A 57671-nucleotide genomic window follows, 5' to 3' on the forward strand; every position below is an offset into this window, starting at 1 on the left:
AACTCTGTGTGAGCGATACAGGCATCGGTATTTCCCAAGAGGACATGGCCAAGCTGTTCCAGGCGTTCAGCCAGATCGACAGCAGCCTGGCACGAAAATTCGAGGGCACGGGACTGGGGCTGGCGATGGTCAAGCAACTCGCCCAATTACACGGCGGCAGCGTGGCCGTTGCCAGTCTGGTTGGGGCCGGCGCACGCTTTGTGGTCTGGCTGCCATTACGTGATTCAGGACAAACCCCGCGACCGCAGGTAACAAGAGCGACAACGCCATGGCCCATGTACTGATCGTTGAAGACAATGCAGCCAACATGAAGCTGGCCCGGCTGCTGCTCAGCAATGCGGGCCATACCGTGTTGTGTGCGGTGGACGCGGAAACCGGCCTGACACTCGCGCGCGAGCAACAACCGGACTTGATCCTGATGGACATTCAGTTGCCCGGGATGGACGGGCTTGCCGCTACCGCCTTGCTCAAGCAGGACTCTGCCACGGCCAATATTCCCGTCATAGCGCTGACGGCGATGGCCATGAAGGAGGATAAGGAAAAGAGTCAGATCGCCGGCTGCGACGGTTACATCGCCAAGCCTCTGCGCTACCGGGAACTGTACGCTGCGATCGACACGTTGTTGACCAACCGCGCAGGGCCGAGCGCCCCTCACATGACTCCGCCCGAGCCAAACCCATGATCAGTTCATCTGCAACCGTATTGATCGTCGATGACGACCCCCAGGTACGCAAGCTGCTGGAATTGCTATTGCAGCACGAGGGCTATCGGACCCGCACCGCAGTGAGTGGCGAACAGGCGTTGGCAACGATCAAGTACGCCCAGCCAGACCTGATTCTGCTCGACGTCATGATGCCTGGGATGGATGGCTGTCAGGTCGCCAGCCATCTCAAGGCCAACGCCGAGACCTCAAGTATTCCAATCATCATGCTAACCGCGTTGAGCGACCGCAGCTCGCGCCTGGCTGCTCTGGAAGCCGGCGTCGAAGAGTTCCTGAGCAAGCCGGTGGACCGGGCCGAACTGTGGCTGCGTGTGAGAAATTTGCTGCGACTCAAAACGTTTGGCGACTTGCTTCGCAAACACAGCGCAAAACTGGAGGATCAGGTACAGCAACGCTCTGCAGATCTGCAGCAGTTTCGCGCGGCGATGGACGTCACTGCGGACGCGATCACACTTATCCATCGCAGCACCTTGCGCTTCGTCGAATTCAATGCGAGCGCCTGTGACATGCTCGGGTATAGCCGCGAAGAACTGTTGCAGATGTGCCCCGGTGAACTGGACGGCTCTTCCACGGCGGATTTGCAGGTGCTGTTTGACGATATTATCACCGGCCAAAATGCCAATGAATTGACCGAAACCCAATTGCGGTGCAAGAACGGCTCGCACGTGCAGGTCGAGATTCGCCGTCAGGCTTATCGCTCGGGAGAGGAATGGATCATCGTCGGGGTCGTGCGCGACATCACCGAGCGCAAAGAGGCCGATAAGCGCCTGCTGCATATGGCCCATTACGATGCCCTCACCGGCCTGCCCAACCGCACCCAGTTTTATGCCACCCTGCAAATCACCCTCGCTCAAGCCGCAGACAACGGATGGCAAGTGGCGGTCCTGTTCATTGATCTGGACCACTTCAAGAACGTCAATGAAACCTTCGGGCACGCCATCGGCGACGAACTGTTACGCCAGCTCAGTAATCGTCTGGTGCAATGCGTGAACATCAGGGACACCGTCGGACGGCTGGGCGGCGATGAGTTTGCGCTCATCCTGATGACGCAGGACGGCCAGAAAGGCGCGACCTCAATGGTCAACAAAGTCCGCGAGGAACTGCGTGTACCCTTCCATCTAAAGGGCCATGAAGTCTCGGTGACCGCAAGCATCGGGATTGCCCTCTACCCCGACGATGACGCCGCTCCTGATACCTTGATCAAATTCGCCGACACCGCCATGTATCGGGCCAAGCAAGCCGGTCGCGACAGCTATCGATTCTTTACCGCCGAAATGAACACTGAGGTATTGGCCCGCCTTGATCTGGAAACAGCCCTGCGCAAAGCCGTGGAGAATGAAGAGTTCGTCCTGCACTATCAGCCCAAAGTGCGCCTGAGCGACGGGCGCGTCTGCGGCCTGGAAGCCTTGTTGCGCTGGGAACGTCCCGGTCATGGTTTGATTTCACCCAATGCCTTTATTCCGGCCCTGGAAGAGACCGGGATGATCATCCAGGTCGGCAAATGGATAATTGCCACTGCCTGTCAGCAGATCGCCCAGTGGCAACGCTCGGGCATCGGCCCGGTTCAAGTGTCAGTAAACGTTTCGGCCCGCCAATTCAATGAGGGCGAGTTGTGGACCGATATCATCCGCGCCCTCACGGACAACCATGTTGCAGCCGATTTACTGGAACTGGAACTGACCGAAAGCTCACTCATGATCAATACCGAGCGCACCATCGTCAGCCTGCAAAAATTGCGCGGCCTGGGCATCAAGGTGTCCATCGATGACTTCGGCACCGGCTATTCGAGCCTGTCCTACCTGCGCCGGTTTCAAATCGATACGCTGAAAATCGATATCTCCTTTATTCGTGAAGTTACCGTCAACTCGGAAGACGCCGCCATCGTCCTGGCCATCATCCACCTGGCGCATAGCCTGAAACTGGATGTGATTGCCGAAGGCGTGGAAACCGTCGAGCAAATGGACTTCCTGCTACGCAACCACTGCGATCAGATCCAAGGCTATCTGTTCAGTCGTCCGCTGGGACTGCATGCCATCGATCAGTTACTGCGCGAGGATAAACGTCTGACATTGCTGGCCCCATGCAAAGTGCGCCAGCCGCTGTAAATTCAGCGTTACAGCCGATCCCTATCAAACAACCGAAGCCCCAACTGTTGCCACGCAAACAGTCATAAAGCACTTTGCACCCACAGCAACAGATCGCCCTCTCCGCTTCTACAACTAATCCTATATAAATCAGTAGGTTGCTCTTCTGGTACACCTTTTGCTCTTTCTTGGCTGTCGACGTTTTTCTCACAGACTTGCCCAAGCAAGCCCCGATAACAAAGCCGTACTTGCCCTGCGTTGCACGCCCCGTCGCTCCTCACCTTGCTCGAGGCCAGTGACGCCCACCCCTGCAACGAGGATTGTGTTCATGAGTCTCGATATTTTCTGGTTTCTACCCACCTCCGGCGACACCCGGTACCTGGGCAAGTCCGACAGCGGTCGCCCGGCCACCAACGAATACATGCGGCAGATCGCTGTGGCCGCCGAGAACCTTGGTTATGACGGTCTGTTGATCCCGACTGGCAGCAGTTGCCTCGACCCGTGGATCACCGCCGCCAGCCTGGTGCCCGTGACCCAGCGCATCAAACTGTTGGTTGCGCTGCGCACTTCGCTCGGCAACCCCACCGCGTCTGCGCGCCAGGCTGCGACCCTGGACCAGGCGTGCCACGGACGCCTGCTGCTCAACGTGGTGCCCGGTGGTGACGCCACCGAATTAGCCGCCGATGGCATTTTCCTCGATCACGATCAGCGCTACGAAGCCGCCGATGAATTCCTCACCATCTGGCGCCAACTGCTCAGCGGCGAAACCGTGGATTTCGCTGGCAAGCATGTGCGGGTAGAAGGCGCGCAAAACTTCTTCCCTCCGGTCCAGCGCCCTCATCCGCCGCTGTATTTTGGAGGCTCCTCACCGGCCGCCCATGAACTGGCAGCCAAGCATGTCGACGCCTACCTGACGTGGGGCGAGCCGCCCGCCGCCGTGGCCGAGAAGATAGCCGACGTGCGTGCACGAGCCAAAAAATATGGCCGTACGGTGCATTTCGGCGTGCGCCTGCATGTGATCGTGCGCGAAACCAACGAGCAAGCCTGGGCCGCCGCCGAGGAACTGATCAGCCACCTCGACGACGACACCATCGCTGACGCGCAACAGAACTACGCGAAGATGGACTCCGAAGGCCAACGGCGCATGGCCGCCCTGCATGGCGGGCAACGCGACAAGCTGGAAGTGTCGCCTAACCTTTGGGCCGGTGTTGGCCTGGTCCGCGGTGGTGCGGGTACCGCACTGGTCGGCGATCCACAGACCGTCGCCGCACGCCTGCTGGAATACGCTTCCCTTGGCGTCGACCGCTTTGTCCTGTCTGGCTACCCCCATCTGGAAGAAGCCTTCCGCTTCGCTGAACTGGTGTTCCCGTTGCTGCCGGGCAAGCAGCCGGTCACCGTGAGCGATCAGGTATTGACCGGGGGTGCGTTCGACGTTCGCGCCGGCAAGAAACCAGCAAAAGATGAGGCCGCCGCATGAAAGTCATCGATATGCGCTGCCGGCCGGCGTACCTCCATGACTTCTTCGGTGCCACACCCGGCTCCCCGGAATACGCCACCGCACGTTGGCTCAATCGCCGAGTGGGCACTCGCGGCAACGATGAGCACTTCGCCCGCTCGCTGACGCCCGAGGGTTTCCTCGACGAAGTACGCGATGCTGGGCTGAGCAAGGCGGTGGTGGTCGGCCGTCACACCCCTAGCCAGCATCTGCCCAACGATCTGATCCACGTCATCGTTCAGGGCCATGACGAACTGCTCGGCATCGGCAGTATCGACCCCGCGCTGCAAGGCATCGACGGTGCTATTACCGAAATCGACCGTGCGATCAACCGGCTCGGACTGGTTGGCATCGACCTGGAGCCGGGCTTCGGGGCGCCTGCTCGTCATCCGGACGATGCGCTGTATTGGCCGATCTACGAACACCTGGACCAGCGCGGCATCCCCCTGTTCCTGATGAGCGGCCCGACCACCCCCGACCCGGCGTTCAACAACCCTGGGCACCTGGCAAAAGTCGCCCAGGCGTTCCCGCAACTGTCCATCGTCTGCTACCACGGCTACTGGCCGAACGTGCAGCAGGCCATCGGCGTCGCCTTCCGCTACCCGAACATTTATCTGGTGCCGGACATGTACCTGTTCCAGCCCGGCAGCGAAGCCTATGTCCAGGCGTCTAACGGTTTTCTTGCTGACCAGTTGCTGTTTGGCTCGTCCTACCCGTTCAGGCCGATTCGCCAGTCCATCGACGACGCCCAGGCCCTCGGTTTCAACGCATCAGCACTCGACAAGCTGCTTTATGGCAACGCCGCAAGGCTGTTCGGACTGTAACGCCGTCTGGATAAACGTCGGGTAAGCACCTGTCTATAAGGGGGGCTGCCCGGCGCATGAACCTCGGTGACGGCCTGTGCCCTAGCCAATCAAGGAGTCACCTGTGACCACCCCAAACGATCCCTTGCAGATCGCCCGTCGTCTGGCGGCCGGATTTGCCATGACCGCTGCCGAGCGTGACGAACGCGGCGGCACCCCCAAGGCCGAGCGCGACGCCCTGCGTGATAGCGGCTTGCTTGCCCTCAGCATTCCCCGCGAGTTCGGCGGCACGGGTGCCAGCTGGAGCGAAGCCCTGAATATCGTTCGCGAGTTCGCCAAAGTCGACAGCTCCATCGCTCATGTCTTTGGCTTCCAGCACCTGATGCTGGCCACCGTGCGTCTGTTCGCCAGGCCAGATCAATGGCAACCCTTGCTGGAACAGACCGCCCGCAAGAACTGGTTCTGGGGCAACGCCCTCAATCCTCTGGACACCCGCACGATAGCGACCCGTTTCGACGGCTGGCGCGAGTTCTCCGGCACCAAAAGTTTCTGTTCCGGCTCCAGCGACTCCGACATGCTGATCGCCTCGGCGCTGGATGAAAGCTCCAGTGGCAAGCTGCTGATTGCGACCATTCCCACCGACCGTGCCGGCATCACTCTGCATGGCGACTGGAACAACATGGGCCAACGCCAGACCGACAGCGGCAGCGCCAGCTTTGAACGCGTGCGGGTCGAGGATAACGAACTGCTCCTCGACCCGGGCCCGTTGAGTACGCACTTTTCCAGCCTGAGGCCATTGCTCGCGCAACTGACCTTCGTCAACCTGTTCCTGGGAATCTCCGAAGGCGCCTTCGAACAGGCTCGCGACTATACGGTTAATGAGGCGCGCCCCTGGTTCAAGGCCGATGTCAGTAAAGCCGTTGACGACCCGTACGTGCTGGCCCACTACGGGGAATTCTGGGCGGGGCTGGAGGCCGTTCGCGCACTGGCCGAACGGGCCAATACACGGTTCGACCACGCCTGGAATAAAGCCGAGGACCTGGAAGCCGAGGAACGCGCGCAACTGGCCCTCGCCATCGGCAGCGCCAAAGTCTACGCCACGAGAATCGGCCTGGACGTGTGCAACCGTTTGTTCGAAGTCACCGGCGCACGCGCGACCAACGCGTCGCGGCGCTTCGATCGCTACTGGCGCAACCTGCGCACGCAGACCCTGCACGACCCTGTGGACTATCGCATCCGCGAACTCGGCGAGTGGGCGTTGAAGCAGACCCCGCCTACTCCCAGTTTTTATTCCTGAGCCCTAACCTCGCAGGAAATTGATTGCCGGGCCGGGCTTGCTTCCCGGCCTCTCCGAGCACCGAACCGTACTGTTGGCTATTGCCCAATCAAACAGCAAAGTGTTGCCCGACCAACACTTGCAGGCTCTAAAAACAGCCAGAGCCCTTGTATTACCCGGCTTTCCTGACTCGGCACGGACTGTGCAATCTCGACAGAAACAATCATTCATGTGCCGCGTGCGCTTAATGAACCTATCGAGTAAGGAGTTAACCGACTATGGCATCTCGCATTATTCTCAATGCATTCGACATGACGTGCGTTAGCCACCAGGCCGCTGGCACTTGGCGTCACCCAGAAAGCCAAGCGTGGAAATACAAGGACCTCGACTACTGGGTCGACCTGGCGAAGTTGCTCGAGCGCGGTTATTTCGACTCGCTGTTCATCGCCGATGTCGTGGGTGTCTATGACGTTTATCGGGGCTCGGTGGAAACCTCGCTGATTGATGCCGATCAAGTGCCAGTGAACGACCCGTTCTTTCAGGTACCGGCCATGGCCACCGTGACCAAACACTTGGGTTTCGGTGTGACCTCCGCGCTGACCTACGAGCAGCCGTATGCCCTTGCGCGCAAGTTCTCCACCCTTGACCACCTGACCAAAGGCCGCGTGGCCTGGAACGTCGTGACCTCCTACTTGAACAGCGCGGCGGTCAATCTCGGCCTCAAGCAGCAGATCTCCCACGACGAACGCTATGACATCGCCGACGAGTTTCTGGATGTCACCTACAAACTGTGGGAGGGTTCCTGGGATGAAGACGCGGTGCTGCGCGACCGTGAGAAAGGCATCTTCACCGACCCGAGCAAGGTTCACCCCATCGGCCACAAAGGCAAGTATTTCGACGTGCCCGGCATCCACCTGTCCGAGCCGTCGCCGCAACGCACCCCGGTAATTTTCCAGGCCGGCGCTTCCACCCGTGGTCGCGCCTTTGCCGCCAAGCATGCCGAAGGCGTGTTCATCAGCCCGGCCACTCCAGAACAGGCGCGGGAGGTCTCCGATGACATCCGCAACCGCGCCGTAGAGGCAGGCCGGACACGCGATTCGCTGAAAATATTCACGCTGCTTACGGTGATCACTGCCGAAAGCGATGAGGCTGCGCAAGCCAAATACCAGGAATACCTGGGCTACAGCAATGGCGAAGGTATGTTGTCGTTCTACGGCGGCTGGACCGGCATCGACTTCTCCGAGTACGACCCGGATCAACCGCTGGAAGCCATCGACAACGACAGCATTCGCTCGGTACTGGAACTGCTCGCCACTGCCGACCCACACCGTAAATGGACACCGCGCGACATCATCAAGCACCGCAGCATTGGCGGCCTTGGCCCCGTACTGGTGGGTGGCCCGAAAACCGTGGCCGATGAACTGGAACGTTGGGTGGATGTCGGCGGTATCGACGGTTTCAACCTGGCCTATGCCATCACACCCGGATCGTTTGTGGACTTCGTCGAGTACATCGTCCCCGAATTGCAACGCCGGGGGCGTGTGCGCACCTCGTATGAGGGCAGCACCTTGCGAGAAAACCTGCTCGACAGCGACTCGGCGTACGCCGCGGCCGACCACCCTGCCGCTCAGTATCGAGGTGCGTTCAAGAACGGGGCAAACGCCACCGACCAGACCAAACCGTCCAAGTTTTCCAACCTGACCTGACGCGCAGTATCGTCCAAGAGGAGTTCAATCAATGTCTAGCCATCAACCGTTAAACCCGCTGTCGCTTGGTACCGATTACGAGCAGCTCGCTGCGCGCTTCAGGCCGATTTTCGCGCGTATTGCCGAAGGCGCGGTGGAGCGTGAACGCAACCGAGTGCTGCCCTTCGAGCAGATAAAATGGCTGAAAGAGGCCGGTTTCGGCGCTGTGCGCATCCCGGTTGAACACGGCGGAGCCGGTGCCTCGCTGCCACAACTGGTCCAGTTGCTGATCGAGCTGGCCGAGGCCGACTCCAATCTGCCGCAGGCGCTGCGTGGTCACCTGGCCTTTGTCGAGGACCGTCTTAACGCCCACGCCACAAGCGCCCAGGACGTCTGGTTCAAACGCTTCGTCGCCGGTGAACTGGTCGGCAACGCCTGGACCGAGGTGGGCGGCGTGAGGATCGGCCAGGTCATCACCCGCGTCAGCCGTCAGGGCGAGCAGTGGGTCGTGAATGGCACCAAGTACTACAGCACCGGCAGTCTCTTCGCCGACTGGATCGACCTGTATGCCCAGCGCGATGACAACGGTGCCGATGTGATCGCTGCTGTCAGGGTCCAGCAACCGGGCGTCCGTCAGAGCGACGACTGGGACGGCTTCGGTCAGCGCACCACCGGCAGCGGAACGTCGGTATTCGAGAACGCCGTGGTCGAAGAAGAGAACATCATCGACTTCTCCACCCGCTTCAAATACCAGACAGCCTTCTATCAACTGACGCTGCTGGCCGTGCTGGTGGGTTCCGGTCGCGCTGCCGTGCGCGACATCGCCGAGGAAGTGCGCACGCGTACGCGCATCTTCAGCACGGGCAACGCGTCGTCCGCCAGCGCAGATGCTCAGGTCCAACAAGTCGTGGGCAAGGCGTCGGCCCAGGTCTACGCCGCCGAAGCAGCTGCAATCCGGGCCGCGCACGCCTCGCAGCGGGCCTACGTCACCCGCTATGGCAAGGACGAGCAAGCGGAACGCGATGCCAACATCGCCGCAGAGCTGGAGTCTGCCCAGGCGCAGGTGGCGATCGCCGAGCTGGTGCTGCGCGCCACCAGCGACCTGTTCAATGCACTGGGCGCATCGGCCACCAGCACCACCAAGCAACTCGACCGGCACTGGCGCAATGCCCGCACAACGGCGTCGCACAATCCGCTGATCTACAAGGAGCGCATCATCGGCGACTGGGAGATCAACGGCACCGAGCCGCCTTATGTCTGGCAGATCGGAGGGGGCAGCAAACAGACTGCCTGATAAACCGGGTATCGCCCACTGACTACAAAGGCCAGCGCTTGCGCTGGCCTTTGTCTATTCCGCGCAGCAGAAAACGACTGTCTGGCCAGCAACAGAACTTCATCAGCACTGTCACTCGACAGACACTTTCGCGCAATCATATAGAAATAAACTCGTTTAAAAACAATAACTTAATATCTGGCATAAAGCCTGCAGAAGGTCTTGTGCTGCCCTGCATACCGGATGTACGGACGTGGTGGAGCAAACCCTATCGGCGTTTAAAACGCTGTCCGTTACACCTGGAATCAAGGAAGTGCTTTATGCAGTATCGCTGGCTAAAACGTACAACCCTCGGGGCCCTGCTATGTGTCGCGGCGCCACTGGTCTACGCAGAAAGCCCGTGGCAAGTGCGCGTAGGTATCAGCGACATCGTGCCTACCTCCGACCCCGGCAACATCACGCCCGGGACCATAGACATCAATAGTTCTATCGGTCCCACCTTCAACATCGCCTACTTCATCACCCCTAACTGGGCCATCGATGTACTGGGCGGCCTGCCGTTCAAACACGACATCAAGCTCAACGGAGAGAAGGTTGGCAGCACCCGCCACTTGCCGCCGATTGTTTCGCTGCAGTACCACTTCTTGCCCGGCGCCAAAGTACAGCCCTTCGTAGGCGTAGGCATCAATTACACCTACTTCTTCGACGAGCATCTGGACAACGGCGCCAAACTTGAACTCTCCGACTCATGGGGTGCGGCCTTTCAGGCCGGTGTGGATGTGGCCATCGACGAGCACTGGAGTCTGGGCGCTGACGTGCGCTACGCGAAGATCAACAGCGACGTAAAAATCGCTGGCACCAAGGTCGGCAGTGTCGACGTCGACCCCACCATCTACAGCCTTAACCTCGGCTACCGCTTCTAAAGGAAATCATCATGAGCTCATTACCTAAAGTCGATACTGCCAGCCCGAGCGATCCGTACCTGCAGATCCAATCCAAAACACCCGCCACTCGCCTGGAAAGCGAGGCCCAGGCCATCAATGCCGCCAAGCGCCTAGCCAGCCAGTTCGCTCAGGAAACCATCCAGCGCGACCGCGAACGCCGACTGCCATTCGCCGAGCTGGACGCTTATTCGCAAAGCGGCCTGTGGAGCATCGTCGTGCCCAAACAGTTCGGCGGTTTAGGGGCCAGTTACCGTACCGTGGCCAAAGTCTTCAAATTGATCGCGGCCGCCGACGCCTCGCTAGGCCAATTGCCACAGAACCATTTCGTCATTCTCGTCCACATCGCGCTGGACGGTACTGAGGAGCAGAAGCGCTTTTTCTTCGACCTCGCGCTGTCCGGCACTCGTTTCGGCAATGCCTTCTCCGAACGTGGCGGGCGCAACGTTGCAGAGTTCCAGACCAAAATCAGCGCAGAGGGCGACGACTTTATCGTCGAAGGGCAGAAGTTTTTCTCCACCGGCGCCTTGCTGGCGCACTGGATTCCTATCGTCGCGGTCAATGATGAAGGCTTGCCGCATCTGGCCATCGTCCCGCGCGATACCTCGGGGCTCAAGGTGGTCAACGACTGGTCCAGCTTCGGCCTGCGGACCACCGCAAGTGGCACGGTGTTGATCGACAAGGTCCGCGTGCCGGCCAGTCATGTGATCCCGATCTGGCGCGCATTTGCCAACCCTACAGCTGCCGGGCCGATCTCCCAGTTTCTCCAGGCAGCCATCGACGCCGGTCTGGCCCGTAGCGCGCTGGAAGACACCCTGAAATATGTGCGCAGTTTCACTCGCCCCTGGATCGATTCAGGTCAGGAAAAGGCCACTGAAGACCCGTATATCCTGCAACAAATCGGCGACATCCAGGTGCGCCTGCGCGCCGCGGAAGCGGTCCTTGATCTGGCTGCCGACGCCATTGACCATGCCTTGCTCGATCCGAGCGAAGACAGCGTCGCAGTGGCCTCGATCCGCACCGCAGAAGCCAAGATACTCACCACCGAGGCCGCCATCCTGGCCAGCAACAAGTTATTTGAGCTGGCGGGCACCCGCGCCACGCTGGAGGAATACGGCCTCGACCGCCACTGGCGAAACGCACGCACCCATACCCTGCACGACCCCGTGCGCTGGAAATTCCACGCCATCGGCAACTATGTCCTGAACGAGATCAAGCCGCCGCGTCATCCCTGGCTGTAAGCCTTACACCTCGTCGGCACAGTCGCACTGGCGAGGTGTATCCCCCACGAAAAGGCCTCCCCGAGCAGACAAAGCGCGTCCCTTTGGCGTAGCGTTATGGCCTCTGAGCAGCGTCCTTGATTTGCCCCGAAGCCGTTGCTCTGCTAGTGTCGCGCCGGTTTAACGTCTACCGAGATAGCCGCCATGGCCCGCAAGAAAGCTGCACCGGATTTCGAACAGTCCCTCGCTGATCTGCAAACGCTGGTTGAGCGCCTGGAGAACGGCGAGCTGTCGTTGGAGGATTCGTTGACCGCCTTCGAACAAGGTATCCGCCTGACCCGCGACTGCCAGGGCGCCTTGGCGCAGGCCGAGCAGAAGGTGCAGGTATTGCTCGAACGCGACGGCGAACTGACTGAAGAGCCCTTCGACGAGGATCAGCCAGAATGATTTCCACCTATCAGGCCCGCAGTCAGGCCCGCGTCAATGCGGCGCTGGATGGCCTGTTCCAGGCACCAAGCCCCGAACTGACCCGACTGTATGCTGCCATGCGCTACAGCGTGATGAACGGCGGCAAGCGTGTCCGGCCGCTGCTCGCTTATGCTGCCTGCGAAGCCTTGGGCGCCAACCCGGAGCTTGCCAACGGCGCGGCCTGCGCGGTGGAACTGATCCACGCTTACTCGCTGGTGCATGACGATTTACCGGCGATGGACGACGACGATCTGCGTCGCGGCCAACCCACTACCCATAAAGCCTTCGATGAAGCCTGCGCGATTCTTGCCGGTGACGGTCTGCAAAGCCTGGCATTCAGCGCATTACTCGACTCCGCGTTGTCGCCGCAAGATACCGAAACCCGCTTGAACATGGTCAGCACCCTGGCCCTGGCCGCAGGCCCGGCGGGCATGGTCGGTGGTCAGGCCATTGATTTGGGCTCCGTGGGCCTCAAGCTCGATCAGGCCGCCCTGGCCTTCATGCACCGGCATAAAACCGGTGCCTTGATCGAAGCCAGTGTAAAGCTCGGCGCTCTGGCCAGTGGCCGCGCCGAGAAAGCCGACCTCAAAGCCCTGCAAATTTATGCACAGGCCATTGGTCTGGCCTTTCAGGTGCAGGACGACATTCTCGACGTCGAAAGCGATACCGCCACCCTCGGTAAACGCCAGGGCGCCGATATTGCCCGCGACAAACCGACCTATCCGTCTCTGTTGGGCCTGGAAGCTGCCAAAGGCTACGCTCTGGAGCTACGTGATCAGGCGCTGCAGGCCCTGCGACCTTTCGACGCGTCGGCGGAGCCCTTGCGCGAACTTGCCCGCTATATCGTTGAGCGCCGTAGCTGAAATACACCGCAACAACAAGCTCACAGACAACCGTCAGATCTGAAAATCCACGAAATTAAAGCCACTGTCTGATCATCCTCTGCCGTGCTTCGTGGGCAGCTTGCGCTGCATCAGGTAAACTGCCGCCTCTTTTACTTATAACGATTCGCCTGATGCCCACGACGTTCAAAGAGATTCCCCGCGAGCGCCCCACTACGCCCCTGCTCGACCGCGCGGCAACGCCGGACGGCTTGCGTCGGTTGGGTGAGGCTGAGTTGGAAACCCTGGCTGATGAACTGCGCCAGGAGTTGCTCTACACCGTCGGCCAGACCGGCGGGCATTTTGGTGCCGGCCTGGGTGTCATCGAGCTGACTATCGCGCTGCACTACGTCTTCGATACCCCGGACGACCGCCTGGTCTGGGACGTGGGCCATCAGGCCTACCCACACAAAATTCTCACGGGCCGTCGGCACCGGATGGGCAGCCTGCGTCAGAAGGACGGCATCGCAGCCTTCCCGCGTCGCAGCGAGAGCGAGTACGACACCTTTGGTGTTGGCCACTCCAGCACGTCCATCAGCGCAGCGCTGGGCATGGCCCTGGCTTCCCGCCTGCAAGGCAGTTCGCGCAAGTCCATCGCCGTGATCGGTGACGGCGCCCTGACAGCCGGTATGGCCTTCGAGGCGCTGAACCATGCGCCGGAAGTGGCCGCCGACATGCTGGTGATCCTCAACGACAACGACATGTCGATCTCGCGCAACGTCGGCGGGCTGTCGAATTACCTGGCGAAAATCCTCTCGAGCCGCACTTACGCAAGCATGCGTGAAGGCAGCAAAAAAGTGCTGTCGCGCTTGCCTGGCGCGTGGGAAATCGCCCGTCGTACCGAAGAATATGCCAAAGGCATGCTGGTCCCCGGCACCTTGTTCGAAGAGCTAGGCTGGAACTACATCGGCCCGATCGACGGCCATGACCTGCCGACGCTGATCGCGACGCTGCGCAACATGCGTGACCTCAAAGGCCCACAGTTCCTGCACGTGGTCACCAAAAAAGGCAAAGGTTTCGCCCCGGCGGAAGCGGACCCGATTGGCTACCACGCGATTACCAAGCTCGAGCCTCTGGACGCCCCGGCCGTTGCACCGAAAAAAGCCAGCGGGCCGAAGTATTCCGGTGTGTTTGGCCAATGGCTGTGCGACATGGCCCAGGCCGACCCACGCCTGGTCGGCATAACGCCCGCCATGAAAGAAGGCTCGGACCTGGTCGAGTTCAGCGAACGCTACCCGGCGCGCTACTTCGACGTCGCCATCGCCGAGCAGCATGCGGTCACGCTGGCGGCGGGCATGGCCTGCGAAGGCGCCAAGCCGGTGGTGGCGATCTACTCCACCTTCCTGCAACGCGGCTACGACCAGTTGATCCATGACGTGGCCGTGCAGAACCTCGACGTGCTGTTCGCCATCGACCGCGCAGGTCTGGTGGGTGAAGACGGTCCGACCCACGCTGGCAGCTTCGATCTGTCTTACCTGCGCTGCATTCCCGGCATGCTGGTCATGACCCCCAGCGACGAGAATGAACTGCGCAAAATGCTCAGCACCGGTTTCCTGCATTCAGGCCCGGCGGCGGTGCGTTACCCACGCGGCACCGGCCCGAATGCGCTGATCGACAGCAGCCTTGAACCGCTGAAAATCGGCAAAGGCGTGGTGCGTCGCATCGGTCAGAACGTCGCGATACTGGTGTTTGGCGTGCAACTGGCCGAAGCCCTCAAGGTCGCCGAAACGCTGGATGCCACCGTCGTCGACATGCGTTTCGTCAAACCACTGGATGAAGCGCTGGTTCGAGAGATGGCGGCCAGTCATACCTTGCTGGTAACGATCGAAGAGAACGCGATCATGGGTGGCGCGGGCGCTGCGGTCAGCGAGTTTCTCGCCCGCGAAAACATCCTCAAGTCGGTGCTGCACCTGGGCTTGCCGGACAGCTACGTCGAGCACGCCAAGCCTGCGCAAATGCTGGCTGAATGCGGGCTGGATGCGCCGGGTATCGAAGCATCGATCCAACAGCGTCTGCACCTGATCGAACAGGCTTCACGCTAAGCCTGCCCCTCTGAAACGACGCACACTCGTTAACCCGGGTCGTGCGTCGGCTTTGCATTATGCGACCTTTATGACTCTGCGCCGCCTTGCCCTGACCCTTTCGTTATTCCCCGCCACGCATGCGCTGGCCGAGACCCTTGAACGCGATGCCGCGCTGAAACTGCCGGACATGCTGATCAGCGCCAACCGCCAGGTTGAAGAGCGCAGTACCAGCAGCGCCGCGAGCAGCGTATTCACCCGCGAAGACATCGAGCGCCTGCAACCCAGCAGCGTCAACGACCTGCTCAGCCGCGTGCCCGGCGTGCAAGTCGCACCGAGCGGCGGTCGCGGCAGCCTCCCGGGGATTTTCATTCGCGGGACCAAGTCGGCGCAGAGCCTGGTACTGGTCGACGGACAACGCATCGCCAATGCCACCTCGGCTGACAGCAATCTGCAGTTTCTCAGCGTCGATCAGATCGAGCGGGTGGAAGTGCTGCGCGGCTCACGCTCGGTGATCTACGGCGCAGACGCGATTGGCGGGGTGATTCAGATCTTTACCCGGCGTGGCGCCGAGCAGGGACTTAAGCCACGGTTAAAGGTGGGTTACGGCAGCAATAATAGCTGGCAGCACAGCATGGGACTGTCCGGGGGCGATCAGCAGACGCATTTCAACCTTGGCGTCAGCCTTGATGAAACCGCCGGGTTCAACCGGTCCCAGCGGTCTTTCGCCAGCGACGGCGATGACGATGCCTATCGCAACAAATCGCTGAACCTGAACCTCAGCCATCAGCTCGGCGACGACATCGAGATCGGCCTGAACCTGCTGGATAACCGCGGCAAGACCGAGTTCGATAACAGCTTCGGCCGCTATGATCCCGCCACGCAGAGCAGCGTCGGGCAAAAGCCCTACAGCAAGTTCGACCTGAGCAGCGTCAGTACCTATTTCGACGTGCGACTCACCGAGCGCTGGAAATCCCGCCTGGAGCTGGGCCACAGCGAAAACCGCGACACGTCCCTCGACACGCTCAGCGACGACCGCAGCGTCTTCAATACCTACAGGGACTCGGCCAACTGGCAGAACACCCTGACGCTCAATGATCGGCACAGCCTGATACTGGGCACCGATTGGTACGAAGATCGGGTCAACAGCAGCACGGTATTCGATGAAGACAGCCGCTGGAATCGTGCCGCGTTTATCCAGCATCGCTATCAGAGCGAACATTTTTCAACGGAGCTTGGGCTCCGTCATGATCAGAACCAGCAGTTCGGCGGACAGAACACCTGGAGCGGCACGCTGACGGTGCCGATTAATCCCGACAACGATGTGCTGCTTTCGTACAGCGAAGGGTTTCGTGCACCGACCTTTAACGACCTGTACTACCCCGACTTCAGCAATCCCAACCTGAAGCCCGAGCATTCAAAAAGCTACGAACTGCAATGGCGCAGCCGCCTGACCGAGGCCAGTCGCCTGGAAGCATCGCTGTACCGCACCGACTTGCAGGACGAAATTGAGCTGGACAGCAACTACCGCCCGCAAAACCTCGCCTCGGCACGAATCAACGGCTTCGAAGCCGCGCTGCATCAAGAGCTGTTCGGCTGGCAAAGCAGCTTGGGGCTGGCGATTATCGACCCGCGCAACCGTGACACCGGCCATACCCTGAGCCGCCGTGCCCGACGCACGTTCAGCCTGGATATGGATCGTCAATTCGACCGGCTGGGCCTGGGCGCCACCTGGCAAGCCATCAGCCACAGCTACAACGACGAGAACAACCTGCAGCCCATCGGCGGTTACGCCCTGTTCGGCTTGCGCAGCAGTTGGGCGGCGAGTAATGAAGTCAAACTGGAACTGAAACTCGATAACGCTCTGGACAGACGCTACAGTCGAACGCTCTACAGCTTCGAAGGCAACAACTACGGCTATCGCGAAGAAGGCCGCACCTGGATGCTGAGTTTGACCTGGACACCGGAGTTGTAGCCACCACTCAGCGCCCAGCCGACTTGCCCTGAAAGTCTGGAGGCGCAATGAAACCAAAACCAACATAAGCCTGATGTTGTTCCGTGGCTCCCTCCTCCTTCTCTATATTCGGAAGCCTCCTACAACCGACTTGCCCCCCTTGGCAATAGACTGTCCAGCCAGCGAAGAAAAGGACTTACGCGTATGGCTAATCACGGTTACATGACCCTGGCAGGCGAGACTCAAGGGCTGATTTCAGCGGGCTGCTCAACTCAGGATTCCATGGGCAACAAATATCAGTCAGACCATACCGATGAAATAATGGTGCTGTCTTGCAACCACACCTTGGCCGGGACCAGCGGTTATAGCTTTTGGGGTAAAGAGGGATGAACCCCAACCGTTATGACCTCTGGGATGTCCACCAAGCTGCGGGCCAAGTGCTGGCGCAAGCCCATAGCCTCAGTGCTCGCCACCTTAGCCACGGCATGCCGCGTGTGCACTTCAATCGGGAAGTGGCCTATTACGCAAAGCGCATTGTCGATGATGTCGAGCTCGGCCATAAAACCCCCGAACAAGGCATACAGGCACTGCTGCAAGAACGGAACGACCTGTTAAACCAGGCACAGGCCGTGGTACGCAACGGCCACGTTGCAATAAGCGATGCGGTCAAGCGCATCCCGGCATACAGACTCACCCAACCCGTATTACAACCCGACCCCGAGCGCTTATTGCGCTTTGTCCATGCTCAACACCTCAACACGCCTGATGAGAAGGCTCAGCGCACAACACAAGCGGCAGCCCCGCCACCTCCCGTCGAAACGTATAAGTTTTTCCCCCGAGAACAATGGCCAGAGCCCATCGAGCTACACGACCCAGGGTTCTACATCGTCCCCAAGAGCACAACGGCGGAACAGCTGGAAGCGCAGCTGTTCACCTCACGCAACCCGGCCGTGATTGCCAAATTCAGGGCCCTTAACCCTGGGTTGGATCAGGTAAAAGCGGGGCAGATGATCGTGCTAAGCGATCCCGAAAATCCACGATGCACCCGCGAAGAAGCGCTGCTGATGGAAACGGCACGCAGGGTGAATCAGGCGTTGGCGGACCTTAGCCCGGAAGAAGCGGATTTCATGGCCCGCCACCGTGACGAAATCGAATCCTTCCTCACGCATGGCGCCACTGCGGTCGGCGTAGGAACGGCGGTTTTCGCCAAGAATCTGGACGAAGTGAAACTTCTGCTGAAAAAGATAGAAGCCTTGCATACGCGCACCTTTGAGCAGCATGGACACCTGCGTTCACCCGAGTTTTTTGCCAAGCGCAAGGAGCTGTTTGCTCAGCTCAATACCCAACTCACCTCGCTGACCAAGAAAAGCATCGGCTTCCCCGACCACCCGAAGCTGAAAACTGCTCTGGGTATTTCCAGCCGCAGCCTGGTGCATCGCGCAGGAAGAGCGGGCGGGTTCGGCCAGAACCCCGGCTATGCCACTCGCATTACCGCCGTGGCCAAGGCCTCCAAGTACGTCCAATACGGAGGCTGGGTCGGCACCGCTGTCGGCGGTGGCGCCTCGTACATGAAGGTTCAAGACGTGTGTAGAGCGGGTGATGCCGAGGCTTGTGAAAAGGTGAAATACACCGAAGGTGGGGGCTTTGCAGGTGGGGTCGCGGGTGGTGTTGCCGCTGGTGCGGCTTTAGGCGCTGTTGGGACTGGCGCTATCTGCGCCGCTATCGGGCCGCCCACTGCCGGGGTAGGAACTCTTATGTGTGGCCTTGTGGTCGTCGTAGGAGTCGGCGGAGTTTCTTTTGCAGCAGGTGCTCTTGGAGGGAAGGGCGGTGACGCAATAGGTGAAGTAATCTACGAGGCCACCAAATGAGCGTGAGTACCGCTGACAAAATTTTCCTCTGCGTCGGTTTAATCGATTTTGGAGGGCTTTTCATTTGGATTGGTATAGCGCTGCATCTGGCCTACACCAGGATGGACCTGATGTTGGTTCACCTGAAAAACTGCCCCGCGGTTATGATTCGCGTGTTTTTAATAGATACGGGCCCTTGGGGGCGCCTGCATGTATTTGGGTTAATAATGGGGCTGATGGTCGTGCCTAGTGTTTTTCTCCGCAATGGAGCGGCAAGCGCCGAGGACCTAAAAAATTTCCCGGCTGCCTTAAAACACAAACTGGTTGTTATGCAGTGGGTCAGTTGGGCGCTCCTATTGGTAATGTGTGGACTTGGGGTATACGCCATGTTCGGTCGTGGCTAGTGCTTCAGTCCTTACATACAAGCACCTTTGAGAAGCATGGACATCTGCGTTCACCCGAGTTTTTTGCCAAGCGCAAGGAGCTGTTTGCTCCGCTCAATACCCAACTCACCTCGCTGACCAAAAAAAGCATCGGCTTCCCCGACCACCCGAAGCTAAAAACTGCCTTGGGTATTTCCAGCCGCAGCCTGGTAAATCGCGCGGGGCGAGCGGGCGGATTCGGCCAGAATCCCGGCTACGCCACCCGCATAGGCGCCGTCGCCAAGGCTTCCCAGTACGTCAAATACGGTGGCTGGGTCGGCACCGCCGTCGGCGGCGGCGCCTCGTACATGAAAGTTCAAGACGTGTGCACGGCGGGCAATACCGAGGCCTGCGAAAAAGTGAAATACACCGAAGGCGGAGGTTTTATCGGCGGGGTTACAGGGGGTGCTGCCGTTGGTGCGTATTTAGGCGCTGCTGGGACTGGCGCTATCTGTGTTGCTCTCGGGGTGCCCACTGCTTGGGTAGGAACGCTTGTATGCGGCATTGTGGTAATCGGAGGAGGCTCTTTCGCAGCGGGTGCTATCGGAGGGATGGGAGGTGAACTAATAGGAGAAGCAATTTACGAGGTCATTCAATGAGCGTAAGTACTGCTGACAAAATCTTCCTCCGTGTCGGTTTAATCGATTTTGGAGGGGCTAGCGCGGAGGATCTAAAGAACTGTCCTACCGACCTTAAACGCAAACTGATCATTTTGCATCGGACCGGCTGGGGACTGCTATTGGTGATGTGTGGGCTCGCAGCGGTAGCCAAATCTGGTCTTGTTTAACACTTCGGGTACATGGCTGTTTACCGGCGCTGGGTTCGTTCAACCGAGTCGAGATTGCGGCACTGGTTGGGAACAATGATTGCGGCACAAAAACGGGACGGGATCTCCTGCGGGGATCAGCGCTTGGTTCCGTTGGTGTAGAGCGCCATGCTTTCGCAAAGCTTTTCGATGGCATCGAGCATCTGCCCGCTGGGTCGCTCCAGGCCGTTGTCCGGAATCTGTAACAGTTGCCCATGAGCAACGGCTGCGATCTGCGGCCACACGCGCCAGGCATCGAGCTGTGCGGTGCTGCTTGCCAGGATGACATCGGGATTGCGTTGCAACACCGACTCCAGGCTGATCTGCGGTGCCGCCAGCGGCAGGTCGGCGAACACGTTTTCACCCCCGCACACCTTCAGCGCATCGCTGATGATCTGCCCGCCGCCAACGGTGTACAGCGGGCGATCCCACACTTGGTAGAACACCCGCAACGGCACCTCTCGTCGGTAACGCTGACGCAGTGCGTTCAACCGGGTGCTGAACACCTGAGCCATTCGTTGTCCGGCTTCCGCGCGCCCCAACTGCGCCGCGACGTGCTCAAACTGAGCCGCCAACTGGTCGAGACTTTGCGGTTCGACGGTATAGGTCGGGATACCCAGGTGCGTTAATTGCGTGCGCTGGGCAACCCCGACACTGCCGGGCCAGAGCAACAACAAATCAGGCTTGAGGCTGAGCAGACGCTCCATTTCCAACTGGCCGTAGCGACCGACTGATGGCAGCCCGGCCACCTCGGGCGGACGTTCGCCGCCATCGAGCACGCCGACCAGCAGGTCGCTTGCGCCCAGTTCGACAACGATTTCAGTGAGTGATGGTGCGAGGCTGACCACACGTTCGACAGCCTGTGCCGGACTGACGAACGCCAGCAGCAGGCAAGCGAAGAGCCGGTTCATCAGCCCAATTGGCGGGGGATGCGATAGAGGTACAGCAGCACCACGCTGGAAAACGCCAGCAGGAACAACGGCACCGCCTCCAGCCCGACGAATACTGCCAAGGCGGAGATCCATGCCGGCAGGCCGGCAGCAAGAAATGCGGTGCGACGACGGGCGGCGAGTTCGATCCAGGCAGCAGGTTCTTCAGGGCTATTCAGGGATTTTTCTGTGGCGATCAAGGCGCGTTTGTAGGCGCCAAAGAAGCGCAAACTGACAAACATCGATGCGATGCCGGCAATAAAAATCGGCATTGCCAACACCGGAATAATGGCTTCGTTGCGGCCGAAAAACCCGTTGACCACCACCAGCGGCGCCAGCGTCAGGAACAGTTGCCACCACCAGGCCAGTGCCAGGCGACGACGCACATTACTGCGCGTCACGCGCGATCTGCCTCGTCCAGATGCTCGTTGCCCATCATGTGGCCGAGCTTGCCGGCCTTGGTCGCCAGGTAGACTTTGTTGTGCGGGTTATGCCCGGTGTGCAGCGGCACGCGCTCGGCAACGGTAATCCCCATGTCGGTCAAGGCTTTGACCTTACGCGGGTTGTTCGTCATCAAGCGCAGGGATTTGACACCCATGTGTTCGAGCATCGGCAGGCAGATCGCGTAATCACGCTGATCGGCGGCGAAGCCCAGACGTTCGTTGGCTTCAACGGTGTCGGCGCCGCCGTCCTGCAACTCATAGGCGCGGATTTTGTTCAGCAAACCAATGCCGCGGCCTTCCTGTCGCAGATACAGCAACACGCCGCGACCTTCAGCAGCAATGGCACGCAACGCAGCTTCCAGTTGCGAGCCGCAGTCGCAGCGCTGACTGAACAGGGCATCACCGGTCAGGCACTCGGAATGCAATCGGCCCAGCACTGGCTCGCCATCAGCCACATCACCGAGGCTGAGTACGAGGTGCTCACGCCCGGTTGCCTGCTCGAGAAAACCGTGCATGGTAAATTGCGCAAAAGGGGTGGGTAGCTTGGAAGCGGCAACAAAGACGACGGGCACCGTTGTGCTCCTGATCATATTGAGGACTGGAGATTCGCAGAGACAGCATTGTAACAGCAGCGTCTGACACACGCTTAGGCTGAATTATCACCTATCAAGATCGATAGACTCGATCAGTCATTCGCAGACGCCTGAGACGTTTAAGCGAATGCCCACATGAGCGCCTGCATCCCCAGCCAGGCAAAAACGCCGGCCAGCACATCGTCGAGCATGATTCCCACGCCGCCGTGTACGTTTTGATCGATCCAGCGAATCGGCCACGGCTTGAGAATGTCGAAGAAGCGGAACATCAAAAACCCCGCCAACAACCAGTACCATCCTTCCGGTACCAGCCAAAGGGTTATCCACATTCCGACCATTTCGTCCCAGACGATGCCTTCGTGGTCGTGCACACGCAGGTCATCGGCGACCTTGCCGCACAGCCAGAAGCCGAACAGCATGGTGATGCCCAGCATCAGCCAATAGCCCCAATCGGGCAGCATTTGCCACAGAGGAATGAACGGCAGGGCGACCAGGGAGCCCCAGGTACCTGGCGCCTTGGGCAGCGTACCGGAGCCGAAACCGAACGCCAGAAAATGCCAGGGATTGGTCCACACCGAGGGTGGAACCTGATCCGCAGGGACCTGCTTTGGATGATCTGTCACGGAGTCTCCCGAAAATGTTGATAGCCCCGTGTCGACGGAGTGACGTCCTGCCCAGCGCCATCGATCAAGGCCACACCCTGCCCCGCCACAACCCGACCGACCACATGCACCGAAAATCCGGCGGCGAGCAGCCCGGCCAGTTGCGACGCTGGCAGCGTAAACGCCAGGACATAATCATCGCCCCCGCTAAGCGCCGCGTTCCGAGCTGCTTCCAGCCCAAGAAACGTTGTGAGGGGGGCTGACAGAGGCAACGCATCGCGCTCGACCACCACACGCACGCCGGAGGCCAAGGCAATATGCCCACAATCGGCCAATAGCCCATCGGAGATATCCAGCGCCGCCGTGGCCTTGCCGCGCAAGGCCAGACCCAGCGCCAACTGTGGCTGCGGCGACCAGTATTGCGCCAGCAACGCGTGAGCGATAGAGGCCTCGGCACTGCGCTGGTTCAACACCAATGGCAACGCTCCCGCCGCATCGCCCAGTGGACCACCGACACACAGTAGATCACCCGGTCGAGCGCCACTGCGGGTCAGCGCCTGACCCGCAGGAACGCGTCCAAACACGGTCATGGTCAGGCTCAATGGCCCACGGGTGGTGTCGCCACCCACCAGGCTCAGCGAGCAGCTCTGCGCCATCAGGTTCAGACCGTGCGCAAAGGCTTGCAGCCAGTCAGGATCGACGTCGGGCAGTGTCAGGGCGAGGGTGAATGCCAGTGGGGTTGCGCCCATGGCGGCCAGATCGCTGGCAGCCACCGCGAGGGCACGTTGACCTAGCAGGAAGGGATCGCAGGCCTCGGGGAAGTGCACCCCGACAACCAGGGTGTCGGTAGAAATCGCTAGCTGTTCGCCGGGCGGCACCGCCAGCAAGGCGCAGTCGTCGCCGATCCCCAATACGACTCCCTCACCCGTCTGCGCACACGGCGCAGCGGCGAAAAAATTGCGGATCAGCTCGAACTCACCCATAGGATGCAGGCGCCGGGGATCTGGAATAGAAAGGTACCAAGCAAGGCTCAGGCACTTCTCATCCAGAGCCTCTTAGCGCTTGTAAGCCTTCACTTCGGCTTCGCGCAAGCGAGGAGCCAGTTTGTCCAGAACGCCATTGACGAATTTGTGGCCGTCAGTGGAGCCGTAGACTTTCGCCAGCTCGATGCCTTCGTTGATCACAACGCGATACGGCACGTCGACACGCTTGAGCAGCTCGTAGGTGGACAGACGCAATATCGCCAGTTCAACCGGGTCAAGCTCTTCGAGGGTGATGTCCAGGCAAGGCACGAGAGCCGTATCGATCTCGGTCTTGTTGGACGGTACACCGTGCAGCAATTCACTGAAATACGTGGCATCGACATTAGTGAAATCGTTATCGACGCGAAACTGCGCCTCGATTTCATTGATCGAATGACCAGCCATGTGCCACTGATACAACGCCTGAGTCGCAAGCTGACGCGCTTCGCGACGCTTGGCGCTTTTGCTCTTGGCGACTGCAGGATCTTTTTCGTCGCGCGGGTTGAACTGGTCGCTTTCGTCGGAAATCATTTGGCCTCCAGCTGAGAAAGCAGGCTGACCATTTCGATAGCACACAGTGCAGCTTCGGCGCCTTTGTTACCGGCCTTGGTGCCGGAACGCTCGATGGCTTGCTCGATGGTGTCAACCGTCAACACGCCGAAAGATACCGGCACGCCAAACTCCATGGAAACCTGAGACAGGCCTTTGACGCATTCGCCTGCCACGTATTCGAAGTGCGGCGTACCGCCACGGATCACAGCGCCCAGGGCGATGATCGCGACGTATTCGCTGCGCTGAGCAACTTTTTGCACTACCAGCGGAATTTCGAAGGCACCCGGCGCGCGGATGATGGTGATGTCGCTTTCGCTCACGCCATGGCGAACCAGTGCATCAACGGCACCGCTCACCAGGCTTTCGACGACGAAGCTGTTGAAACGGCCAACCACCAGGGCGTAGCGGCCTTGGGGAGCGATGAAGGTACCTTCGATGGTCTTCAGGGTCATTCGGGTGAGTCTCGTCTTAAAGAGCAAGCACGCCCAATCGGCGCGCTTTGAGGGATTTTAGGCCACCAATTACAGACTGTCGGACAGAACGAGTGAAAGTCTTTCAGGCTTTCACACAGCGTCCAACCGGTCTTTATTCGGAGGGCACGTATTCTACAACTTCCAGATCGAAACCGGATATCGCATTGAACTTCATTGGCGAACTCATCAGGCGCATTTTACGCACGCCCAGGTCACGAAGAATCTGCGAACCGGCACCGACGATGCTGTACGTGGTCGGGGTTTTCACCGGCACGTTTTCGGCTGTGTCACGAATATGCGCGAGCAAGACGTCACCATTGAGCGGATGACCCAGCAACAGCACCACGCCACTGCCCGCCTCGGCGACCGCGACCATTGCAGCCCGAAGGCTCCAGCGGCCGGGCTGCTTGACCATCAGCAAGTCGCGCAACGGGTCCATGTTGTGCACGCGAACCAGGGTCGGTTCTTCGGCGCAGATGTTGCCCAGGGTCAGCGCCATGTGCACGTCACCTTCGACCGAATCGCGGTAGGTCACCAGATTGAACTGGCCCAATTCGCTGTCCAAAGGCTGCTCGGCAATCCGCTGAACGGTACGTTCGTGGATCATCCGGTAATGAATCAGGTCGGCGATGGTGCCGATCTTGATCCCATGTTCGGCCGCAAAAGTTTCGAGTTCGGCGCGACGGGACATGGTGCCGTCGTCGTTCATCACTTCGCAGATCACGCCGCTCGGTTCGAAACCGGCCATGCGCGCCAGGTCGCAGGCAGCCTCGGTGTGGCCAGCTCGCGAGAGAGTGCCACCGGCCTGAGCCATCAGCGGGAAAATATGACCAGGACTGACGATATCCTCGGCCGTGGCATCTTTCGCGGCAGCAGCCTGCACCGTGCGGGCGCGGTCGGCAGCGGAGATACCCGTGGTAACGCCGGTAGCAGCCTCGATGGAGACCGTGAACTTGGTGCCAAAACCGGAGTTATTACGCGGCGACATCAACGGCAGCTTGAGGAGTTCGCAACGCTCACGGCTCATCGGCATGCAGATCAGGCCACGGGCATGCTTGGCCATGAAGTTGATGTGCTCGGCCTTGCAGCACTCGGCGGCCATGATCAGATCGCCTTCGTTCTCACGGTCTTCGTCATCCATGAGGATGACCATCTTGCCGAGGCGGATGTCTTCAACCAGTTCTTCAATGCTGTTGAGCGCCACAAGGCACCCCCTTTCGGTTCAGGATTTGAGGTAGCCATTGGCGGCTAGAAAGCTTTCGGTGATGCCGCCTGATGAGTCGCTCGGCTCTGCGGCCTTGTCTCCCAGCAACAGACGTTCCAGATAACGCGCCAGCAAGTCCACTTCAAGGTTGACCTTACGACCCGGCCGGTATTCGGCCATGATCGTTTCAGCCAGGGTGTGCGGGACAATCGTCAGTTCAAACTCAGCGCCATTGACCGCATTCACCGTCAGGCTGGTGCCGTCGACGGTGATCGAGCCTTTGTGCGAAATGTACTTGGCCAACTCACGCGGTGCGCGGATACGGAACTGGATAGCGCGCGCATTTTCTTCGCGGGACAGAACTTCACCGACACCGTCGACATGCCCGCTGACCAGGTGACCACCCAGCCGCGTGGTCGGCGTCAGGGCTTTCTCCAGATTGACCGGACTGCCGGTCTTCAGGTCGACGAAAGCGGTGCAATCGAGAGTTTCGCGGCTGACATCGGCCCAGAAGCCGTCACCGGGCAACTCGACGGCGGTCAGGCAGACGCCGTTCACCGCAATACTGTCGCCGAGTTTTACGTCGCTGAGGTCAAGCTTGCCAGTGGCCACATAAACGCGGATATCCCCGCCTTTGGGGGTCAGAGCGCGGATACTGCCGATCGATTCGATAATGCCGGTAAACATGTGGTCCTCCACGAGAACAAGGCCAGCGCTATGCGATGGCCGGAAATTATACGCTGCCAGCGGTCACGGGGATGGCAATCACTCGCCAATCGTCACCCACCGCGCGCATTTCGACGATTTTCAGCGCTGGCGCCTCACTCATCTGCGCCAACGGCAGATCGAGCAGCGGCCGAGCCGTTGAACCGAGGAACTTGCCCGCGATAAAAATCTGATACTCATCGACCAACCCCAGCCGCGTGAACGCGCCAGCCAATCGTGGGCCTGCTTCAACCAGCACTTCATTGACGCCACGAGCGGCCAGTTCGTGCATCAGCTTGCGCAAATCAACATGCCCTTCGCTGTTGGCCAACGCCAGCATTTCATGGCCCTGGTCGTGATAACGCTCACGCGCCTCAGCCGCCGCGCAGGTTACGACGAGCGTGTTGCCAGCCTGAAAGAATGGCGCGTCGAGGGGCACGCGCAAGCGCCCGTCGATCAACACCCGCAGCGGCGGCCGGGTGACGGCCAGCGCAGTCAGTTCGGCACCCAGGCCCAACTCATCCGGACGCACCGTCAGGCGCGCACCGTCTGCCAACACCGTGTCGGCGCCAGTCAGCACCACACTTGATTGCGCACGCAAGCGCTGCACCGCTGAACGCGCGGCAGGGCCGGTGATCCATTGGCTTTCGCCGCTGGCCATCGCCGTGCGCCCGTCGAGGCTCATCGCCATTTTGACCCGCACGTAAGGCAGGCCGTGTTCCATGCGTTTCAAGAAACCTTTGTTCAGCACCCGGGCTTCGCCTTCGAGCACGCCGCTCTGCACGGAAATCCCTGCCGCCATCAACCGCAGCAGGCCTTTGCCTGCAACTTCAGGATTAGGGTCCTGCATGGCCGCAACCACGCGCGCGACCCCGGCATTGACCAATGCATCGGCACACGGCGGAGTCCGCCCCTGATGGCTGCAAGGTTCGAGGGTGACGTAAGCGGTGGCGTCGAGGGCCTTGTCGCCCGCCTGTCGCAGCGCATGCACTTCGGCGTGCGGCTCACCGGCGCGAACATGCCAGCCCTCGCCGACGATCTGTCCATCGCGCACGATCACGCAACCCACGCGAGGGTTGGGGTGCGCGGAGTAAATGCCTTTGCGCGCCAATTCCAGTGCGCGCGCCATGTAATGGTGGTCCAGAGCGCTCTGCTCAGTCGATGGCAGGCTCACTCTTTCACCGGTTCGCGGGCCAGACGGTCGATTTCTTCGCGAAACTCATTGAGGTCCTGGAAGCGCCGGTAAACCGAGGCAAAGCGGATATACGCCACTTCGTCGAGCTTCTGCAGCTCAGACATCACCAGTTCACCGACCACCAGCGATTTGACCTCGCGCTCACCGGTCGCCCGCAGTTTGTGCTTGATCCGCGCCAATGCGGCTTCCAGGCGTTCGACGCTGACCGGGCGCTTTTCCAGCGCCCGCTGCATGCCCGCGCGCAGTTTTTCTTCGTCGAAAGGCTGACGACTGCCGTCTTGTTTAATCAGGCGTGGCAGCACCAGTTCGGCGGTTTCGAAGGTGGTGAAACGCTCACCGCAGGCCAGGCATTCGCGACGGCGACGCACTTGCTCGCCCTCGGCGACGAGGCGCGAGTCGATGACCTTGGTGTCGTTGGCACCGCAAAAGGGACAGTGCATGGTGGCAGGCAACAAAAAAAGGGAGGCTCATGGTAGGGCGAGTCGTCATTTATTTCCAGCGCTGCAACTAATTGCGGCGTTCTCCTGGCGCATCCCATTGGCAAGACAATACTCAAGGTTTGCGGTATATAGTCGCGCGGCAGGCGGTGTGAAATTTATACGGCTGGGCAATACTGCACGACGCGCCTCGGTCGCCCCCTGATTTTTTTGTTCTGTTGGAGCTGTTCATGTCGCTACGACCGCTTGTTTTGCTCAGTCTTGTCGGCCTGCTGGTCGCCTGTAGCAGCGAGCCACCCAAACCTGTCGCGGCCAAATCACAACCGACGCAAGTGATTAAAACCGCTGCCAGTCTTGGCCCTTTACTGCCTTATCAACGGGAACTGAGTGGTCAACTGCTCGGCGTACCGGCTGGCGCGGAAGTCGAGCTGGCGCTGCTGTTGATTGATGAGCGCAGCCGCCCGCAACGTTTGCTGGCCAGCACCAAGCTGATCGGCAACAACCAGTCCCTGCCGTTCCAGCTGCGCTTCAACCCGGAATCCTTTCCGGCGGGTGCGCGCGTCGAGTTGCGCGGCCGTGCCAGTCAGTCCGGCCAGTTGACCCTGCACCTGCCCTCGGTGCGTATCAATGAAGCCATCACCCAGGCGATGGGCCCGTTGCAGTTCGTACCGGCGCCATGACCCCTCCGCATGACCTGCAACGGGCGTTGAGCGAACTGCTCGGCGACGCGCAGCTGGTTGCCACTGAGCTGCCGGGCACTGCCTTGAAGCTCTGGCTGATTGATGCCGACAACATGGATCGCGCCTTCAGCCCGGAAGAAACCCGGCGCATTCTTGAAGATCCGCCGTATTGGAGTTTCTGCTGGGCCAGCGGTCTGGCATTGGCCCGTTTTCTCGCCGAACAACCGCAGTGGGTGGCGGGCAAACGCGTTCTTGATTTCGGTTCAGGCTCTGGCGTAGCCGCGATTGCAGCAGTAAAAGCTGGCGCGCTGGAGGTGGTGGCCTGCGACCTGGACCCACTGGCCCTCGCCGCGTGCCAAGCCAATGCCCGGCTGAATGACGTGCAACTGAGCTACTCGGCAGATTTTTTCGCCGAGACCGACCGCTTCGACCTGATCCTGGTCGCCGACGTGCTGTATGACCGCGCCAACCTGCCATTACTGGATCAATTCCTCAGTCGTGGCCGCCAGGCATTAGTGGCCGACTCGCGGGTGCGCGACTTTCAGCACCCCGCTTATCTGCGATTAGCGATGCTTGAAGCCCACACCCTGCCCGACCTGGCCGAGCCTGCGGAGTTTCGTAACGTCAGCCTTTATCACGCGTGCCGCGACCCGGCCTGACGCGCACCGCTTTCGACAAAACGCCGCGACCTTTATAGTTGCCGCCATTGAACGACTTCCGAGACTAGCGATGAGCCAGGACACCCCGTACATCTTCGACGCAACCAGCGCCGACTTCGACCAACTGGTTATCCAGAAGTCATTCCTCACGCCGGTGCTGGTGGATTTTTGGGCTGAATGGTGCGCGCCGTGCAAAGCGATGATGCCGGTCCTCAAGCAAATCACCGAGGGTTACCGGGGTGAGTTGCTGCTGGCCAAGGTCGACTGCGACGCAGAACAGGACATCGTCGCCCGCTTCGGCATCCGCAGCCTACCAACCGTGGTGCTGTTCAAGGACGGCCAGCCGGTAGACGGCTTTTCCGGTGCGCAGCCGGAGTCGGCTATTCGGGCAATCCTGGAACCCCACGTAAACATGCCGCCACCTGCCCCGGCCGACCCGCTCAAACAAGCACAAACGCTGTTCGCTGAAGGCCGGATCGCCGACGCCGAGAGCGTGCTCGTAGCCTTGCTGGGCGAAGACAACACTAATGCGCTGGCGCTGATTCTGTACGCCCGCTGCCTGGCCGAACGCGGCGAACTGGCAGAAGCGCAGAGCGTGCTCGAGGCGGTCAAAGGTGACGCCCATAAAGCCGAGCTCGCTGGCGCACATGCACAACTGACCTTCCTGCGCGAAGCAGCCGACCTGCCCGACGTCGCCGACCTGAAGACCCGCCTGGCGCAGAATCCTCTGGATGATGAAGCCGCTTATCAACTGGCGATCCAGCAACTGTCCCGCCAGCAATACGATGCGGCACTGGATGGCCTGTTAAAGCTCTTCATCCGCAACCGCAACTACGCCGAAGGCCTGGCGCACAAAACCTTGCTTCAGGTGTTCGACCTGCTGGGCAACGATCACCCGCTGGTCACCACTTACCGTCGCAAGCTGTTTGCTGCACTGTATTAACTGACCCAACTATAGAGCGGTGCATCTGTGCCGCTCACAACGTTGACCTCGGCACTGTGACGCATGCGCACCATCAGGCGTTTTCCCGCTGCCGTGCTGCCCGTCAGGCCTTCCAACTGGTTGAGTAAGTCCGGCCCGCTCATTTGCCCGGCCTTGCGCAGTAATTCTTTGGCGATTTGCCAGACCGCGTCGTCTTGATTGACGGGCAACGCAGCCGCCTGCTCAGTCGCAGGTTTCATCGTCTGCAATTGCGCACCCAGCCGGGCCCAGTCGCCCTCATCCAATTCCAAGGTCAAGTCCACGGGCCACTCGCCGATGGTTCCACGGATACGCAGCATGGGTGTTGTTCCTCAATGTGTGGTTCGGTGCGAGCATTCGCACGAAGGTGAATTTACCATCGCATGCAATGTGTCAGCGCCTTAAAATTGTTATAAGATCACATAACATCTTTCCACATCCATGCCATGCCCGGAGATTCTTTATGCGCCGCCTGCTGCTCGCCCTGCCTTTTGCCCTGCTTCCACTGGCCATTGCTCATGCCGCCGAAGAAAAAGAGCATGCCAGTCTCGGCGCTCACGAGCACGGTGTCGCGCAGCTGGATATAGCACTCGACGGCAAGACGCTGGAATTCGAGCTGCGCAGTCCTTCGATGAACATCGTTGGCTTCGAACATCCTGCCAGCACCGATGCAGACAAAGCCAAGGTCGCCGAGGCCCGCGAACTGCTGTTGAAGTCGCAGGCGCTGTTCAATCTGCCATTGGCGGCCAAGTGCGCAGTGATGACACAAAAACTGGAAAGCCCGCTGTTCGGCGACAAACCGGATGCCGACGATCATGATGACGACCATGAAGGCCATGATGATCACGCCAAGGGCGAAGGTGAAGAGCACCACCACGAGCACAGCGAGATCCATGCGCATTACCAATTCATGTGCGACACACCGTCCGCACTGAAGAAGCTCGACCTGACGCAACTCTTCAAGACCTTCCCCGCCACCCATAAAATTCAGGTACAACTGATCGCCCCGAGTGGTCAGCAGGGTGTTGAAGCAACGCCAGAAAACGCCACGCTGAAGTTCTGATAACCCCCGGTGGACACACCTCAAATGACCCAAGCACTTATCGAGTTGTCCGATCTTGGCTTTTCCTGGCCCGGTCACGCACCGTTGTTGGATATCCCTGCATTTCGTCTGGAGCCAGGTGAAACCTTGTTCCTGAAAGGCCCCAGTGGCAGTGGCAAAACCACCTTGCTGGGGCTGTTGGGCGGCGTGCAGAAACCCAACCGAGGCAGCATTCGCCTGCTGGGTCAGGAGCTGACACAACTATCAGCCGGAGGCCGCGACCGTTTCCGGGTCGATCACACCGGGTATATTTTTCAGCAGTTCAACCTGCTGCCGTTCTTGTCAGTGCGTGAAAACGTCGAGTTGCCCTGCCGCTTCTCTAAGCTGCGCACCGCGCGCGCGACCCAGCGCCATGGCAGTGTCGATCAGGCCGCCGCAACGCTGCTCGCGCATTTGGGCTTGAAAGACCCGGCACTCCTGAGTCGCCGCGCAGACTCGTTGTCCATCGGCCAGCAACAACGGGTCGCTGCGGCCCGGGCACTGATTGGCCAACCGGAATTAGTCATCGCCGACGAACCAACGTCCGCACTGGACGCCGATGCCCGCGAGGCGTTTATTCGCCTGCTGTTCGCCGAGTGCCGCGACGCCGGAGCCAGTCTGTTGTTCGTCAGCCATGACCAAAGCCTAGCACCGCTGTTCGACCGTAACCTGTCGCTGTCCGAACTCAATCGCGCCGCCGTCGCCGCAGAGGTCTGAGATGTATTTGTTTCGCCTAGCCATGGCCAGTCTGGCTAACCGCCGATTCACGGCCTTTCTCACTGCATTCGCCATCGCCCTGTCAGTCTGTTTGTTGCTGGCCGTCGAGCGCGTGCGCACTGAAGCACGCGCCAGTTTTGCCAGCACCATCAGTGGCACCGACCTGATCGTCGGCGCCCGGTCTGGCTCGGTCAACCTGCTGCTGTATTCGGTGTTTCGCATCGGCAACGCCACCAACAATATCCGCTGGGACAGCTTCGAGCATTTCGCCAACGACCCTCACGTGAAGTGGGCGATCCCGATTTCCCTCGGTGACTCCCACCGCGGCTATCGTGTCATGGGCACCAACGAGTCCTACTTCGAGCACTACCAGTTCGGCCGCCAGCAACATCTGGAGCTGGCCGACGGTCGTCCGTTTGCCACTGACCCTTTCGAAGTGGTGTTGGGCGCCGAAGTCGCCGACGCCTTGAAGTACAAGCTGGGCGATAAGCTGATACTGGCTCACGGCGTCGCGGTCGTCAGTCTGGTCAAACACGACGACAAGCCGTTCACGGTGGTCGGGATTCTCAAACGCACCGGCACCCCGGTGGACCGCACGCTGCACATCAGCCTCGGCGGCATGGAAGCGATTCATGTCGACTGGCACAACGGCGTACCGGCCCACGGCGCCGGGCGCGTCAGCGCTGATCAGGCACGCAACATGGACCTGACGCCGACAGCGATCACTGCATTCATGCTTGGCCTCAACAGCAAAATCTCGACCTTCGCCGTGCAGCGCGATATCAATGAGTTCCGGGGTGAACCGATGCTGGCGATTCTGCCCGGCGTGGCCCTGCAGGAGCTCTGGAGCCTGATGGGCACCGCCGAAAAAGCGCTGTTCGTGATTTCGCTGTTCGTGGTGCTGACCGGGTTGATCGGGATGCTTACGGCAATCCTGACCAGCCTCAATGAAAGAAGGCGCGAAATGGCGATCCTGCGTTCGGTAGGCGCTCGCCCCTGGCATATCGCAAGCTTGTTGATTCTCGAAGCCTTCGCTCTGGCCTTGACTGGCGTGGTCAGCGGCCTGGTCCTGCTGTACGTTGGAATCGCGGGCGCTCAGGGTTACGTGCAGTCCAATTACGGCCTGTTCTTGCCGCTGTCGCTGCCCACTGAATACGAGTGGACCCTGCTCGGTGGTATCCTCTGCGCCGCGCTGTTGATGGGCACCGTGCCAGCTTGGCGCGCGTACCGCCAATCGTTGGCTGACGGCCTGTCGATTCGTTTATGAGGACATCTATCATGTCGCGCCCACTGCTTGCGCTGTTGCTGCTGATCGCGCCCTTACTGGTCACGACGCCACTCTTGGCTGCGCCGCCAAAGGACTTGACCTGGGCGCAGATGATTCCGCCAGACGCCCCGGTGATCGCCCCACAAACGGCGCCGATCCATAACTTGTCCGGCATGGCCGATGCGTTGTCTGCCGAAGCCGCGCCTGCTGCAAAGCAGCAATCGCCGTCCGCACCCGTGGTCAATTCACTGGACGGTCAACAGATCAGGTTGCCAGGTTATATCGTGCCACTGGAAGTCAGCGAAGAAGGTCGGGCCACCGAGTTTTTGCTGGTGCCCTACTTCGGGGCCTGCATCCACGTACCGCCACCGCCCTCTAATCAGATCGTCCATGTCACCAGTAAGGTCGGCGTAAAACTCGATGAGTTGTATCAGCCTTACTGGATCGAAGGCACGATGAAGGTCGAAGCCTCCACCAGCGAACTGGCCGATGCAGGCTACAAAATGGAGGCCGACAAGATTTACGTCTATGAGTTGCCTGAGTCCTGATATTTTTTTGCCTCATGGCAATTTCATTGCGCTGGGTCAAAAGGACCCATCCATGCACGCCCTATCATTAGCCATCGCCACAACTAATGTCTAATGGAGCAATCATGCACAAGTCACTGCTCAGCGCGTCCCTGTTCGCGCTAGCGCTCAGCGCACCTCTCGTCCACGCCCACGAAGCCGGTGACATCATCGTCCGTGCGGGTGCGGCAAGAGTTTCCCCAGATGACTCTAGCGGAAATCTGAAACTCGACGGTACTAAAATTTCGGGCACGAAAGCGACCGTAGACGGCGATACTCAGCTCGGTCTCGCAGTGGCTTACATGCTCACCAACCACTTCGGCCTTGAGTTGCTGGCGGCTACGCCGTTCAAACACACCGTTGCAGTTAAAGGCCTCGGCGCGCTGGATGGCAAGCTTGCAGACATCAAAGAATTGCCACCGACCTTGTCGTTGCAGTACTACCCGATGGAATCTACATCCAAGTTCCAGCCTTACGCTGGCATCGGCTTGAACTACACCATGTTCTTCGGCTCAGACTTGACCAGCGAACGCAAGGATCAAGGCTTCAGCAACCTGAAACTGAAAAATTCCGTCGGTTTGGCCGGTCAAATTGGCGCGGATTACATGCTGACAGACCACATTATGCTTAACGCCTCGGTCTGGTATATCGATATCAACACCACAGCAACCACAGACCTGGGTGCTAACCGCGTCAAGGTCAATGTTGACGTTGATCCATGGGTTTACATGGTTGGTGTCGGTTACAAGTTCTAACGCGCCCCGAAAGGCACGTATAAAAAAGGCACCTTCGCGGTGCCTTTTTTGCGTCAGCGAATTAACGCCCGAGCAAGCGCGCCAGACCGACGCTGAGTGGCGTTGGCTCAGGGAACTTGAAGCGTTCAAGCAAGCGTCGATTGTTGGCCCGTGAATGGCGGATATCACCGGAGCGCGCCGGCAGGTAGGTGATTGCAGGCAATTCACCCAGCACCTGCGACAAAGCCATCAACAACTGATTCAACGTGGTGGCCTGATTGAGGCCAACGTTGATTGCGCCTGCCTCGACATCCGGCAGTTCCAGCGCCTGCACCAGTATCGACGCCAGATCGCCGACATAGACAAAATCCCGGGTCTGTTCACCGTCGCCGAAAATCGCGATCGGCAGCCCTTTTTCAGCACGTTCGCAAAAAATGCTGATCACCCCGGAATAAGGCGAAGACGGATCCTGACGCGGACCAAAGATATTGAAAAAACGGAACACCACCGGTTCCAGACCATGCTGGCGACGGTAGAAATCCAGGTAGTACTCGCTCGACAGCTTGTCCGCCGCATAGGGCGTCAAGGGTGCCTTGGGCGTGTCTTCGAGAATTGACTCACCTTCGCCATTATTGCCATAAACAGCAGCACTGGAGGCGAACAACACACGTTTGATCCCCGCCTGCCGCATGGCCTCGCAAACGTTCAGGGTGCCGACAAAGTTACTTTGGTGCGTGCGCACCGGGTCGTCCACCGACGCTTGCACCGATGCCACCGCCGCGAGGTGCGCAACAGCCTGGCAGCCTATGGCAGCGCGCGCGACCAATGCCGCATCGGCGACATCGCCTTCGATCAATTCAACGCGCGGATTATCCAGCGGCAGATTACTGCGTTTGCCGGTGGACAGGTCGTCCAGAACACGTACCGCATAACCCTTGTCGAGCAAGGCATCAACCAGGTGCGAGCCAATGAAGCCGGCGCCGCCGGTGACTAAGACAGGTGCATCAACCATGACGATAATAACGGTCCAGTAGGCTTGGCAGACCCGCACGCCAAGCACGAGGCTTGATGCCAAAGGTATGAAGGATTTTCTTGCAGGCCAGCACCCCGTGTTGCGGCTCTTCGCTGGCATCGGGACTCGCGGCGTGAGCCCGCGCGGTTGGAGCTTCGATGGCCAGTGGGTGCAACAACCTCGCTTCGGTCAGGATCGCCTGCCCCAACGCCAGTGGCGTGGTCGCTTCGTGGCCTGCGTAGTGATAGGTGCCCCACAGCGGCGCCGCACAATCGAGTTGTTTGAGCACGGAAATAATTACCCGCGCCGCATCATCGACCGGTGTCGGATTACCGCGACGGTCATCGGCCATCGGTATTTCTTCAGTCAACTCAGCCCGTGCAAGGAAACGTCCGAGCACACCATCCCGGCTGTCATCGAGCAACCAACCGAAACGCAGCAGCACATGTTGCGGGCAGGTCGCGCGCACGCTTTGTTCGATGCGCCACAACGCCTGACCGCGCTGACCCAATGGTATCGGTTCGTCTTTTTCGCTGTAGGCGGTTGCTCGCGAGCCATCGAATACTCGATAGCTGGACGGTTGCAACAGCACGATATTGTGGTGCTGGCACAGTTCGGCAAGGCGCTCGACAGAGCGTTCCTGGACAGCCAAACGTGCCTCGCTCACTGTCTCCGCCTGAAACCAGTCGAAGTAGTAAGCAAGATTGATCAAGGCATCGGGGCGGGTGTCGTCGAGCAGTTGCGTCAGGCTCGCAGCGTCCCAACCGGCTTCCGGTGGACGTGGCGCGAGGAAACCAATGTCTTCCTCGGCACCCAGACGAATCAGCGCCTGCCCGAGGGCATTCCCGCCGCCCAACAGCATAAGGCGCATTCGCATAGAGTCAGCAGGCTCGGTGTCAGAATCAGTTCAAAAAGAGTCAAAAAACGTCTGCAAACATAACACGTTGGAACCTATCCCCCAAGAGGTGCAAGGCCTGCCGGGGTTTGCAGCCGTGCCAGCCCAGACAAGTGATCCCGCAGATCGGGCCAATCCTGCGCCCTCTTGCATCTTGATCACGCCGCCCGCATAAATCACTGATGACTCTTCTCAGCCTTCCGGACCCGGTTCTGGGCGCGTTCCACCCCGCCGTCAGTGCCTGGTTTCACAGCACATTCCCGGCGGTGACGGCCGCGCAGGCGCAGGCGTGGCCGCTGATCAAGGCGCGGCGTTCGACCTTGATCGCCGCGCCCACCGGCTCCGGCAAAACCCTGACCGCCTTCCTTGCGGTACTCGACGATCTGGTGCATCAGGGCCTGAAGCATGGCGGCGAGCTGCCAGACCAGACGTTTGTGGTCTACGTGTCGCCGCTCAAGGCGTTGTCCAATGACATCCAGATCAACCTGCAGAATCCGCTGACCGGCATCACCGAACAATTGGCGCGCATGGGCCTTCCCGAACTGCACATCAGCACTGCCGTACGCACCGGCGATACACATCAAAAAGAACGCACGGCGATGCGCAAGACCGCGCCGCATATTCTGGTGACCACCCCCGAATCCCTGTATGTGTTGCTCGGTTCGGACTCAGGTCGGCGCATGCTCGCCAGCACCCGTACAGTGATCGTCGATGAAATCCACGCAATTGCCTCAAGCAAACGCGGCAGTCATCTGGCGTTGAGCCTGGAGCGATTACAGGCGCTGTGCCCCGAGCCGTTGCTGCGCATCGGTCTGTCCGCCACGCAAAAACCCATCGAACGCGTCTCACGCTTTCTAGTGGGCAGCGATCCAGTCGAACGGCCCTGCGCAATTATCGATATCGGTCACGCCCGCCCACGCGATTTGGGGATCGAGGTGCCACCTGTGCCACTGGGCGCGGTCATGGCCAACGATGTCTAGGAGTTGGTGTACGACCGCCTGGCGCAACTGGCCCGCGAGCATCGGACCACGCTGATTTTCGTCAACACCCGGCGCATGGCCGAGCGCATGGCCCGGCACTTGAGTGAGCGTCTTAGCAAACACGCCGTCGCCGCACACCACGGGAGCATGGCGAAAGAACATCGACTGGACGCCGAACAACGCCTCAAGCGTGGCGACTTGCAGGTGCTGATTGCCACTGCATCGCTGGAGTTGGGCATCGATATCGGTGACGTCGATCTGGTCTGCCAGATTGCATCGCCACGCTCCATCTCGGGGTTCCTGCAACGGGTCGGCCGCTCCGGGCATCAGGTCGGCGGCACGCCAAAAGGCCGCTTGTTCGCCACGTCACGCGACGACTTGATCGAATGCACCGCACTGCTCGATTGCGTGCGGCGTGGCGAACTCGACACCGTGATCATCCCCCACGCGCCACTGGATGTGTTGGCGCAGCAGATCATCGCCGAAGTCAGTTGCCAGGAATGGCAGGAGCAAGCGCTGCTGGACATGATCCGCAAGGCCTCGCCCTACGCCACCCTTGATGACCAACATTATCAGGCGCTGCTGCGCATGCTCGCCGAAGGTTACAGCGGCCGTCAGGGCGTACGCAGTGCCTACCTGCACCGCGACGCGTTGACTCGCACCCTGCGCGGGCGACGTGGCAGCAAACTGACCGCTATCACCAGCGGCGGCACGATTCCGGACAACGCCGATTACAGCGTCATACTGGAACCGCAAGCCCTGAACATTGGCACGGTGAACGAAGACTTTGCCGTGGAAAGCATCGCTGGCGATATCTTCCAGCTGGGCAATACCTCATACCGCATCCTGCGCATTGAAACCGGTCGGGTGCGGGTCGAGGATGCGCAGGGCCAGCCACCGAACATCCCGTTCTGGCTCGGTGAAGCACCGGGGCGCAGTGCCGAGCTGTCGTTTGCCGTGGCGCGCCTGCAAGCGCAGATCGATGAGCTACTCAGCGCCAGCCCCGGCGATCTACAGCCGTGCATCGACTGGCTGATCGGTACCCTCGGACTCGATCTGGCCAGCGCCGGGCAAGTGGTCGATTACCTGGCGCGAGCCCGCCTGGCGTTGGGCGCCTTGCCGTCGCAAGACACCCTGATCATGGAGCGCTTCTTCGATGAGTCGGGAGGCACGCAACTGATCATCCACACGCCGTACGGCAGCCGCGTCAATCGCGCGTGGGGCCTGGCGTTGCGCAAACGCTTTTGCCGCACCTTCAATTTCGAGCTGCAAGCCGCCGCCAGCGAAGACGCTATCGTGCTGTCGCTATCGACCAGCCACAGCTTCGAGCTGGATGAGGTTTGGCGTTATCTGAACGCCAACAGCGCCGAGCATCTGCTGATTCAGGCCGTACTCGATGCGCCATTGTTTGGCGTGCGCTGGCGCTGGAACGCCAGCACCGCGCTGGCCCTGCCGCGCTACGTCGGAGGACACAAGGTCGCGCCGCAAATACAACGGATGAAAAGTGAAGACCTGATCGCGACCGTGTTTCCCGATCAGATCGCGTGCCTGGAGAATGTGGTCGGTGAACGTGAAATCCCCGATCACCCACTGATCGAACAAACCCTCGACGACTGCCTGCACGAGGCCATGGATTGCGAAGGCTGGCTGGCGCTGCTGCGGCGCATGGAACAGGGCCAGGTGCGGTTGATCAGCCTTGACCTCCCCGCGCCCTCGCCCCTCGCGGCGGAAATTCTCAGTGCGCGACCTTACGCCTTTCTTGACGATGCACCCTTGGAGGAGCGCCGCACGCAGGCGGTGCTCAACCGGCGCTGGAGCGACCCGCAATCAACCGATGACTTGGGCGCACTGGACGCTGACGCGATTGTTGCAGTGTGTGAGGAAGCATGGCCGCAGCCGCAAAACATTGATGAGATGCACGAGGCGTTGATGAGCCTGAGTTGCATCAGCGGTGCCGAAGCACGTCAACATCCACACTGGCTGGCGTGGCTGGAAACCCTGGCAACTTCCGGGCGCGCAACACGCCTGCAGGTCAGCCCCGAGCATGCGTTGTGGCTGACACTGGAACGTTTGACGTGCCTGCGCGCGGTTTATCCACAGGCAGAAATGCATCCGTCGTTGCAGGCGCTGCCCGGTTTCGATGACCGCTGGAACGAAGACGAGGCCACGCTGGAAATCGTTCGGGCGCGCCTCGGTGGCTTAGGCCCGTTACCGCTGCATGAGATCGCCGAGCCCCTGGCCTTGCCCATCGCCAACGTGGCACAGGCGCTGGCTCGACTGGAAGGCGAAGGGTACGTGCTGCGCGGACGATTCAGCCCCGGCGCGACCGAGGATCAATGGTGCGAACGCCATCTACTGGCGCGCATTCATCGCTATACCGTCAAACGCTTGCGCCGGGAAATCGAACCGGTGTCGCTACAGGATTTCATGCGCTTTTTATTCGACTGGCAGCACCTGTCCAGCACCACCCGCAGCCAGGGAAAAGCCGCATTGCCCGAGATCGTGAATCAACTCGAAGGCTATTCGGCGGCTGCCAGCACCTGGGACAGTGACATTCTTCCGGCCCGACTCAAGGACTATTCGCTGACCTGGCTCGACGAGTTGTGCCGCTCGGGCAAAGTGGTGTGGACGCGATTGGCGCCGCGCAATAAAGCTGGCGCTGCAGCATTGCGCAGTACGCCTATCGTGCTGCTGCCCCGAAACCAGGTGAATCTGTGGAGTGAGCTGACCGAGCAGCCTTCGCCTGCAGCGTTATCCCTGCGAGCGCAGAAAGTTCACGCAGCATTGGTCAGTCATGGCGCACTGTTCTTCGATGAGCTGCTGCACGAAGCCCATCTACTGCGCACCGAACTGGAAACCGCATTACAGGAGTTAGTCGGTGCCGGGCTGGTGAACGCCGACAGCTTTGCCGGCCTGCGCGCCTTGATCACTCCCGCCAGCAAACGCTCTGCACACACCAGCCGCCGCAACCGTGGCGCGTTTATTGGGGGCATGGACGATGCCGGTCGCTGGGCCTTGCTCCGCCGTTCACCTGCGCCAGCCCCCAGTAACACCCCTAGACCGCAACAGACTGCCGCGCCGACCCTGGAACATATCGCCATGACCCTGCTGCGCCGATACGGCGTGGTGTTCTGGCGCTTGCTGGAGCGCGAGGCCGATTGGTTGCCCAGCTGGCGCGAACTCTTGCGCACCTTCCATCGACTGGAAGCACGTGGCGAGATTCGAGGGGGGCGATTTGTCAGCGGCCTGGCGGGCGAGCAGTTCGCCTTGCCTGAAGCCATTCCGCTGCTACGGGAAATCCGTAAACGCCCGCTCGACGGTAGCCTGATAAGCCTGTGCGGGGCCGACCCACTGAATCTGGTCGGCACGCTGTTACCCGGCAGCAAAGTCCCGACACTGGCCGGTAACCGCCTGATCTACCGCGATGGCATCCCGGCAGCAGCGATCATTTCCGGTAAACCACAGTATTGGTTGGAGCTGGATTCGGTGACGGCGGCACAGATAAGGGATCGGTTGTTGCACTGACCCAAGCGTCTAGGTCACCGCCGGACTCTCCGAGCCATCACTGTTGGTCACTGTCGGTTTGGGCGGCACAGGCGGTTCATCCGCATTGGCTTCAGCATGCGGGCTCATCACCACCTGTGGAAACGTCTGGGCGAAGCGCACATCTGGGGTTTTATCCACAAGCTTTTTCAACCGTTCGTTGAAGGCGCGACTCACGCTGTATTGGCCGCCCGACACAGTGCGAAATTGCGCGGTCAGCACAACGCCATTGAGGTCCATCCGATCCAGGCCAAACACTTCCAGCGGCCCTTGCAGATTGCCCTTGAGTAACAGGTCGTCGCTGATCGAACCCCCTGCCTCGCGAATCAACGCGGTGGCAGAGTCGATGTCGGAATCGTAGGTGAACTGGATGGCAAAAAAGGCATACGCAAACTGACGCGATTGGTTGGTCACGGCTTTGATCTGACCGAACGGCACCGAGTGCACGAATCCTTTGCCGTCGCGCAGGCGCAGGGTGCGGATGGTCAGGCTTTCCACCGTGCCGGAGTGGCCTGAGTCGAGCACCACCCAATCGCCGATGGAAATAGTGTCCTCAATGATGATGAACAGCCCAGTGATCACGTCCTGCACCAACTGCTGCGAACCGAAACCGATGGCCAGGCCAACCACCCCGGCACCGGCCAACAGCGGCGCGACGTTGATCCCTAGATTGGCCATCGTGGTGATCGAGCAAATCACCACCAGGATAATTTTTATCGCGTTGCGCAGCATTGGCAGAATGGTTTTTATCCGGGTGCTGGGCTGGTGCGCAGAGCGTTTGTTGAGCGGTGGTTTCAGGGCTTCCTGAATCGCCGTGTCGAGGACTACCCACAACAACCAGGTCACCAACAGAATCAGGCCAATGCTGCTGAGCGAGTCACTGATCACCCGGCCGACCGTGTTGCGTTGGGCGAACTCGAACAGCGAAAAACCCCAGATCCGCCCGAGCACCTCAATGAACGCGACCGCGAGCGCAATCCGCAGCACGGCATGACACAGACTCAGCAAGCGCTCTTTGTAGACATGCCCACCACGCTCGGCGGCATCGGCCGGTTTGAACAGGTGCTGGAACACCGTGCTCAAAAATACCGTGGCAATCAGCAATACAGTGGTCAGCAGGGCACAGCGCAGGGCTTTCTGGCTGTCTTCGCCAGCACCGATCAGATGGATCGCCGAAACCAGAATCATCAGCAGGATCGGCAAGTACCAGAGGCCGGAAAAAATCTTCAGCGATTCTTGCAGCGCCGGTTGGTGCAGGCGGCCACTCAAGGATCGATTACAAATCAGATGCGCCACTGGCCGACGCAGCTTGATCACCAGCATGCAGAACACCACCGAGGCGAACAGTCCGGTAAATACCGCAATGCTGCTGGTGACGTTACTGCCTAACTGCCGGGAAATCTGCGGGCTGGTCAACGCGTCGCTCAGGGCCGCGAGAAAACCGATCAGAAACAAAGGCCGTGGGCTGTATTGGCGAATGATCTGTACCGCAGCGCGTTTGTGCCCGGAATTGAACATCACGATCACGCACAACAACACCGAGGTCGAAACAATCCCGCTGCTAGTCGCATAGGCAAAACACAGCGCCAACGCACGCCCCACCGACGCCGACATGAAGTGACTGACATACAACGTCAGCGGCAGGCTGATCACCGCCGGAAGGGTGTAGGGCACCAAGTAATTCAACAGCGCCTGGACCCGGTAGCGCTCAATAAGAACCCGATGCCGATTGAGGCGCGAGGCTATAAAGCGGCCCAGTGAAAACAGAATCGCGAACGCACCTATCCACACCGCCGACAACATCAGGAAGTCCCCGGCGATACTGACGTTCGAACGTGAGGAACGCTGATTGACCAGATTGTCTATCTCGTCGGCGGCTCGGCCCGCCCGCAAACGCCAGGAGTCGACCAGATCGTTATTCAGATCAAGTTGGCCTTGGACGTTATCAATACTGGAACTGATGGCGCCGAGCAAACCGCCTTGCACCAGAATTTCCGGAGGTATCGGGGCTGCAGGAGCCGGCGCGATGCTGGCAGGCGCCGCAGGGGCAGCCGAGGCCGGCGCTACGGCAGGCGCATCAGAGGCCTGGAGGTTGAAAGTGCCCGCGCAAAACAGGATGCACAACAGCGTCACGGTCTTGAACTTCAACAAAGCGCGGCTCCCCCTTCCATTTGATTATCCAGTGAGTATGAAGCTTCTAGACACTGATCGACATTTACCCTGCAAGTTCGTTTTACTCGCAAAGTGAATCCACCTGCCGATAGAGCCGGTCGATCATGCAGTCACCAATAGCTATTGGATAAAAAATGGCCAGCCTTCTAGGCTCTGGATACTCAGACCCTGCACGACGAAGGTCAATCCAACATCGCGCTCTTGAGCCCAGAGCAACGAGGTGCAATTGTCAGACCGGATCTTGATGGACAGCTTTTCTCGCAAGGTCGATTACCTGCGAATATCAGTGACCGACCGTTGCGATTTTCGCTGCGTCTATTGCATGGCCGAAGACATGGAGTTCCTGCCGCGCCAACGCATTCTCACCCTCGAAGAGATATACCAACTGGCCGAGCGCTTCGTTGCGCTGGGCACGCGCAAGATTCGCCTGACCGGCGGCGAGCCATTGGTGCGACGCGGGGTGGTCGACTTGTGTCGGCAAATCGCCGCACTGCCCGACTTGCGCGAGCTGTGCATGACCACCAACGGCTCGCAACTGAGCGCGCTGGCGGGCCCCCTGTTCGACGCCGGGGTCAACCGGCTGAATATCAGCCTCGACAGTTTGAACCCCGAACGCTTTCGTGAGCTGACCCGCACCGGCGATCTGACAAAGGTCATTGCCGGAATCGACGCAGCGAACGCGGCGGGCTTTCGGCGCACCAAGCTCAACTGCGTGGTCATGAAAGGCCGCAACGATCACGAGATCAACGACCTGGTCAGCTTTGCCATCGACCGTCAGCTCGATATCAGCTTCATCGAAGAAATGCCGCTGGGCACCATCCTTGAGCACAGCCGCGCAGAATCGTTCTTTTCCAGTGATCAGGTCCGCGAACTCATCGCCGAACGCTACACCTTGATCGACTCGACGGAATCGACCCAAGGCCCTTCGCGTTATTGGCGCCTGGCTGAAGCACCTGATATTCGTCTGGGCTTCATCTCGCCACACAGTCATAATTTCTGCGCGACCTGCAACCGTGTGCGCTTGACCGTGGAAGGCCGCTTGCTGCTGTGCCTGGGTAACGAACACTCGGTCGACCTCAAGGCCGTGTTGCGCGCTCATCCGGGGCAGCCGGAGAAGCTGGAAAAGGCCATTATCGACTCGATGCAGATCAAGCCCTACCGCCACAACTTCGACATCAATGACGAAGTTCAAGTTGTGCGTTTCATGAACATGACCGGAGGCTAGCGGGTCCTGTCTGTTCTCAATCGCTTCAATTGCTCCAGGACCCTCAGTCCATGATTGTCAGACCCAAACCGAACCTGCTGCAGATCCTGACGTCACTTAAAGGGTCCATCGCAAAGCACATCGTTGTTCGCAGCTTGCTGGTCACCCTGTTGGCCTCGGCCATCGTATGGGTCGAAACGCTGCACCCCGCCTATTTTTCCCGCGTCAGTGCCACGCCCTTCACGCTGCTCGGGCTCTCGCTGTCGATTTTCATGAGTTTCCGCAACACCATGTGCTACGACCGCTGGTACGAGGGGCGCAAGTTGTGGGGGGAAATGATCATGGACATGCGCTCAATGATCCGCGAAACCCAGGTCATTAAGGACCTCGCCGAACGCGGGAGTATTCTGCGTAATCTGTGCGGCTTCTCCCATGCCCTGAACGCCCACCTGCGCGGGGAAGACGAGTTGGCTGAGGCCCGCCCCTGGCTGGACTTCGCGCCAGCGCCCAGCACCCCGAATATCAGTGAACGCATCCTGCGTCACGTTGGCCAACAATGTTCTGATCTGGCCGTGGCTGGCAACATCAGTGAATGGCGCTACACCCTGATGGAAACCCGCCTGAGCAACCTGACACGCACCCTCACCGCGTGTGACCGGATCAAAACCACACCGCTGCCCTTTCCCTACACACTGCTCCTGCACCGGACGATTTATCTGTTCTGCATCCTGCTGCCCTTCGCCATGGCCGAGCCTCTGGGCTGGATGACACCTGTTTTCACCGCGATCGTCAGCTACACCTTCTTCGGGCTCGACGCCATTGGCGATGAACTGGAGGACCCATTTGGTCGCAACGAACACAACCTGCCTACCGATTTTATTGTGCGAACCATTGAGCGTGAAGTGCTGGACGCGCTGGGTGAGACCGATCTACCGCCCGTGCTCGAACCTGTGGATTACGTACTGAGCTGACTGGCGCCTTGGCACTGTCCATGGGATCGTCGCCGTATCAATTTTTTGAGTGCTGCGCATGAACGCTTCATCGAATGACCACGCAGAGCAAGGTGTGCCCTGCTCGATTCTGCTGCTGGCCGGTGGACGCGGGCAGCGCATGGGCGGGCAGGATAAAGGGCTTATCCTGTGGAACGACCGGCCCTTGATCGCTTATGTGCACGACGTTGTCAGGCCGCTGACCGATGACTTGATCATCTCCTGCAACCGCAATCAGGATCGCTATCAGGCATTTGCGGATCAGTTAGTGGGCGATGAACAGCACGACTTTCCAGGACCGCTGGCCGGGGTCCTGGCGGGGCTTTCGGTGGCGCACCATGCCTGGGTGCTGGTTCTGGCGTGTGATGCGCCGAGGATTGATCGCCCGCTGATCGAGCAGCTATTGAGCCGTGCAGGCCTGACGTCTTCACCGTTGATGGTGCGACAGGCCGGGCAATGGCAACCTATGTTCAGTGTGATCCCCACGTCCTTGCTGCCTGAGTTGCGCAAGCGCTGGGACCAAGGGGAACGTAGTTTGATGCGGGTGTTATTGGCACATGATTTACAGGCGCTTGACTGTGCGCCCGATGATCTGCGGCTGACCAACTTTAACACCCCGGACTTGCTGACCTGACCGCCTGCGGGCAGCGAACATCAATCCAGCTCGGCCAAACACTTTTCCAAGATATCCAACCCTTCATTGAGCACATCAAGCTCGGTGGTCAGCGGCGGGAGCAGGCGGATGATATGCCGGGCCTTGCCGCTGGGCATCAGCAGCAGTCCATTGTTTCTGGCGGTTTCAAGGAGCGTGGCCAACTGGGCTGTTGCGGGCTTTCCTTCCGGTGTGATCAGCTCGATCCCGCGCATGGCGCCGACCCCGGTCAGACGCCCAAGGAAGGGCGACAATTTGCTGTCAAGCCAACCCTGATAACGACTCATGATCGCGTGTTCTTGTGCTTCGCCCCACGAGGACAGATTGGCGTCAGTCATCTGGTCCAGGGTGGCCAGGCCCGCAGCACACGCCATTGGATTGCCCGAATACGTGCCGCCCAACCCGCCTTTGGGCAATGCATCCATCAAAGCCTTTTTACCAACTACCGCGCCGAGCGGCATACCGCCAGCGATGCTTTTCCCCAACAGAAGCAAGTCTGGCTCGATGCCCAGCCGGGAGAATGCAAAGCGCTGGCCGGTGCGTCCAAACCCTGACTGGATCTCATCGATGATCAGCAGAATGCCTTTTTCATCGCAGAACGCACGCAAGGCTTTGGCAAACTCGACGTCCAACGCAAGGAAGCCGCCTTCGCCCTGGACCGGCTCCAGAATGAAACAGGCTACCTCTTCAACGTCGATTTCGACGCTGAACAATCGATCCATGGCGCTCAACGCTTCTGCGGCGGTGACCCCGTTATCCTTGCTCGGGTAAGGCAAGTGATACACCGGCCCCGGCAGCACGCCGACCTTTTGTTTGTAAGGTGCTACTTTGCCGTTGAGGTTCAGGGTCGCCAGCGTTCGCCCATGAAATCCGCCATCGAAGGCGATAACCGCCGTGCGTCCTGTGTAAGCACGAACAATCTTCAGCGCATTTTCTGCAGCCTCGGCACCGCTGTTGGTCAGCATGCCGACGACCGGATAACTGACTGGAATGAACGCCGCGAGCCGTACCATGAATTGTTTGTAAGGCGCGTGGGGCACCGCGTTGAAGCAGTAATGCGTCAGCTTGGTCGCTTGCTCGCGGATGGCGTCGACGATACGCGCGTTGCAATGCCCAAGGTTCAACACGCCAATGCCACCGACAAAGTCGATGTAGCGCTTGCCGTCGTCATCCCACACCTCGGCGTTCTTGCCGTGATCCAGGGTGATGGGGTGGACCCTGGATATCGAACCGCTGATTGATGCGCTGCTCATACAGAAAATGCCCCGTAGAAAATTCCTCGGCCATATAAGCGAGGAATGCTTACGCGTCACAAGCGAAATAAAATCGCGGGGTTATTCCTGATTTTCGGGATGTGCCGTGGCGACCCAAGACCTGCGGCCTTCACGAGGATCCGCGAACGGGTCAGCCACCGAATACTTGCGAAGGACTGCGCAGGGTCGGGTCGAACGGGTTGATCTTCGGCCCGATGGCTGATGCCTCGCGCTTGAGCAACTCCACGACCGTTGGCAACCGGTCCGGCCCCAACCGCTCGCTGAGTGTCGCCACGCTGAGCGCGGCCACGGCATGCCCATCGCGGTTCAGAATGGGCACGGCCAGACCGGCCATGCCAGGCAACGCCCCGGTGTTGCGAGCCGCATAACCCAGGCGACGAACACTCTCCACCTCCGAACGCAGGAACACCTCGTCATACAGGTGGAAGTCCTTGAGCCTGGGCAGTTTGTAGCGGATCACAGTCTCGCGCTCTTCTTCAGGCAGATACGCCAGAATCGCCAGGCTGCCCTGACCCACTCCCAAGGCCACGCGCCCGCCAATGTCACCGGTAAACGTGCGAATCGGATACGGCCCTTCGCTGCGATCCAGACAGATCGCATCGAAGCCACTGCGCGCCAGCAAAAATAGCGAATCGCCCAACGAAGCACTGAGCCGGAGCATGGAGGGCCTGACCAGATCACGCAGGTTGCCGGTATTCCCCGCGCGGGCGGCCAAGGCAAAGAACTCCAGACTCAGGCGGTAGCGCTTGCTGCGCCTATCCTGCTCGACCATGCCTTCTTCCATAAGGCTGCGCAGCAGACGATGCGTGGTCGGTTGCGACAAGCCGACCTGCTGCGCCAATTGGGTCACCCGCTCACCACCGTCCGGGGCCGTGCCGAGCATACGCAGCACGGCGAAGAGCCTTGAGACGCCACCGACGCCCACTTCTTTCACCTCTTCATTCCGATCAGTGGAATTCATTTATCAAAATCCTTCATAGAAATCTGCTCACTGAATGAAAGTGAAAAAATACTCCTTTCAGTGAAATTCGCTCTTTCGTCCATCCTAGGCTTCGTCCTAATCTGAGTCCACAGGGGCGAATCGAACAATATTTGGCAGCCGACTCAGATCGAGCGCCAGCGCACCCGCAGCATCCCTTCGCATCTGCCCATTACAAAAAAGCGTGTTTCGACGCGCCCTATAAATACAGGTGGAACGCAGACATGGCTTTTCTCCAGCTCGAAGGTCTCAGCAAACGCTACGGTGCAATCGACGCCGTCGTCGCCACACATCTGGCGGTGGAAAAAGGCGAATTCGTTTCTCTGCTCGGCCCTTCCGGTTGCGGCAAGACCACCACCCTGCAAATGATCGCGGGTTTCGTCGACGCCACCGCCGGGCGCATCGTCCTGGACGGCCGCGACATCACCGACGCCAAACCGAGCAGCCGTGGCTTGGGGGTCGTGTTCCAGAGCTATGCACTGTTCCCGCACATGACCGTGCGCGACAACGTTGCATTCGGCCTGCGCATGCGCAAAGTCCCGGCGGCGGATATCGCCCGGCGGGTGGCCACGGTATTGGACTTGGTGCGCCTGGCCCCACATACCGAACGCTATCCCCGAGAACTGTCCGGTGGTCAGCGCCAGCGCGTGGCCCTGGCCCGCGCTCTGGTAATCGAGCCACCGGTGTTGTTGCTCGATGAACCGCTGTCCAACCTCGACGCCAACCTGCGTGAAGAGATGCAGTTCGAAATCCGCCGCATTCAGTGCGAAGTCGGGATCACCACCTTGATGGTGACCCATGATCAAGCCGAAGCACTGTCGATCAGTGATCGCGTGGTGGTGATGCAGGCCGGGCGAGTGACCCAGATCGACGAGCCGTACAAGCTCTATGAACACCCTCGCACGCGTTTCATTTCCGGCTTTGTCGGCAAGGCCAACATGCTCGCAGGCGACTTCGATGACGCAGGTTGCCCGCAAGTACGCCATAGCAGCGGCGACGGCGCACTGACCCTGAGCCTGCGCCCGGAAAAAATCGACATGCTGGACGCCGGCAACGGCCGTCTGCAGGGGCGCGTCCTGGTCCGCTACTTTCTGGGCAGCCAATGGCTGTATCGCATTGAAACCGCCTTGGGCGAATTGACCGTAGTGCGCCGCAACGACGGCAGCGCGCCGCTGGTCGAAGGCACCGCCGTCGGGCTCGACTGGCAGGCCGAACTGTTGCGCGTACTGGCTGCCGACGAGGTGCATGCATGAGCACCCTCGCGGCCATGCGCCGGGGCGGACGCGGCTATTTGTTGTCGACACCCGCGATGGCGCTGTTCGTGTGCCTGTTGATCCTGCCGCTGTGCCTGACACTGGTGCTGTCATTCAACGTTTTTGATTACCAGCTCGGCGTAAAAAACGACGCCTACACCCTCTCCCACTACATCGACCTGTTCAGCGATTCGTACTTCTACGAGATCTTCTTTCGCACGTTCTGGATCAGCGCGCTGGTGACCCTGCTGTGTGTGCTGATTGGCGTGCCCGAGGCCTATATTCTCAGCCGCATGGGCACCCCGTGGCGCTCGATTTTTCTGATCCTGATCCTGACCCCCCTCCTTATTTCAGTGGTGGTACGGGCTTTCGGCTGGAGCCTGTTGCTCGGTGCCGATGGCTTGGTCAATCAGGCCATTCAAGCGCTCGGCGGGCGTCCGGTGAAACTGCTCTATACGCCGTTCGCAGTGGTCATCGCCCTGGTGCATGTGATGCTGCCCTTCATGATCATTCCGATCTGGACCTCGCTGCAAAAACTCGACCCGGCCGCCGAACAGGCGGCGCTGTCCCTCGGTGCCAGTCAGGCCAAGGTCATGCGTTTGGTGGTGTTGCCCCAGGTGATGCCCGGCGTGCTTTCGGGGACCCTGATCGTGTTTGGCCTGTCGGCCAGTTCGTTCGCCATCCCCGGCCTGCTCGGCGGACGACGGCTGAAAATGGTTGCCACAGTGGTCTATGACCAATACCTCTCGGAGCTGAACTGGCCCATGGGCGCGACCATCGCCGTGGTGCTGCTGTTAGCCAACCTGCTGATCATGCTGAGCTGGAACCGCATGGTCGAAGGTCGCTATAAAAAAACGTTGGGGGAATAAGGCATGTCTAAAAATGGTCCTCTGTCTCTGGGATTTCATACGCTGGTGGTGCTGTTCATGATGGCGCCGCTGGTGGTGGTATGCCTGGTGGCCTTCACTCCAGAGAACACCCTGAGCCTGCCGACTTCCGGTTTCTCTCTGCGCTGGTTCAGGGCGGTATTCGAACGCGCAGACTTTATCCACGCGTTCTACAACAGCCTGATCCTGGCCTTCGTCGCCGCGACTCTGGCGACCTTGATTGCGGTACCAGCCGCGCTGGCGATCACCCGCTATAAATTCCCCGGCCGCGATTTTTTCAACGGACTGTTCCTCTCGCCGATCATCATTCCGCACTTGGTACTGGGCGTGGCGATGCTGCGTCTGTTCGCACTGATGGGGGTCAACGGCAGCTTCTTCTGGCTGATGCTGGCTCACGTTGTGATCATCACCCCGTACGTGTTGCGCCTGGTGATCGCCGCAGCCATCGGGATTGATCGTAGCGCCGAGCAGGCCGCCGAATCCCTTGGCGCCAGCCGCCTTACCCTGTTTCGTCAGATCACCTTGCCGATGATTCTGCCGGGGGTAGCTGGCGGCTGGCTGCTGGCGTTCATCAACAGTTTCGACGAGGTCACCCTGTCGATCTTCGTCAGCTCACCCGCGACCCAAACGCTGCCGGTGCGCATGTATGTGTACGCCACCGAATCCATCGACCCAATGATGGCAGCTGTCTCGGCGCTGGTCATCGCCCTGACCGCAGGCACCATGATTCTGCTCGACAGGGTCTATGGCCTGGACCGGGTTCTGGTCGGTAAACATTGAGGGGGGGCACTGAGATGGCGTTGTTCAAACGACTGGCCGAACTTGATCGTCCACGCCTGGCTTTTACCCTCGACGGTCAGCCGGCCAATGGCTTGCAGGGAGACACCCTGTTGACCGCCGTATTGACCTGTGCCGAGCACGTGCGCGGCAGCGACTTCAGTGCCGAACCGCGCGCGGGCTTCTGCATGATGGGTGCGTGCCAGGATTGCTGGGTACGCCTGGGCGACGGCCGCCGCGTGCGCGCCTGCTCAACCTTGCTCGAAGCAGGCCAAGACGTCAGCCGTGAACCAGGGCGCAGGCCATGAGCGAACATAAGGTGGTCATTGTCGGTGCCGGCCCGGCAGGGATTCGGGCCGCGCAAACCCTGCTGGCCCATGGGGTCAAGCCTTGCCTGGTGGACGAAGCCCCGCGCGGTGGCGGGCAGATTTATCGGCGCCAACCCGCGAATTTTCAGCGTTCGGCACAGCAAGTGTACGGCTTCGAGGCCTCGAAAGCCGACGCGGTCCATCGCACCATGGATGAGCTGGCAGCGCAGATCGACTACCGCCCTGAAACACTGGTGTGGAATGCCGAAAACGGCCGCCTGGATACCCTGCACAATGGACACGCCAGCGGATTGGAGTACTCACGAATCATCGTCGCCACTGGCGCCACCGACCGCGTTCTACCGGTGCCGGGCTGGACCTTGCCGGGGGTATACACCCTGGGCGCCGCACAGATCGCCTTGAAATATCAGGGCTGCGCCATCGGTGAGCGAGTGGCCTTTTGTGGCAGCGGCCCCCTGCTGTATCTGGTCGCGTATCAATACGCCAAGGCTGGCGCCAAGGTCGTGGCAGTGCTCGACAGCGCCCCCTTCAGCGCCCAATGCCAAGCATTGCCTGCTTTGATCGGTCAGCCCGGCACCTTGGCCAAGGGCCTGTATTACCGCAGTTGGTTGACCGCTCACGGTATCCCGGTGCATCAGGGCGCAACACTTGAACGCATTGACGGCGAACAACGGGTCAGTGCTGCGCTCTGGCACAAAGGTAAGCGCCAACAACGCCTGGAGTGTGATGCCATCGCGTTCGCCCACGCGTTGCGCAGCGAGACGCAACTGGCCGATCTACTGGCCTGCGAATTCCTCTGGAGCGCATTGAACCGTGCCTGGTTGCCACGTCGCGACAGTGCCGGGCGCAGCAGTGTTGAAGGGGTATACCTGGCGGGCGACGGTGCCGGCATCATGGGCGCTGACGCCGCAGAAATGGCCGGAGAGCGTGCCGCCCTGGCGCTGCTCGAAGACAGCGGACACAACGTCGACAGCGCGCGCGGTACACATCTGGAACACAAACTCGCGGCCATCGAACGCTTTCGGCATGGTCTGGAAACAGCGTTCCCCTTCCCCACACATTGGGCCGCTGAAGCGCCCGATGAATTGATCCTGTGTCGCTGCGAAGAGGTCTCGGTCGGCGACGTGCGGACAGTGGTCGATGAGGGTCATTGGGAACTCAACCGGGTCAAGGCCCATTGCAGGGTTGGTATGGGCCGGTGTCAGGGCCGAATGTGCGGCGCGGCAGCGGCAGAAATCGTCGCCCAACGCAGCGGCCGGGCGCTGGACAGTATCGGTCGGCTGCGCGGTCAGGCACCGATCAAGCCGTTACCGTTCGGCGTGGAGATCGAGCCATGAGCGCAGTGATCGAAACCGATGTGGTGATTCTCGGCGGCGGCATTGTCGGTGCGTCGGCAGCCTTGATGCTCGTCCGCATGGGCAAGCGCGTGGCACTGCTGGAGCGTGACTTTTGTGGCTCACATTCCAGTGGTGTGAACTACGGCGGTGTGCGCCGTCAGGGTCGACCGCTGAGCCAATTGCCATTGTCCCAACGCGCCCACCAGATCTGGGGCCTCTTGCATGAACTGATCGGCATCGACGGGGAGTACGTGCGCTCAGGGCATCTCAAGCTCGCCCGCAGCCATGAAGACATGGCCGCGCTGCAGGCCTACGCCGAGGACAGCCAAGGCTTTGGCCTCGGCCTGCAACTGCTCGACCGTGCCGAGTTGCGAGCACGCTTCCCCTGGGTCGGCGATGTGGCAGTCGGTGCCTCGCTGTGCCCCGATGACGGCCACGCCAACCCACGACTCGTCTCTCCGGCCTTTGCCCGCGCCGCGCAACGCTTGGGCGCGCAAGTGTTCGAGCAGGCCAACGTCATCGACGTCGCGCACGATGGGCAGATGTTTCAGGTGCGTAGCGCCAAGGGTTTAACGGTCCGCGCACCATGGCTGCTCAACTGTGCGGGTGCGTGGGCTGGCACCCTCGCCGCCAAGTTCGGCGAACCGGTGTCGATGCAGTCAGGGCATCCGGCGATGCTCGTCACCGAGCCATTGCCCATGGTCATGGATGTGAGTACCGGCGTGGAAGGCGGCGGGATTTATGCGCGCCAGGTCGCACGCGGGAATTGCGTACTGGGCGGCGGCCAGGGGTTCGCGTTAGGCCCGGAGTCGGCTCGCCCTGGACAGGCCGCCGTGCTGGATATCCTGCGCAACGCCGCCGAGCTGTACCCCTTTTTGACAGGCGCTCAGGCGATTCGTACCTGGAGTGGCACCGAAGGTTATCTGCCCGATCGCGAACCGGTGATCGGCGCCAGCACCACTCAACCCGGCTTGCTGCATGGCTTCGGCTTTGCCGGTGCCGGTTTCCAAATCGGCCCGGCAGTGGGTGAAGCCTTGGCCGAGTTGGTCTGTACCGGCGGCACAACACAACCCATCACAGCGTTTTCCATCAGCCGCTTTCAACCCGCCGCGTTTACGCCAAACCGGTCGCTGCACGCGGGGACCGTCATTCAATTGCCTAGAGGAAGGTCACTTCAATGAAGAACGTCAAACGTATCGCCCTGTCTTGTCTACCCTTGGCCAGCCTGCTGCTCACGGCACCGGCGCATGCCGAACCGACGCTGTATCTGGGCATGAACGGCGGCACCATGGAACGCGTCTATGCCGACAAGGTTTTGCCGGCTTTTGAGAAGGCCAATAACGTCAAGGTGGTGATCGTACCCGGCACCTCTTCTGACATTCTGGCCAAGGTCCAGGCCAGCAAGGACAACCCGCAACTACACGTCATGTTCCTCGACGACGGCATCATGTACCGCGCCATCTCCATGGGCCTGTGCGGCAAGCTGCAGCCAAGCGCGGCGCTGGCAGACATTCCGGCCAAGGCTCGGATCAAGGAAGAAGCCGCAGCAGTAACCCTGGGCGTCACCGGCCTCGCCTACAACACACGAATGTTCAAGGAGAAAGGCTGGAGCGCTCCCACCTCGTGGATGGACATGGCCGACAGTCGTTACAAGGACAAAGTAGTCTTCCAGTCCCTGGCTTCGTCGACCTATGGCCTGCACGGCTTCTTGATGTTCAACCGTATCCAGGGCGGCAGCGAAACCAACGTCGAACCGGGCTTCAAGGCCTGGCCGAAAACCGTCGGCCCCAACGTACTGGAATACATCGCCAGCTCAGCGAAGATTTCCGAAATGGTGCAAACCGACGAAGCCGCCCTCTTCCCCCTGACACCGACCCAGGTCTCCACCCTGAAACTGCTCGGCGTGCCGGTTGAATACGCACAACCCAAAGAAGGTGCGGTGGTACTCAACGTCGCCGAATGCACCATCGCCAACAACAACCAGCCCGAGCTCGCGCAAAAACTCGCCGCCTACCTCCTGAGCCCGGAAGCGCAGGCCCCGGCACTGGAAGAAGGCGACCAAATCCCCTCCAACCCAAAAACCCCAACCACCGATAAAACCCGCAGCCAGGTCGCAGCGATGAACGCATACCTGGAGACGGCCATCTCGATTGATTGGGATCAGGTTAATCAGCAACGCCCGGAATGGAATGCGCGCTGGAGCCGGACGATCGAGCGGTAGAGAGCAACACCATGTAAGAGCGCGCTTGCAACTATGCGTCCCGCCGCGATCGGCTAACAGAGTCGGAAAAGTAGTGGATTCACTATCGCACCGGGCAGAGCCGATTTATCACGAGCAAGCGCGCGCCTACACGTCACTAAGTTCTATATAACCTCACTTCCGATGACAGCGGGATCATCCTCACCTAATAACTCAACATACTCATAGAACACTCAGCCGGAGAAAAACCATTACTCATCACTGCGCCTCGTATTCAACCCGCTCCTTGTACGGCACGTATAGCCGCCTTGAGTTCCCGTTCTGAACATACGTAGAATCTGTCACCCTTCTGATAAAGTATTTTTGTCGTCAACACGGCAACTGATGTGTCAGACATCTCAAGCCGATAATGTTTGTCGAAGTATAATTTTGGTGAAAGCAGACTCTGGTTGGCCCATTCGTCCAGCAGGGCGGCACACACCATACATAGAATGCCAGCCTCAATCATGGACCCACGATTGAGGCTGATCAGATGCGAAATCATTGTGCTGAGCTTTGAATCAAAAATGATAGCGGTAGGGCTTACAAAGAAGCCTGTCAAACCAAAAGCAATAATTACAAAGCCGATAGCGTACAAAAAACGCCACGGACAACAGGCACGATCAAAATAGTCAAGGTAGTTCCGTTCAAAACCCTTTACTTCAAAATATCCTGGAAACTCAGAAACACGAACCTTAATTAGGCCACCTCTTGCCCACTCCATTTCCAACCGCCGCCTAAAAAAAGAAAATCATAGCAAATGGCTGGTTTATAGCGGCACATCTAATTATTAAAAATAATTTCCAGGAGTATTCCCACATGAACCATCCATCAATCCATGTTGACATAATTAGCAATTAACAACTTGTGCAGTAAGTGGCGCAGTACTTTAAGTAACCGTATAACTCAGTCATCCAGAAAACCAAACCGAAACCTATTCGAGTAGGGCGGCTCCCACCGGTAGATGGAGGTCAATGAATCGCAGACATGGGCTACGCACAAACCAAAAGGCCCGTAGCGTTGGACGCTACGGGCCTTTTTTACAGCTGAGGAGCTATATCCTAGAACGGAATATCGTCATCAAAGCTGTCGAAATCCGGAGCCGGTTGCGGTGCGGCCTGCTGCTGTGGCGCAGGACGCGATTCGCGTTGTGGCTGGGATTGCGGTTGGGATTGCGGTTGGGACTGCTGCGGACGCGACTGTTGAGGGCGCGGCGCGGAGTTGGACATGCCGCCTTGACCCTGTGGAGCGCCTTCGCCTTGTGGACGGCCGCCCAGCAGTTGCATGGTGCCTTGCATGTCGACGACGATTTCAGTGGTGTAGCGCTTGATACCGTCTTTTTCCCACTCGCGGGTTTGCAGCTTGCCTTCGATGTACACCTGCGAACCTTTGCGCAGGTATTCGCCGGCGATTTCAGCAACCTTGCCGAACATCGAAACACGGTGCCATTCAGTCTTTTCGACCTTCTGACCGGTTTGTTTATCGGTCCACTGTTCGCTGGTCGCCAGACTCAGGTTGGTCACGGCGTTACCGTTAGGCAAGTAGCGAACTTCGGGATCCTGGCCGCATGTACCGACCAATATGACTTTGTTAACCCCACGGGCCATAACGTTCTCCTAGGCTTCGCACGCTGTCGGCGCCGGGTCGTTGACCAAGCGCTCAAGGGACGTGCGATCCAATAGTTCGGTGTCTAATTTGATATAGATGGCAGCTTCATCAGCCACCACCACTGCATCTGTTACTCCGGTGACGGCCATCAAACGCTCAATCAGGCCGGCTTCGCGCTGTGCTTCTGGCGTCAACGGCACACGCAGGCTCGTCACGTACGGTGGTTCGCGCATAGTAACAGCAAAGGCGAGCCATATGGCACACAGGCCAGCCCCGCCGAGGAACACAATGCTCAATCCACCGTGCTGAAATAACCAGCCGCCAAGAATGCCGCCAGCCGCCGAACCGAGGAACTGGCTGGTGGAGTAAACCCCCATCGCCGTGCCTTTTCCGCCTGCCGGTGACACTTTACTGATCAACGACGGCAACGAGGCCTCAAGCAAGTTGAACGCGGTGAAGAACACCACCGTCCCGATCACCAAAGCCCGCAACGTATCGCCGAATGCCCAGAAGAATAGCTCAGTCAGCAGCAGCACGCTGACCGCCCCGAGCAATACACGTTTCATCTGGCGCTTCTTTTCACCATAAATGATGAACGGGATCATCGCAAAGAACGAAATCAGCAACGCGGTCAGGTAGACCCACCAGTGCTGTTCCTTGGGCAAACCGGCTTTTTCGACCAACGCCAGAGGCAAGGCAACGAAGCTGGACATGAGCATCGCGTGCAACACAAAGATACCTAAATCCAGGCGCAGCAAGTCGGGATGACGCAAGGTCGGGCCCAACGCCTGACGTGCAACGCCCGATTCGCGATGCTGCAGTGGT

55 protein-coding genes and 2 pseudogenes (2 of these 57 only partly in view) are annotated in these 57671 nt (G+C 59.7%); 37 read left to right on the forward strand and 20 right to left on the reverse strand.

Features of this window, described 5'->3' with window-relative positions; all coding sequences use genetic code 11:
• The 18 genes and pseudogenes from RHM55_RS11850 to RHM55_RS11935 all read left to right on the forward strand — a co-directional run.
• On the forward strand, positions 1-284 hold the 3' portion of the coding sequence (locus RHM55_RS11850) for a PAS domain-containing sensor histidine kinase (RefSeq protein WP_322182236.1). The gene continues 1465 nt to the left of window position 1, outside the view; the window shows 284 of its 1749 coding nt (coding positions 1466-1749); the start codon falls outside the window, past its left edge; its stop codon occupies positions 282-284.
• The gene (locus tag RHM55_RS11855; protein WP_322182238.1) at positions 269-682 is read left to right on the forward strand and encodes a response regulator; all 414 of its coding nucleotides are present in this window, start codon (positions 269-271) and stop codon (positions 680-682) included. Before RHM55_RS11850 ends, RHM55_RS11855 begins: the two co-directional genes overlap by 16 nt.
• Complete coding sequence (locus tag RHM55_RS11860; RefSeq protein WP_322182240.1) at positions 679-2826, forward strand: EAL domain-containing protein; 2148 nt, start codon at positions 679-681, stop codon at positions 2824-2826. The genes RHM55_RS11855 and RHM55_RS11860 overlap by 4 nt, the downstream gene beginning before the upstream one ends.
• 307 nt (positions 2827-3133) lie before the next feature.
• On the forward strand, positions 3134-4282 hold the full coding sequence (gene ssuD / locus RHM55_RS11865) for an FMNH2-dependent alkanesulfonate monooxygenase (protein ID WP_322182242.1): 1149 nt from the start codon (positions 3134-3136) through the stop codon (positions 4280-4282).
• Entirely contained in the window at positions 4279-5124 is an 846-nt protein-coding gene (locus RHM55_RS11870; RefSeq protein WP_322182244.1) for an amidohydrolase family protein, read from the forward strand. Before ssuD ends, RHM55_RS11870 begins: the two co-directional genes overlap by 4 nt.
• A gap of 160 nt (positions 5125-5284) precedes the next feature.
• The gene (locus RHM55_RS11875) at positions 5285-6400 is read left to right on the forward strand and encodes an acyl-CoA dehydrogenase family protein (protein WP_322182890.1); all 1116 of its coding nucleotides are present in this window, start codon (positions 5285-5287) and stop codon (positions 6398-6400) included.
• A 257-nt stretch (positions 6401-6657) separates the two neighbouring features.
• Positions 6658-8085 (forward strand): LLM class flavin-dependent oxidoreductase, encoded by a 1428-nt coding sequence (locus RHM55_RS11880; protein WP_322182246.1) that lies wholly within the window; start codon positions 6658-6660, stop codon positions 8083-8085.
• 31 nt (positions 8086-8116) lie between these two features.
• A complete protein-coding gene (locus RHM55_RS11885; protein WP_322182248.1) occupies positions 8117-9358 on the forward strand; it encodes an acyl-CoA dehydrogenase family protein in 1242 nt (413 codons plus the stop codon).
• 299 nt (positions 9359-9657) lie between these two features.
• Positions 9658-10260, forward strand: coding sequence for an OmpW/AlkL family protein (locus RHM55_RS11890; protein WP_322182250.1), 603 nt, complete (start codon positions 9658-9660; stop codon positions 10258-10260).
• Positions 10261-10271: 11 nt separating this feature from the next.
• Positions 10272-11519 carry an SfnB family sulfur acquisition oxidoreductase gene (locus tag RHM55_RS11895; RefSeq protein ID WP_322182252.1) on the forward strand — a complete coding sequence of 416 codons (1248 nt, stop codon included), beginning with the start codon at positions 10272-10274 and terminating at the stop codon, positions 11517-11519.
• A gap of 183 nt (positions 11520-11702) precedes the next feature.
• Positions 11703-11945, forward strand: coding sequence for an exodeoxyribonuclease VII small subunit (locus tag RHM55_RS11900; RefSeq protein WP_322182254.1), 243 nt, complete (start codon positions 11703-11705; stop codon positions 11943-11945).
• Positions 11942-12829, forward strand: a complete 888-nt coding sequence (locus RHM55_RS11905; protein WP_322182256.1) for a farnesyl diphosphate synthase — start codon at positions 11942-11944, stop codon at positions 12827-12829. Before RHM55_RS11900 ends, RHM55_RS11905 begins: the two co-directional genes overlap by 4 nt.
• 152 nt (positions 12830-12981) lie before the next feature.
• Positions 12982-14889: a 1-deoxy-D-xylulose-5-phosphate synthase gene (gene dxs, locus RHM55_RS11910; protein WP_322182258.1), complete on the forward strand. Its 1908-nt coding sequence runs from the start codon at positions 12982-12984 to the stop codon at positions 14887-14889.
• Between the two features lie 70 nt (positions 14890-14959).
• Positions 14960-16843 (forward strand): TonB-dependent receptor domain-containing protein, encoded by a 1884-nt coding sequence (locus RHM55_RS11915; protein WP_322182260.1) that lies wholly within the window; start codon positions 14960-14962, stop codon positions 16841-16843.
• A gap of 183 nt (positions 16844-17026) precedes the next feature.
• Positions 17027-17170, forward strand: a pseudogene (tssD, locus tag RHM55_RS11920) (type VI secretion system tube protein TssD); the annotation flags it as partial.
• Between the two features lie 38 nt (positions 17171-17208).
• Complete coding sequence (locus RHM55_RS11925; protein WP_322182262.1) at positions 17209-18690, forward strand: hypothetical protein; 1482 nt, start codon at positions 17209-17211, stop codon at positions 18688-18690.
• Positions 18687-19073 carry a hypothetical protein gene (locus tag RHM55_RS11930; protein ID WP_322182264.1) on the forward strand — a complete coding sequence of 129 codons (387 nt, stop codon included), beginning with the start codon at positions 18687-18689 and terminating at the stop codon, positions 19071-19073. Before RHM55_RS11925 ends, RHM55_RS11930 begins: the two co-directional genes overlap by 4 nt.
• The gene (locus RHM55_RS11935) at positions 19073-19690 is read left to right on the forward strand and encodes a hypothetical protein (protein WP_322182266.1); all 618 of its coding nucleotides are present in this window, start codon (positions 19073-19075) and stop codon (positions 19688-19690) included. The genes RHM55_RS11930 and RHM55_RS11935 overlap by 1 nt, the downstream gene beginning before the upstream one ends.
• Positions 19691-19994: 304 nt before the next feature.
• On the opposite strand, the gene RHM55_RS11940 is transcribed toward RHM55_RS11935, so the two are convergent.
• From RHM55_RS11940 to nrdR, 11 genes are all read right to left on the reverse strand, one after another.
• Positions 19995-20807 (reverse strand): cobalamin-binding protein, encoded by an 813-nt coding sequence (locus tag RHM55_RS11940; RefSeq protein ID WP_322182268.1) that lies wholly within the window; start codon positions 20805-20807, stop codon positions 19995-19997.
• Positions 20807-21226: an MFS transporter gene (locus tag RHM55_RS11945; protein WP_322182270.1), complete on the reverse strand. Its 420-nt coding sequence runs from the start codon at positions 21224-21226 to the stop codon at positions 20807-20809. Before RHM55_RS11945 ends, RHM55_RS11940 begins: the two co-directional genes overlap by 1 nt.
• Complete coding sequence (ribA, locus tag RHM55_RS11950; RefSeq protein WP_322182272.1) at positions 21223-21840, reverse strand: GTP cyclohydrolase II; 618 nt, start codon at positions 21838-21840, stop codon at positions 21223-21225. The genes RHM55_RS11945 and ribA overlap by 4 nt, the downstream gene beginning before the upstream one ends.
• A gap of 140 nt (positions 21841-21980) precedes the next feature.
• Entirely contained in the window at positions 21981-22484 is a 504-nt protein-coding gene (locus RHM55_RS11955) for a phosphatidylglycerophosphatase A (protein ID WP_322182274.1), read from the reverse strand.
• Positions 22481-23446, reverse strand: coding sequence for a thiamine-phosphate kinase (thiL, locus tag RHM55_RS11960; RefSeq protein ID WP_322182276.1), 966 nt, complete (start codon positions 23444-23446; stop codon positions 22481-22483). Before thiL ends, RHM55_RS11955 begins: the two co-directional genes overlap by 4 nt.
• A gap of 72 nt (positions 23447-23518) precedes the next feature.
• The gene (nusB, locus tag RHM55_RS11965) at positions 23519-24016 is read right to left on the reverse strand and encodes a transcription antitermination factor NusB (RefSeq protein WP_322182278.1); all 498 of its coding nucleotides are present in this window, start codon (positions 24014-24016) and stop codon (positions 23519-23521) included.
• Positions 24013-24489 (reverse strand): 6,7-dimethyl-8-ribityllumazine synthase, encoded by a 477-nt coding sequence (gene ribE / locus RHM55_RS11970; RefSeq protein ID WP_322182280.1) that lies wholly within the window; start codon positions 24487-24489, stop codon positions 24013-24015. Before ribE ends, nusB begins: the two co-directional genes overlap by 4 nt.
• 133 nt (positions 24490-24622) lie before the next feature.
• Positions 24623-25714: a bifunctional 3,4-dihydroxy-2-butanone-4-phosphate synthase/GTP cyclohydrolase II gene (gene ribBA, locus RHM55_RS11975; RefSeq protein WP_322182282.1), complete on the reverse strand. Its 1092-nt coding sequence runs from the start codon at positions 25712-25714 to the stop codon at positions 24623-24625.
• A gap of 18 nt (positions 25715-25732) precedes the next feature.
• The gene (locus RHM55_RS11980; protein WP_322182284.1) at positions 25733-26401 is read right to left on the reverse strand and encodes a riboflavin synthase; all 669 of its coding nucleotides are present in this window, start codon (positions 26399-26401) and stop codon (positions 25733-25735) included.
• A gap of 46 nt (positions 26402-26447) precedes the next feature.
• The gene (gene ribD, locus RHM55_RS11985; protein WP_322182892.1) at positions 26448-27548 is read right to left on the reverse strand and encodes a bifunctional diaminohydroxyphosphoribosylaminopyrimidine deaminase/5-amino-6-(5-phosphoribosylamino)uracil reductase RibD; all 1101 of its coding nucleotides are present in this window, start codon (positions 27546-27548) and stop codon (positions 26448-26450) included.
• A gap of 41 nt (positions 27549-27589) precedes the next feature.
• Complete coding sequence (nrdR, locus tag RHM55_RS11990; RefSeq protein ID WP_322182286.1) at positions 27590-28054, reverse strand: transcriptional regulator NrdR; 465 nt, start codon at positions 28052-28054, stop codon at positions 27590-27592.
• A 227-nt stretch (positions 28055-28281) separates the two neighbouring features.
• Here nrdR and RHM55_RS11995 point away from each other — a divergent pair, with 227 nt between their 5' ends.
• The 3 genes from RHM55_RS11995 to trxA all read left to right on the forward strand — a co-directional run bounded on the left by RHM55_RS11995 (position 28282) and on the right by trxA (position 30333).
• Positions 28282-28731, forward strand: coding sequence for a hypothetical protein (locus RHM55_RS11995; protein ID WP_322182288.1), 450 nt, complete (start codon positions 28282-28284; stop codon positions 28729-28731).
• A complete protein-coding gene (locus RHM55_RS12000) occupies positions 28728-29390 on the forward strand; it encodes a class I SAM-dependent methyltransferase (RefSeq protein WP_322182290.1) in 663 nt (220 codons plus the stop codon). Before RHM55_RS11995 ends, RHM55_RS12000 begins: the two co-directional genes overlap by 4 nt.
• A gap of 70 nt (positions 29391-29460) precedes the next feature.
• On the forward strand, positions 29461-30333 hold the full coding sequence (trxA, locus tag RHM55_RS12005) for a thioredoxin (protein WP_322182292.1): 873 nt from the start codon (positions 29461-29463) through the stop codon (positions 30331-30333).
• On the opposite strand, the gene RHM55_RS12010 is transcribed toward trxA, so the two are convergent.
• On the reverse strand, positions 30330-30671 hold the full coding sequence (locus tag RHM55_RS12010) for a hypothetical protein (RefSeq protein WP_322182294.1): 342 nt from the start codon (positions 30669-30671) through the stop codon (positions 30330-30332). The two genes, trxA and RHM55_RS12010, sit on opposite strands and share 4 nt — an antisense overlap.
• Positions 30672-30814: 143 nt before the next feature.
• Between RHM55_RS12010 and RHM55_RS12015 the strand changes: the two genes are divergently transcribed.
• The 5 genes from RHM55_RS12015 (at position 30815) to RHM55_RS12035 (ending at position 34737) form a co-directional block, all read left to right on the forward strand.
• On the forward strand, positions 30815-31414 hold the full coding sequence (locus RHM55_RS12015) for a DUF2796 domain-containing protein (protein ID WP_322182296.1): 600 nt from the start codon (positions 30815-30817) through the stop codon (positions 31412-31414).
• Positions 31415-31438: 24 nt separating this feature from the next.
• Positions 31439-32149, forward strand: coding sequence for an ABC transporter ATP-binding protein (locus RHM55_RS12020; RefSeq protein WP_322182298.1), 711 nt, complete (start codon positions 31439-31441; stop codon positions 32147-32149).
• Between the two features lies 1 nt (position 32150).
• Positions 32151-33416: an ABC transporter permease gene (locus RHM55_RS12025; protein WP_322182300.1), complete on the forward strand. Its 1266-nt coding sequence runs from the start codon at positions 32151-32153 to the stop codon at positions 33414-33416.
• Between the two features lie 11 nt (positions 33417-33427).
• Positions 33428-33964, forward strand: coding sequence for a DUF3299 domain-containing protein (locus RHM55_RS12030; protein WP_322182302.1), 537 nt, complete (start codon positions 33428-33430; stop codon positions 33962-33964).
• A 104-nt stretch (positions 33965-34068) separates the two neighbouring features.
• The gene (locus RHM55_RS12035; RefSeq protein ID WP_322182304.1) at positions 34069-34737 is read left to right on the forward strand and encodes an OmpW/AlkL family protein; all 669 of its coding nucleotides are present in this window, start codon (positions 34069-34071) and stop codon (positions 34735-34737) included.
• Positions 34738-34798: 61 nt separating this feature from the next.
• On the opposite strand, the gene RHM55_RS12040 is transcribed toward RHM55_RS12035, so the two are convergent.
• Positions 34799-35728, reverse strand: a complete 930-nt coding sequence (locus RHM55_RS12040; protein WP_322182307.1) for an NAD-dependent epimerase/dehydratase family protein — start codon at positions 35726-35728, stop codon at positions 34799-34801.
• On the reverse strand, positions 35721-36605 hold the full coding sequence (locus tag RHM55_RS12045; RefSeq protein ID WP_322182309.1) for a sugar nucleotide-binding protein: 885 nt from the start codon (positions 36603-36605) through the stop codon (positions 35721-35723). Before RHM55_RS12045 ends, RHM55_RS12040 begins: the two co-directional genes overlap by 8 nt.
• A 200-nt stretch (positions 36606-36805) precedes the next feature.
• Here RHM55_RS12045 and RHM55_RS12050 point away from each other — a divergent pair.
• A pseudogene (locus tag RHM55_RS12050) lies at positions 36806-41128 on the forward strand (DEAD/DEAH box helicase).
• 9 nt (positions 41129-41137) lie between these two features.
• Here RHM55_RS12050 and RHM55_RS12055 read toward each other — a convergent pair.
• Positions 41138-43297: a mechanosensitive ion channel domain-containing protein gene (locus RHM55_RS12055; protein WP_322182311.1), complete on the reverse strand. Its 2160-nt coding sequence runs from the start codon at positions 43295-43297 to the stop codon at positions 41138-41140.
• Between the two features lie 247 nt (positions 43298-43544).
• On the opposite strand from RHM55_RS12055, the gene moaA reads away from it, so the two are divergent.
• From moaA to mobA, 3 genes are read left to right on the forward strand one after another with little or no spacing between them, the layout of a single operon-like run.
• Positions 43545-44543 carry a GTP 3',8-cyclase MoaA gene (gene moaA / locus RHM55_RS12060; protein WP_322182313.1) on the forward strand — a complete coding sequence of 333 codons (999 nt, stop codon included), beginning with the start codon at positions 43545-43547 and terminating at the stop codon, positions 44541-44543.
• Positions 44544-44593: 50 nt separating this feature from the next.
• Positions 44594-45493, forward strand: a complete 900-nt coding sequence (locus tag RHM55_RS12065; protein WP_322182316.1) for a bestrophin family protein — start codon at positions 44594-44596, stop codon at positions 45491-45493.
• A 58-nt stretch (positions 45494-45551) separates the two neighbouring features.
• The gene (gene mobA, locus RHM55_RS12070; RefSeq protein ID WP_322182318.1) at positions 45552-46145 is read left to right on the forward strand and encodes a molybdenum cofactor guanylyltransferase MobA; all 594 of its coding nucleotides are present in this window, start codon (positions 45552-45554) and stop codon (positions 46143-46145) included.
• Positions 46146-46165: 20 nt separating this feature from the next.
• Here mobA and RHM55_RS12075 read toward each other — a convergent pair whose 3' ends face one another.
• Together RHM55_RS12075 and RHM55_RS12080 are read right to left on the reverse strand one after the other, a co-directional pair.
• On the reverse strand, positions 46166-47416 hold the full coding sequence (locus RHM55_RS12075) for an aspartate aminotransferase family protein (RefSeq protein ID WP_322182320.1): 1251 nt from the start codon (positions 47414-47416) through the stop codon (positions 46166-46168).
• 151 nt (positions 47417-47567) lie between these two features.
• Positions 47568-48398, reverse strand: a complete 831-nt coding sequence (locus RHM55_RS12080; protein ID WP_322182322.1) for an IclR family transcriptional regulator — start codon at positions 48396-48398, stop codon at positions 47568-47570.
• Positions 48399-48640: 242 nt separating this feature from the next.
• Between RHM55_RS12080 and RHM55_RS12085 the strand changes: the two genes are divergently transcribed.
• The 7 genes from RHM55_RS12085 to RHM55_RS12115 are packed head-to-tail and all read left to right on the forward strand — an operon-like array spanning position 48641 to position 55220.
• Positions 48641-49669, forward strand: coding sequence for an ABC transporter ATP-binding protein (locus tag RHM55_RS12085; RefSeq protein WP_322182324.1), 1029 nt, complete (start codon positions 48641-48643; stop codon positions 49667-49669).
• Positions 49666-50538 (forward strand): ABC transporter permease, encoded by an 873-nt coding sequence (locus tag RHM55_RS12090; RefSeq protein ID WP_322182326.1) that lies wholly within the window; start codon positions 49666-49668, stop codon positions 50536-50538. Before RHM55_RS12085 ends, RHM55_RS12090 begins: the two co-directional genes overlap by 4 nt.
• Positions 50539-50541: 3 nt before the next feature.
• On the forward strand, positions 50542-51336 hold the full coding sequence (locus tag RHM55_RS12095; RefSeq protein WP_322182328.1) for an ABC transporter permease: 795 nt from the start codon (positions 50542-50544) through the stop codon (positions 51334-51336).
• A gap of 14 nt (positions 51337-51350) precedes the next feature.
• Positions 51351-51641 carry a (2Fe-2S)-binding protein gene (locus RHM55_RS12100; protein WP_322182331.1) on the forward strand — a complete coding sequence of 97 codons (291 nt, stop codon included), beginning with the start codon at positions 51351-51353 and terminating at the stop codon, positions 51639-51641.
• On the forward strand, positions 51638-52999 hold the full coding sequence (locus RHM55_RS12105) for an FAD/NAD(P)-binding oxidoreductase (RefSeq protein WP_322182335.1): 1362 nt from the start codon (positions 51638-51640) through the stop codon (positions 52997-52999). Before RHM55_RS12100 ends, RHM55_RS12105 begins: the two co-directional genes overlap by 4 nt.
• Positions 52996-54180, forward strand: a complete 1185-nt coding sequence (locus RHM55_RS12110) for an FAD-dependent oxidoreductase (protein ID WP_322182337.1) — start codon at positions 52996-52998, stop codon at positions 54178-54180. Before RHM55_RS12105 ends, RHM55_RS12110 begins: the two co-directional genes overlap by 4 nt.
• Positions 54177-55220, forward strand: coding sequence for an ABC transporter substrate-binding protein (locus RHM55_RS12115; RefSeq protein WP_322182339.1), 1044 nt, complete (start codon positions 54177-54179; stop codon positions 55218-55220). Before RHM55_RS12110 ends, RHM55_RS12115 begins: the two co-directional genes overlap by 4 nt.
• 253 nt (positions 55221-55473) lie before the next feature.
• Here RHM55_RS12115 and RHM55_RS12120 read toward each other — a convergent pair whose 3' ends face one another.
• From RHM55_RS12120 to RHM55_RS12130, 3 genes are all read right to left on the reverse strand, one after another.
• Positions 55474-55962, reverse strand: coding sequence for a hypothetical protein (locus RHM55_RS12120; protein ID WP_322182341.1), 489 nt, complete (start codon positions 55960-55962; stop codon positions 55474-55476).
• 337 nt (positions 55963-56299) lie between these two features.
• Complete coding sequence (locus tag RHM55_RS12125) at positions 56300-56845, reverse strand: single-stranded DNA-binding protein (protein ID WP_322182343.1); 546 nt, start codon at positions 56843-56845, stop codon at positions 56300-56302.
• Positions 56846-56854: 9 nt separating this feature from the next.
• Positions 56855-57671: the 3' portion of an MFS transporter gene (locus RHM55_RS12130; protein ID WP_322182345.1), read on the reverse strand. It continues 581 nt past the right edge of the window; only the last 817 of its 1398 coding nucleotides appear in the window; its start codon lies beyond the right edge, outside the window; its stop codon occupies positions 56855-56857.

The organism is Pseudomonas sp. MH9.2, assembly GCF_034353875.1.
Classification (GTDB): Bacteria; Pseudomonadota; Gammaproteobacteria; order Pseudomonadales; family Pseudomonadaceae; genus Aquipseudomonas.

Excerpts from the sequence above, each read along its gene's own strand:
- RHM55_RS11855 (WP_322182238.1), top strand. The coding sequence starts at position 269 with ATGGCCCATGTACTGATCGTTGAAGACAATGCAGCCAACATGAAGCTG.
- RHM55_RS11860 (WP_322182240.1), top strand. The coding sequence starts at position 679 with ATGATCAGTTCATCTGCAACCGTATTGATCGTCGATGACGACCCCCAG.
- ssuD (WP_322182242.1), top strand. The coding sequence starts at position 3,134 with ATGAGTCTCGATATTTTCTGGTTTCTACCCACCTCCGGCGACACCCGG.
- RHM55_RS11870 (WP_322182244.1), top strand. The coding sequence starts at position 4,279 with ATGAAAGTCATCGATATGCGCTGCCGGCCGGCGTACCTCCATGACTTC.
- RHM55_RS11875 (WP_322182890.1), top strand. The coding sequence starts at position 5,285 with ATGACCGCTGCCGAGCGTGACGAACGCGGCGGCACCCCCAAGGCCGAG.
- RHM55_RS11880 (WP_322182246.1), top strand. The coding sequence starts at position 6,658 with ATGGCATCTCGCATTATTCTCAATGCATTCGACATGACGTGCGTTAGC.
- RHM55_RS11885 (WP_322182248.1), top strand. The coding sequence starts at position 8,117 with ATGTCTAGCCATCAACCGTTAAACCCGCTGTCGCTTGGTACCGATTAC.
- RHM55_RS11890 (WP_322182250.1), top strand. The coding sequence starts at position 9,658 with ATGCAGTATCGCTGGCTAAAACGTACAACCCTCGGGGCCCTGCTATGT.
- RHM55_RS11895 (WP_322182252.1), top strand. The coding sequence starts at position 10,272 with ATGAGCTCATTACCTAAAGTCGATACTGCCAGCCCGAGCGATCCGTAC.
- RHM55_RS11900 (WP_322182254.1), top strand. The coding sequence starts at position 11,703 with ATGGCCCGCAAGAAAGCTGCACCGGATTTCGAACAGTCCCTCGCTGAT.
- RHM55_RS11905 (WP_322182256.1), top strand. The coding sequence starts at position 11,942 with ATGATTTCCACCTATCAGGCCCGCAGTCAGGCCCGCGTCAATGCGGCG.
- dxs (WP_322182258.1), top strand. The coding sequence starts at position 12,982 with ATGCCCACGACGTTCAAAGAGATTCCCCGCGAGCGCCCCACTACGCCC.
- RHM55_RS11915 (WP_322182260.1), top strand. The coding sequence starts at position 14,960 with ATGACTCTGCGCCGCCTTGCCCTGACCCTTTCGTTATTCCCCGCCACG.
- RHM55_RS11925 (WP_322182262.1), top strand. The coding sequence starts at position 17,209 with ATGAACCCCAACCGTTATGACCTCTGGGATGTCCACCAAGCTGCGGGC.
- RHM55_RS11930 (WP_322182264.1), top strand. The coding sequence starts at position 18,687 with ATGAGCGTGAGTACCGCTGACAAAATTTTCCTCTGCGTCGGTTTAATC.
- RHM55_RS11940 (WP_322182268.1), bottom strand. The coding sequence starts at position 20,807 with ATGAACCGGCTCTTCGCTTGCCTGCTGCTGGCGTTCGTCAGTCCGGCA.
- thiL (WP_322182276.1), bottom strand. The coding sequence starts at position 23,446 with ATGGGTGAGTTCGAGCTGATCCGCAATTTTTTCGCCGCTGCGCCGTGT.
- nusB (WP_322182278.1), bottom strand. The coding sequence starts at position 24,016 with ATGATTTCCGACGAAAGCGACCAGTTCAACCCGCGCGACGAAAAAGAT.
- ribE (WP_322182280.1), bottom strand. The coding sequence starts at position 24,489 with ATGACCCTGAAGACCATCGAAGGTACCTTCATCGCTCCCCAAGGCCGC.
- RHM55_RS11980 (WP_322182284.1), bottom strand. The coding sequence starts at position 26,401 with ATGTTTACCGGCATTATCGAATCGATCGGCAGTATCCGCGCTCTGACC.
- ribD (WP_322182892.1), bottom strand. The coding sequence starts at position 27,548 with ATGGCGCGCGCACTGGAATTGGCGCGCAAAGGCATTTACTCCGCGCAC.
- nrdR (WP_322182286.1), bottom strand. The coding sequence starts at position 28,054 with ATGCACTGTCCCTTTTGCGGTGCCAACGACACCAAGGTCATCGACTCG.
- RHM55_RS11995 (WP_322182288.1), top strand. The coding sequence starts at position 28,282 with ATGTCGCTACGACCGCTTGTTTTGCTCAGTCTTGTCGGCCTGCTGGTC.
- RHM55_RS12000 (WP_322182290.1), top strand. The coding sequence starts at position 28,728 with ATGACCCCTCCGCATGACCTGCAACGGGCGTTGAGCGAACTGCTCGGC.
- trxA (WP_322182292.1), top strand. The coding sequence starts at position 29,461 with ATGAGCCAGGACACCCCGTACATCTTCGACGCAACCAGCGCCGACTTC.
- RHM55_RS12010 (WP_322182294.1), bottom strand. The coding sequence starts at position 30,671 with ATGCTGCGTATCCGTGGAACCATCGGCGAGTGGCCCGTGGACTTGACC.
- RHM55_RS12015 (WP_322182296.1), top strand. The coding sequence starts at position 30,815 with ATGCGCCGCCTGCTGCTCGCCCTGCCTTTTGCCCTGCTTCCACTGGCC.
- RHM55_RS12020 (WP_322182298.1), top strand. The coding sequence starts at position 31,439 with ATGACCCAAGCACTTATCGAGTTGTCCGATCTTGGCTTTTCCTGGCCC.
- RHM55_RS12025 (WP_322182300.1), top strand. The coding sequence starts at position 32,151 with ATGTATTTGTTTCGCCTAGCCATGGCCAGTCTGGCTAACCGCCGATTC.
- RHM55_RS12030 (WP_322182302.1), top strand. The coding sequence starts at position 33,428 with ATGTCGCGCCCACTGCTTGCGCTGTTGCTGCTGATCGCGCCCTTACTG.
- RHM55_RS12035 (WP_322182304.1), top strand. The coding sequence starts at position 34,069 with ATGCACAAGTCACTGCTCAGCGCGTCCCTGTTCGCGCTAGCGCTCAGC.
- RHM55_RS12040 (WP_322182307.1), bottom strand. The coding sequence starts at position 35,728 with ATGGTTGATGCACCTGTCTTAGTCACCGGCGGCGCCGGCTTCATTGGC.
- RHM55_RS12045 (WP_322182309.1), bottom strand. The coding sequence starts at position 36,605 with ATGCGAATGCGCCTTATGCTGTTGGGCGGCGGGAATGCCCTCGGGCAG.
- RHM55_RS12065 (WP_322182316.1), top strand. The coding sequence starts at position 44,594 with ATGATTGTCAGACCCAAACCGAACCTGCTGCAGATCCTGACGTCACTT.
- mobA (WP_322182318.1), top strand. The coding sequence starts at position 45,552 with ATGAACGCTTCATCGAATGACCACGCAGAGCAAGGTGTGCCCTGCTCG.
- RHM55_RS12075 (WP_322182320.1), bottom strand. The coding sequence starts at position 47,416 with ATGAGCAGCGCATCAATCAGCGGTTCGATATCCAGGGTCCACCCCATC.
- RHM55_RS12080 (WP_322182322.1), bottom strand. The coding sequence starts at position 48,398 with ATGAATTCCACTGATCGGAATGAAGAGGTGAAAGAAGTGGGCGTCGGT.
- RHM55_RS12085 (WP_322182324.1), top strand. The coding sequence starts at position 48,641 with ATGGCTTTTCTCCAGCTCGAAGGTCTCAGCAAACGCTACGGTGCAATC.
- RHM55_RS12090 (WP_322182326.1), top strand. The coding sequence starts at position 49,666 with ATGAGCACCCTCGCGGCCATGCGCCGGGGCGGACGCGGCTATTTGTTG.
- RHM55_RS12095 (WP_322182328.1), top strand. The coding sequence starts at position 50,542 with ATGTCTAAAAATGGTCCTCTGTCTCTGGGATTTCATACGCTGGTGGTG.
- RHM55_RS12100 (WP_322182331.1), top strand. The coding sequence starts at position 51,351 with ATGGCGTTGTTCAAACGACTGGCCGAACTTGATCGTCCACGCCTGGCT.
- RHM55_RS12105 (WP_322182335.1), top strand. The coding sequence starts at position 51,638 with ATGAGCGAACATAAGGTGGTCATTGTCGGTGCCGGCCCGGCAGGGATT.
- RHM55_RS12110 (WP_322182337.1), top strand. The coding sequence starts at position 52,996 with ATGAGCGCAGTGATCGAAACCGATGTGGTGATTCTCGGCGGCGGCATT.
- RHM55_RS12115 (WP_322182339.1), top strand. The coding sequence starts at position 54,177 with ATGAAGAACGTCAAACGTATCGCCCTGTCTTGTCTACCCTTGGCCAGC.
- RHM55_RS12120 (WP_322182341.1), bottom strand. The coding sequence starts at position 55,962 with ATGGAGTGGGCAAGAGGTGGCCTAATTAAGGTTCGTGTTTCTGAGTTT.
- RHM55_RS12125 (WP_322182343.1), bottom strand. The coding sequence starts at position 56,845 with ATGGCCCGTGGGGTTAACAAAGTCATATTGGTCGGTACATGCGGCCAG.